51 protein-coding genes and 1 riboswitch (2 of these 52 only partly in view) are annotated in these 56,587 nt (G+C 71.7%); of the genes, 26 read left to right on the forward strand and 25 right to left on the reverse strand.

What is annotated here, in order from left to right; translation table 11 throughout:
* From CRYAR_RS42910 to CRYAR_RS09840, 5 genes are all read left to right on the forward strand, one after another.
* Positions 1–1,831: the 3' portion of an Hsp70 family protein gene (locus CRYAR_RS42910; RefSeq protein WP_084700295.1), read on the forward strand. The gene continues 479 nt to the left of window position 1, outside the view; 1,831 of the gene's 2,310 nt are visible here — the last part of the coding sequence; the start codon falls outside the window, past its left edge; it ends in the stop codon at positions 1,829–1,831.
* A 190-nt stretch (positions 1,832–2,021) separates the two neighbouring features.
* On the forward strand, positions 2,022–3,026 hold the full coding sequence (gene gap / locus CRYAR_RS09825; RefSeq protein ID WP_035850039.1) for a type I glyceraldehyde-3-phosphate dehydrogenase: 1,005 nt from the start codon (positions 2,022–2,024) through the stop codon (positions 3,024–3,026).
* A 1-nt stretch (position 3,027) separates the two neighbouring features.
* Complete coding sequence (locus tag CRYAR_RS09830; protein ID WP_035850040.1) at positions 3,028–4,227, forward strand: phosphoglycerate kinase; 1,200 nt, start codon at positions 3,028–3,030, stop codon at positions 4,225–4,227.
* A gap of 1 nt (position 4,228) precedes the next feature.
* Positions 4,229–5,035, forward strand: coding sequence for a triose-phosphate isomerase (tpiA, locus tag CRYAR_RS09835; RefSeq protein ID WP_035850041.1), 807 nt, complete (start codon positions 4,229–4,231; stop codon positions 5,033–5,035).
* A gap of 50 nt (positions 5,036–5,085) precedes the next feature.
* The gene (locus tag CRYAR_RS09840; protein ID WP_035850042.1) at positions 5,086–5,745 is read left to right on the forward strand and encodes a thiamine diphosphokinase; all 660 of its coding nucleotides are present in this window, start codon (positions 5,086–5,088) and stop codon (positions 5,743–5,745) included.
* Here the strand turns inward: CRYAR_RS09840 and CRYAR_RS09845 are convergent.
* The 8 genes from CRYAR_RS09845 to CRYAR_RS09880 all read right to left on the reverse strand — a co-directional run bounded on the left by CRYAR_RS09845 (position 5,718) and on the right by CRYAR_RS09880 (position 14,179).
* Complete coding sequence (locus CRYAR_RS09845) at positions 5,718–6,437, reverse strand: ABC transporter permease (protein ID WP_035850043.1); 720 nt, start codon at positions 6,435–6,437, stop codon at positions 5,718–5,720. The two genes, CRYAR_RS09840 and CRYAR_RS09845, sit on opposite strands and share 28 nt — an antisense overlap.
* Entirely contained in the window at positions 6,437–7,393 is a 957-nt protein-coding gene (locus CRYAR_RS09850) for an ABC transporter ATP-binding protein (RefSeq protein ID WP_035850044.1), read from the reverse strand. Before CRYAR_RS09850 ends, CRYAR_RS09845 begins: the two co-directional genes overlap by 1 nt.
* Positions 7,390–8,256 (reverse strand): ABC transporter permease subunit, encoded by an 867-nt coding sequence (locus tag CRYAR_RS09855; protein WP_035850046.1) that lies wholly within the window; start codon positions 8,254–8,256, stop codon positions 7,390–7,392. The genes CRYAR_RS09850 and CRYAR_RS09855 overlap by 4 nt, the downstream gene beginning before the upstream one ends.
* Complete coding sequence (locus tag CRYAR_RS09860; RefSeq protein WP_035850048.1) at positions 8,253–9,185, reverse strand: ABC transporter ATP-binding protein; 933 nt, start codon at positions 9,183–9,185, stop codon at positions 8,253–8,255. Before CRYAR_RS09860 ends, CRYAR_RS09855 begins: the two co-directional genes overlap by 4 nt.
* Positions 9,186–9,423: 238 nt before the next feature.
* Positions 9,424–9,993, reverse strand: coding sequence for a Uma2 family endonuclease (locus CRYAR_RS09865; protein ID WP_035850050.1), 570 nt, complete (start codon positions 9,991–9,993; stop codon positions 9,424–9,426).
* Positions 9,994–10,089: 96 nt separating this feature from the next.
* On the reverse strand, positions 10,090–10,821 hold the full coding sequence (locus CRYAR_RS09870) for a Uma2 family endonuclease (RefSeq protein WP_035850052.1): 732 nt from the start codon (positions 10,819–10,821) through the stop codon (positions 10,090–10,092).
* Positions 10,822–10,886: 65 nt separating this feature from the next.
* Positions 10,887–12,980, reverse strand: a complete 2,094-nt coding sequence (locus CRYAR_RS09875) for a 3-hydroxyacyl-CoA dehydrogenase NAD-binding domain-containing protein (RefSeq protein ID WP_245620426.1) — start codon at positions 12,978–12,980, stop codon at positions 10,887–10,889.
* Positions 12,977–14,179, reverse strand: coding sequence for a thiolase family protein (locus CRYAR_RS09880; protein WP_035850055.1), 1,203 nt, complete (start codon positions 14,177–14,179; stop codon positions 12,977–12,979). The genes CRYAR_RS09875 and CRYAR_RS09880 overlap by 4 nt, the downstream gene beginning before the upstream one ends.
* Before the next feature lie 137 nt (positions 14,180–14,316).
* A riboswitch (ZMP/ZTP riboswitch) is annotated at positions 14,317–14,411 on the forward strand.
* A gap of 24 nt (positions 14,412–14,435) precedes the next feature.
* Here CRYAR_RS09880 and CRYAR_RS09885 point away from each other — a divergent pair.
* Complete coding sequence (locus CRYAR_RS09885; RefSeq protein WP_035850056.1) at positions 14,436–15,692, forward strand: serine hydroxymethyltransferase; 1,257 nt, start codon at positions 14,436–14,438, stop codon at positions 15,690–15,692.
* Positions 15,693–15,741: 49 nt separating this feature from the next.
* On the opposite strand, the gene CRYAR_RS09890 is transcribed toward CRYAR_RS09885, so the two are convergent.
* A complete protein-coding gene (locus CRYAR_RS09890; protein ID WP_084701812.1) occupies positions 15,742–17,007 on the reverse strand; it encodes an HRDC domain-containing protein in 1,266 nt (421 codons plus the stop codon).
* Positions 17,008–17,372: 365 nt separating this feature from the next.
* Here CRYAR_RS09890 and CRYAR_RS09895 point away from each other — a divergent pair, with 365 nt between their 5' ends.
* Positions 17,373–18,461, forward strand: a complete 1,089-nt coding sequence (locus CRYAR_RS09895; RefSeq protein ID WP_157017550.1) for a S1C family serine protease — start codon at positions 17,373–17,375, stop codon at positions 18,459–18,461.
* A gap of 30 nt (positions 18,462–18,491) precedes the next feature.
* Complete coding sequence (locus CRYAR_RS09900) at positions 18,492–19,433, forward strand: hypothetical protein (RefSeq protein ID WP_157017552.1); 942 nt, start codon at positions 18,492–18,494, stop codon at positions 19,431–19,433.
* A gap of 4 nt (positions 19,434–19,437) precedes the next feature.
* Here CRYAR_RS09900 and CRYAR_RS09905 read toward each other — a convergent pair whose 3' ends face one another.
* The gene (locus tag CRYAR_RS09905; protein ID WP_035861573.1) at positions 19,438–20,010 is read right to left on the reverse strand and encodes a DUF3000 domain-containing protein; all 573 of its coding nucleotides are present in this window, start codon (positions 20,008–20,010) and stop codon (positions 19,438–19,440) included.
* Positions 20,011–20,161: 151 nt separating this feature from the next.
* On the opposite strand from CRYAR_RS09905, the gene hemE reads away from it, so the two are divergent.
* A complete protein-coding gene (hemE, locus tag CRYAR_RS09910) occupies positions 20,162–21,301 on the forward strand; it encodes a uroporphyrinogen decarboxylase (protein ID WP_157017554.1) in 1,140 nt (379 codons plus the stop codon).
* 28 nt (positions 21,302–21,329) lie between these two features.
* On the opposite strand, the gene CRYAR_RS09915 is transcribed toward hemE, so the two are convergent.
* Positions 21,330–22,355, reverse strand: a complete 1,026-nt coding sequence (locus CRYAR_RS09915; RefSeq protein WP_051569981.1) for a DUF4349 domain-containing protein — start codon at positions 22,353–22,355, stop codon at positions 21,330–21,332.
* 229 nt (positions 22,356–22,584) lie between these two features.
* On the opposite strand from CRYAR_RS09915, the gene hemG reads away from it, so the two are divergent.
* Both hemG and hemQ read left to right on the forward strand, forming a co-directional pair.
* Positions 22,585–24,063, forward strand: a complete 1,479-nt coding sequence (gene hemG / locus CRYAR_RS09920) for a protoporphyrinogen oxidase (RefSeq protein ID WP_051571981.1) — start codon at positions 22,585–22,587, stop codon at positions 24,061–24,063.
* Positions 24,056–24,763: a hydrogen peroxide-dependent heme synthase gene (gene hemQ, locus CRYAR_RS09925; RefSeq protein WP_035850060.1), complete on the forward strand. Its 708-nt coding sequence runs from the start codon at positions 24,056–24,058 to the stop codon at positions 24,761–24,763. Before hemG ends, hemQ begins: the two co-directional genes overlap by 8 nt.
* A gap of 54 nt (positions 24,764–24,817) precedes the next feature.
* Here the strand turns inward: hemQ and msrB are convergent, their stop codons facing one another.
* The 3 genes from msrB to CRYAR_RS09940 form a co-directional block, all read right to left on the reverse strand.
* Entirely contained in the window at positions 24,818–25,237 is a 420-nt protein-coding gene (gene msrB, locus CRYAR_RS09930) for a peptide-methionine (R)-S-oxide reductase MsrB (protein ID WP_035850062.1), read from the reverse strand.
* A gap of 22 nt (positions 25,238–25,259) precedes the next feature.
* The gene (locus tag CRYAR_RS09935) at positions 25,260–27,803 is read right to left on the reverse strand and encodes a lamin tail domain-containing protein (RefSeq protein WP_051569982.1); all 2,544 of its coding nucleotides are present in this window, start codon (positions 27,801–27,803) and stop codon (positions 25,260–25,262) included.
* Between the two features lie 181 nt (positions 27,804–27,984).
* A complete protein-coding gene (locus tag CRYAR_RS09940; RefSeq protein WP_211247367.1) occupies positions 27,985–29,271 on the reverse strand; it encodes a class I SAM-dependent methyltransferase in 1,287 nt (428 codons plus the stop codon).
* 296 nt (positions 29,272–29,567) lie between these two features.
* Between CRYAR_RS09940 and ligD the strand changes: the two genes are divergently transcribed.
* On the forward strand, positions 29,568–30,608 hold the full coding sequence (ligD, locus tag CRYAR_RS09945) for a non-homologous end-joining DNA ligase (RefSeq protein ID WP_035850066.1): 1,041 nt from the start codon (positions 29,568–29,570) through the stop codon (positions 30,606–30,608).
* 116 nt (positions 30,609–30,724) lie between these two features.
* Positions 30,725–31,477, forward strand: a complete 753-nt coding sequence (locus CRYAR_RS09950; protein WP_084701816.1) for a dienelactone hydrolase family protein — start codon at positions 30,725–30,727, stop codon at positions 31,475–31,477.
* A 12-nt stretch (positions 31,478–31,489) separates the two neighbouring features.
* Here the strand turns inward: CRYAR_RS09950 and CRYAR_RS09955 are convergent, their stop codons facing one another.
* The 3 genes from CRYAR_RS09955 to CRYAR_RS09965 form a co-directional block, all read right to left on the reverse strand.
* A complete protein-coding gene (locus tag CRYAR_RS09955; RefSeq protein WP_211247368.1) occupies positions 31,490–32,896 on the reverse strand; it encodes an alpha/beta hydrolase in 1,407 nt (468 codons plus the stop codon).
* Positions 32,897–33,066: 170 nt separating this feature from the next.
* The gene (locus CRYAR_RS09960; protein ID WP_051569983.1) at positions 33,067–34,209 is read right to left on the reverse strand and encodes an ATP-dependent DNA ligase; all 1,143 of its coding nucleotides are present in this window, start codon (positions 34,207–34,209) and stop codon (positions 33,067–33,069) included.
* Between the two features lie 5 nt (positions 34,210–34,214).
* Positions 34,215–34,937, reverse strand: coding sequence for a dihydrofolate reductase family protein (locus CRYAR_RS09965; protein WP_035850068.1), 723 nt, complete (start codon positions 34,935–34,937; stop codon positions 34,215–34,217).
* A 22-nt stretch (positions 34,938–34,959) separates the two neighbouring features.
* Here CRYAR_RS09965 and zapE point away from each other — a divergent pair, with 22 nt between their 5' ends.
* Positions 34,960–35,967, forward strand: a complete 1,008-nt coding sequence (zapE, locus tag CRYAR_RS09970; RefSeq protein WP_035850069.1) for a cell division protein ZapE — start codon at positions 34,960–34,962, stop codon at positions 35,965–35,967.
* Positions 35,968–36,180: 213 nt separating this feature from the next.
* Positions 36,181–38,133 carry a sensor histidine kinase gene (locus tag CRYAR_RS09975; RefSeq protein ID WP_035850070.1) on the forward strand — a complete coding sequence of 651 codons (1,953 nt, stop codon included), beginning with the start codon at positions 36,181–36,183 and terminating at the stop codon, positions 38,131–38,133.
* Between the two features lie 10 nt (positions 38,134–38,143).
* Here the strand turns inward: CRYAR_RS09975 and CRYAR_RS09980 are convergent, their stop codons facing one another.
* Positions 38,144–38,512 (reverse strand): response regulator transcription factor, encoded by a 369-nt coding sequence (locus CRYAR_RS09980; protein ID WP_035850071.1) that lies wholly within the window; start codon positions 38,510–38,512, stop codon positions 38,144–38,146.
* A gap of 133 nt (positions 38,513–38,645) precedes the next feature.
* Here CRYAR_RS09980 and CRYAR_RS09985 point away from each other — a divergent pair, with 133 nt between their 5' ends.
* The 10 genes from CRYAR_RS09985 to CRYAR_RS10030 all read left to right on the forward strand — a co-directional run bounded on the left by CRYAR_RS09985 (position 38,646) and on the right by CRYAR_RS10030 (position 46,784).
* Positions 38,646–40,982: a chemotaxis protein CheW gene (locus CRYAR_RS09985; protein ID WP_035850072.1), complete on the forward strand. Its 2,337-nt coding sequence runs from the start codon at positions 38,646–38,648 to the stop codon at positions 40,980–40,982.
* An 82-nt stretch (positions 40,983–41,064) separates the two neighbouring features.
* Positions 41,065–41,517: a chemotaxis protein CheW gene (locus CRYAR_RS09990; RefSeq protein WP_035850074.1), complete on the forward strand. Its 453-nt coding sequence runs from the start codon at positions 41,065–41,067 to the stop codon at positions 41,515–41,517.
* A gap of 6 nt (positions 41,518–41,523) precedes the next feature.
* On the forward strand, positions 41,524–41,799 hold the full coding sequence (locus tag CRYAR_RS09995; RefSeq protein WP_035850075.1) for a hypothetical protein: 276 nt from the start codon (positions 41,524–41,526) through the stop codon (positions 41,797–41,799).
* A gap of 145 nt (positions 41,800–41,944) precedes the next feature.
* A complete protein-coding gene (locus CRYAR_RS10000) occupies positions 41,945–42,916 on the forward strand; it encodes a hypothetical protein (RefSeq protein WP_035850076.1) in 972 nt (323 codons plus the stop codon).
* Between the two features lie 118 nt (positions 42,917–43,034).
* Positions 43,035–44,210 carry a protein-glutamate methylesterase/protein-glutamine glutaminase gene (locus tag CRYAR_RS10005; RefSeq protein ID WP_035861593.1) on the forward strand — a complete coding sequence of 392 codons (1,176 nt, stop codon included), beginning with the start codon at positions 43,035–43,037 and terminating at the stop codon, positions 44,208–44,210.
* A complete protein-coding gene (locus CRYAR_RS10010) occupies positions 44,207–45,058 on the forward strand; it encodes a CheR family methyltransferase (protein WP_035850077.1) in 852 nt (283 codons plus the stop codon). Before CRYAR_RS10005 ends, CRYAR_RS10010 begins: the two co-directional genes overlap by 4 nt.
* Before the next feature lie 14 nt (positions 45,059–45,072).
* Entirely contained in the window at positions 45,073–45,450 is a 378-nt protein-coding gene (locus CRYAR_RS10015) for a response regulator (RefSeq protein WP_035850078.1), read from the forward strand.
* Positions 45,447–45,923, forward strand: coding sequence for a chemotaxis protein CheX (locus tag CRYAR_RS10020; RefSeq protein ID WP_051569984.1), 477 nt, complete (start codon positions 45,447–45,449; stop codon positions 45,921–45,923). Before CRYAR_RS10015 ends, CRYAR_RS10020 begins: the two co-directional genes overlap by 4 nt.
* Entirely contained in the window at positions 45,920–46,282 is a 363-nt protein-coding gene (locus CRYAR_RS10025) for a response regulator (protein ID WP_035850079.1), read from the forward strand. Before CRYAR_RS10020 ends, CRYAR_RS10025 begins: the two co-directional genes overlap by 4 nt.
* Positions 46,283–46,286: 4 nt before the next feature.
* Complete coding sequence (locus CRYAR_RS10030; RefSeq protein ID WP_051569985.1) at positions 46,287–46,784, forward strand: hypothetical protein; 498 nt, start codon at positions 46,287–46,289, stop codon at positions 46,782–46,784.
* A 36-nt stretch (positions 46,785–46,820) separates the two neighbouring features.
* Here the strand turns inward: CRYAR_RS10030 and CRYAR_RS10035 are convergent, their stop codons facing one another.
* The 5 genes from CRYAR_RS10035 to flhA form a co-directional block, all read right to left on the reverse strand.
* On the reverse strand, positions 46,821–47,651 hold the full coding sequence (locus CRYAR_RS10035; RefSeq protein ID WP_035850081.1) for a helix-turn-helix domain-containing protein: 831 nt from the start codon (positions 47,649–47,651) through the stop codon (positions 46,821–46,823).
* 4 nt (positions 47,652–47,655) lie between these two features.
* The gene (locus CRYAR_RS10040; protein WP_035850083.1) at positions 47,656–48,438 is read right to left on the reverse strand and encodes an alpha/beta fold hydrolase; all 783 of its coding nucleotides are present in this window, start codon (positions 48,436–48,438) and stop codon (positions 47,656–47,658) included.
* A 95-nt stretch (positions 48,439–48,533) separates the two neighbouring features.
* Positions 48,534–48,827 carry a hypothetical protein gene (locus CRYAR_RS10045; protein WP_035850085.1) on the reverse strand — a complete coding sequence of 98 codons (294 nt, stop codon included), beginning with the start codon at positions 48,825–48,827 and terminating at the stop codon, positions 48,534–48,536.
* The gene (locus tag CRYAR_RS10050) at positions 48,827–51,718 is read right to left on the reverse strand and encodes a hypothetical protein (RefSeq protein ID WP_157017556.1); all 2,892 of its coding nucleotides are present in this window, start codon (positions 51,716–51,718) and stop codon (positions 48,827–48,829) included. Before CRYAR_RS10050 ends, CRYAR_RS10045 begins: the two co-directional genes overlap by 1 nt.
* On the reverse strand, positions 51,696–53,777 hold the full coding sequence (flhA, locus tag CRYAR_RS10055) for a flagellar biosynthesis protein FlhA (protein ID WP_051569986.1): 2,082 nt from the start codon (positions 53,775–53,777) through the stop codon (positions 51,696–51,698). Before flhA ends, CRYAR_RS10050 begins: the two co-directional genes overlap by 23 nt.
* A gap of 116 nt (positions 53,778–53,893) precedes the next feature.
* Between flhA and CRYAR_RS10060 the strand changes: the two genes are divergently transcribed.
* Complete coding sequence (locus tag CRYAR_RS10060; RefSeq protein WP_051569987.1) at positions 53,894–55,144, forward strand: EAL and HDOD domain-containing protein; 1,251 nt, start codon at positions 53,894–53,896, stop codon at positions 55,142–55,144.
* 10 nt (positions 55,145–55,154) lie between these two features.
* On the opposite strand, the gene CRYAR_RS10065 is transcribed toward CRYAR_RS10060, so the two are convergent.
* Both CRYAR_RS10065 and fliR read right to left on the reverse strand, forming a co-directional pair.
* The gene (locus CRYAR_RS10065; protein ID WP_035850089.1) at positions 55,155–56,261 is read right to left on the reverse strand and encodes an EscU/YscU/HrcU family type III secretion system export apparatus switch protein; all 1,107 of its coding nucleotides are present in this window, start codon (positions 56,259–56,261) and stop codon (positions 55,155–55,157) included.
* A 3-nt stretch (positions 56,262–56,264) separates the two neighbouring features.
* A protein-coding gene (gene fliR / locus CRYAR_RS10070; RefSeq protein ID WP_035850091.1) for a flagellar biosynthetic protein FliR crosses the window boundary here: on the reverse strand, positions 56,265–56,587 show its 3' portion. The gene runs 442 nt beyond the window's last position; the window shows 323 of its 765 coding nt (coding positions 443–765); the start codon falls outside the window, past its right edge; it ends in the stop codon at positions 56,265–56,267.

Below are 56,587 nucleotides of genomic sequence, written 5' to 3' on the forward strand. Positions count from 1 at the left end.
GCTCGGCCACGCGCTCCCGGTCGACCGGTGTCTCGTCGTCTACGACTTCGGCGCCGGGACGTTCGACGTCAGCGTCGTGCGTCCGGTCGGGCCGGGGTTCGAGGTCGTCGCGTCGGCCGGGCTGCCGGACGTCGGCGGGCTCGACCTGGACGCCGCCGTCGTCGCGCACGCCCGAGCGCTGACCGGGGGAGCGACCGACGCCTGGGCGCGCCTCGACTGGCCGCAGAGCCCGGCCGACCAGCAGGCCCGGCACGCGCTCTGGCGCAGCGCCAAGGCCGCCAAGGAGCAGTTGTCGCGGCATCCGGCGGCGGATCTGCACGTGCCGCTGGCCGGCGCCGACGTGCGGGTGACGCGGGAGGAGTTCGAGAAGCTCGCGACCCCGCTGCTCGATCGCACGTCGTCGCTGACGCTGAGCGTGCTGCGTGAGGGCGGGGTCGCCCCGGAGCAGGTCGGTGGGGTGTTCCTGGTCGGCGGTTCGTCCCGGATCCCGCTGGCGGCCACCCTGCTGCACCGGACGCTGCGCATCGCGCCGACCGCGCTCGACTACCCCGAACTCGTCGTCGCCGAAGGCAGCCTCCACGCGATCGGCGCCGTCCCCACCGCCCCGGGCCAACCCGGCAGCGCGCCCGCGTTCGGAGGCCCGCCCACGCCGGGCGCGCAGCCCGGCAGCCCGCACGCGGTCCCACCCGCACCCAGCCCTCCGGGGCCGCGCAGCGCTTCCGGCCCCTGGGGAACCGCCCCGGCGCCGCCCGAACGTCGCCCCACCAGGAAGATCGCGCTCGTCGCCGGATCCGTCGCCGCGGTCGTCCTGCTCGCGCTCGTCGCCGCGCTCGTCGTCCTCAAGCCCTGGGTCGACGACGGCCCCGTCACCGGCGCCACCAAAGGCCCCACGCTCACCGGCCACACCGACGACGTCACCGCCGTCGCGGTCGGTGGCCCCGACGGGACGCTCGCGGCCGGTGCCAGCGACGACGACACGATCCGGTTCTGGAACGTCGAGAGCGGCAAGAAGGACGGACCCGACCTGACCGGCTTCACGATCGCGCCGGACGAGATCGAGTTCAACCCCGACGGCAGCCGCCTGCTGACGCTCTCGGGCTCCACCGTCCAGCTCTGGGACACCGGGAACCGCCGCAACGCGTTCGACACCATCGAGGAGCTCGACACCGAGAAAGGCCTGCAGAGCCCGGGCTCGATCGCCGACGTCGCGTTCGTGAACGACGGTAAGCAGGTCCAGGCCGCGTTCTCCTACGGCTCGGTACTCACCTGGAACACCTCCGACGGCAAGCGGGTCGGCACCTACCCGACCATCGCCGGTGCCGACAAGCTGTTCTCCGACGTCGCGCTCAGCCCCGACGGCACCCGTCTGGCCACCGTCGCCAGCAAGGAGGGCCTGCGCGTCTACGACGTGAAAAAGAAGTCGTTGGTCGGCGGTGAGCTGAAGACCGCGGACGACATCTCCTCCTTCGACAACCTCACGTTCAGCCCGGACGGCACGCGCCTGGCCGTGACCAACTCCTACGACGTGGTCGTGTTCGACGTCGGTAGCGGCAAGGTCGTCGACACCTTCGAGGGCCACACCGGTTCGATCGACACGCTGGCGTTCAGCCCCGACGGCAAGGTCCTCGCGTCGGCGGGCAACGACAACCGGATCCTGCTCTGGGACCTCGCCAACCATCGCGAGCTCACCACCGCGCTCACCGGGCACCAGAAGAAGACCGGTGACACCACGAACTCGATCACCGGGCTGGCGTTCAGCCAGGACGGCAACTACTTGGGCAGCTCGAGCACCGACAAGACGGTCATTCTTTGGAAAATGACCCGGGACTGACCTCGCCGAACGCGTCCCGGAACGCGAGATCGACGCTGAATCGATTCGGCGGGACCGGTACGATGTAACCCGCGGCTCATCGATAGGCTCGACGTCGAGAACGACGTCTCGTCGCCGGTCGGGGGCCTACGGATCGCGGCCGTCGGAGGGGACGAACGAGCCGCACTAAATCATCGGCGAGGGAGTACGCGTGACCATCCGGGTAGGCATCAACGGGTTCGGACGTATCGGGCGCAACTTCTTCCGTGCCGCCCTCACGTCGGGCGCCGACATCCAGGTCGTCGGGGTCAACGACCTCACCGACAACGCCACGCTCGCGCACCTGCTCAAGTACGACAGCATCCTGGGCCGCCTGCCGCACGAGGTGAAGGCAAGCGCGGACGAGATCTCGGTCGGCGGCCAGACGATCAAGGCCCTCGAGGAGCGCGACCCGGCCAAGCTGCCGTGGGGCGACCTCGGCGCCGACGTCGTCATCGAGTCGACCGGTTTCTTCACCGACGCCGCCAAGGCGAAGGCGCACCTCGACGGTGGCGCGAAGAAGGTCATCATCTCGGCGCCGGCCAAGAACGAAGACGTCACGGTCGTCATGGGTGTCAACCACACCGACTACGACCCCGCGTCGCACCACATCATCTCGAACGCGTCCTGCACCACGAACTGCCTCGGCCCGCTGGCCAAGGTGCTCAACGACGAGTTCGGCATCGTCAAGGGCCTGATGACCACCGTGCACGCCTACACGCAGGACCAGAACCTGCAGGACGGCCCGCACAAGGACCTCCGCCGCGCTCGCGCCGCCGCGCTCAACGTCGTCCCCACCAGCACCGGTGCGGCCAAGGCCATCGGCCTGGTGCTGCCGGAGCTCAAGGGCAAGCTCGACGGGTACGCGCTGCGGGTGCCGATCCCGACCGGTTCGGCCACCGACCTCACGGTCGAGCTCGGCCGTGACGCTACGGTCGAAGAGATCAATGCCGCCTACCAGGCCGCCGCGAACGGCCCGCTGAAGGGCTACCTGTCCTACAACAGCGACCCGATCGTGTCGTCGGACATCGTCACCGACCCCGCGTCCTGCATCTACGACGCTCCGCTGACCAAGGTCATCGGCAACCAGGCGAAGGTCGTCGGCTGGTACGACAACGAGTGGGGCTACTCCAACCGTCTCGTCGACCTGGTCAACTACGTCGGCAAGACGCTCTGACGTGAAGAGCCTCGACGACCTGCTCGCCGAGGGGGTTGCGGGTCGGCGCGTCCTGGTACGCGCCGACCTCAACGTCCCGCTCGACGGGCAGCGGATCACCGACGACGGCCGCATCCGCGCGGTGCTGCCGACGATCACCGCGCTCCGTGACGCCGGCGCGAAGGTGATCGTGTTCTCCCACCTCGGCCGCCCCAAGGGCGCGCCGGACCCCAAGTACTCCCTGGAGCCCGTCGCCCAGCGGCTGGACGAGCTGCTCGGTGCCCCGGTGGCGTTCGCCGCCGACACCGTCGGTCCGCAGGCCCAGGAGATCGTCGCCTCGGTCGCCGACGGCGGGGTCGTGCTGCTGGAGAACCTCCGGTTCAACGCCGGTGAGACCAGCAAGGACGACGCCGAGCGCAAGGCGTTCGCGACTCAGCTGTCGCACTTCGCGGGTCAGAACGGTGCCTACGTGGACGACGCGTTCGGCGCCGTGCACCGCAAGCACGCCAGCGTCCACGACCTGGCCGAGCTGCTGCCGGCGTACGCCGGTGGCCTGGTCCGCCGTGAGCTCGAGGTGCTGCGGACGCTGACCGGCACCCCGGAGCGGCCGTACGTGGTCGTGCTCGGCGGCAGCAAGGTCTCCGACAAGCTCGGGGTCATCGACGCGCTGCTGCCCAAGGTCGACACGCTGCTCATCGGCGGCGGCATGTGCTTCACGTTCCTGGCCGCCCAGGGCCACGGCGTGGGCGACTCGCTGCTCGAGCAGGAGATGATCGACACCTGCAAGCGGCTGCTGTCCGAGGGCGGCGACAAGATCGTGCTGCCCACCGACGTGGTGCTCGCCGACGACTTCAGTGCCGACGCCAACACCAAGGTCGTCGCGGCCGACAAGCTGGAAGACGGCTGGAAGGGCCTGGACATCGGCCCGGCGTCGGTCGAGCTGTTCGCGAGCAAGCTGGCCGGCGCGAAGACCGTGTTCTGGAACGGCCCGATGGGTGTGTTCGAGCTCGCTCCGTTCGCCGCCGGAACCAAGGGCGTGGCCGAAGCGGTCGCGTCCGTCGACGGCCTCACGATCGTCGGCGGTGGCGACTCGGCCGCCGCGGTTCGCCAGCTCGGCATCGACGAAGCGCGGTTCGGCCACATCTCCACCGGTGGCGGAGCCTCGCTGGAGTTCCTCGAAGGCAAGGAACTGCCCGGCGTCGCCGTACTCGAAAGGGCCTGACATGGCGAAGAAGGTCACCTTCGACCGGCGTCCGCTGATCGCGGGCAACTGGAAGATGAACCTCAACCACCTCGAGGCGATCTCGCTCACCCAGAAGGTGGCGATCAGCCTCACCGAGGAGCAGCTCGGCCTCGTCGAGGTCGCGGTGATCCCGCCGTTCACCGATCTGCGTAGCGTCCAGACGCTCGTCGACGGCGACAAGCTGCTCATCGTCTACGGTGCGCAGGACCTGTCGCCGTACGACAGCGGGGCCTACACCGGGGACATCTCCGGTGCGATGCTCGCGAAGCTCGGCTGCACCTACGTGGTGATCGGCCACTCCGAGCGGCGCGAGTACCACAACGAGGACGACGCGCTGGTCAACGCGAAGGTCAAGGCCGCGTTCAAGCACGGGCTCACGCCGATCCTGTGCGTGGGCGAGGGCCTGCCGGTGCGCGAGGAGTCCCAGCACGTCGCGCACTGCACGACGCAGCTCGATGCGGCGCTGGCGAAGATCCCGGCCGATCAGGTCAAGGACATCGTCATCGCGTACGAGCCGGTGTGGGCGATCGGCACCGGCAAGGTCGCCACCCCCGACGACGCGCAGGAAGTCTGCGGCGCGATCCGGGCGCGGCTGGCCGAGAAGTACTCGCCGGAGATCGCGAACGGCATCCGGGTCCTCTACGGCGGCTCGGTGAAGGCGAAGAACGTCGCCGCGATCATGGCGAAGCCCGATGTGGACGGCGCGCTGGTGGGCGGCGCGAGCATCGACGCGGACGAGTTCGCGACGATCGCGCGCTTCCCCGAGCACGCGACGGCCGCGAGCTGAGCAGCTTCACCGAATCGGCCGGGGGTTCGCCCCCGGCCGATTCGTCTCTCGTGATCGTCGTCGCCGGGGGCGAGGCGCCGAACGCCGACGCGCTGGCGGGCCTGCCGGCGGACGCGTTCGTCGTCGCCGCCGACTCCGGGGCGGACGGGGCGCACGCGATCGGGCTGCGGGTCGGGCTCGCGATCGGTGACTTCGACTCCGCGTCCGAGGGCGCCGCCGAGCGGGTCGAAGCCGCCGGCGGGCGGGTCGAGCGGTATCCGGCGGCGAAGGACGCGACCGACCTGGAGCTGGCGCTCGACGCGGCGCTGGCCCGGCGGCCCGGACGCATCGTCGTCCTCGGGGGAGCCGGCGGCCGGTTCGACCACTGGCTCGCGGTGGCGTTCCTGCTGGCGTCCCCGCTCTACGCCGGGGTGGCGATCCAGGCCCGCTGGGCCGAGGCGACGGTGACCGTGGTGCGGTCCTCCGGCACCACGCTGACCGGCCGCCCCGGCGACGTCCTCACGCTCCTGCCGGTCCACGGACCGGCGCTGGGCGTGCGGGCCGAGGGCGTCGAGTGGCCCCTCCACGACGAGGACCTGGCCCCCGGCACGACCCGGGGCGTCTCGAACGTCCTCACGCGCACCACCGCTCGGGTGAGTACGCGTGAGGGGGTCCTGCTCGCCGTTCAGCCGTCGGAACGCGGTCAGCCGGTCTCGCCGCGGACCGAGTAGGCGCTCAGGCGATCGATCGCCAGCGTGGTCGCGGCCACCGCCAGCACCGCCGTGGCGAGCACGGCGTAGAGCGCCGACAGGTTCGCCGTCACCAGATCGGTGGACGCGACCCGGTCACCCACCGCGACCGCGAACTGGCGGATGCTCAGCCACCGGACCCCGGACAGGATGCTGACCAGCGTCCCCTCCCAGATCACCAGGTAGCCCAGGGCGATCAGCACCGGACGGCGACTCACGACGCTCAGCGCCACGAACAGCGTGCTGTACGCGACCGTGCCGACGAACGCGCCGACCGCCAGCCCGACCCCGAGCCGGGCCGAATCCACGATGACGCCGGCGATGAACATCGGCACCGCGGTGGCCAGCGTGGTGATGCCGATCGCCACGGCCAGCTTCGTCAGCACGATCGTTCCGCGCGAGACCGGCGTGGTCAGGATCGTGACCGCGCTGCCGTCCTCCAGCTCCGACCCCAGCACCCCCGTGCCGACGATCATCGCGATCAGCGGCAGCACCACGGCGAACCCGACCTGGGTCAGCACCGGATCGGCCCACCGATCGGGAGAGACCCCCGAGGCCCGCCCGATCAGTGTGGCCCCGATCAACAGCAGCGGCAGCGGCAGCAGCAGGAAGAACCGGCGCCGGCCCAGGAGCCCACGCGTGGTGATCCGAGCGATCACTCCGGCCACAGCCATCACTGGCCTCCTTCGATGAGGTACGAGAAGACGCTTTCGAGCGACTCGTCGGCGGGAAGCACCTGGTAGAGCCGCACCCCGGCGGAGCGCGCCGTCGGCGGCAGCGCACGCGTGAACGCGCCGTAGTCGCGGGCCCGCACCAGCAGCCCCGGCGGCTCCAGTTCGACGCCGGAGACACACTCCAGGCCCAGCAGCGCGACGCCCAGCGCGCGGTCGTCGCTGGAGGCGAGCCGGAACTCGTGCGGTCGCTGCGTCATCAACCGGCGGATCGCGCGGTGATCGCCGGACGCGGCGAGGCGGCCGGCCACCATCACCTGGATCTGCTGGGAGACCTGCTCGACCTCCTCCAGGATGTGCGAGCTGAACAGCACCGTGCGCCCGGCCTCGCCCATCCGCTGGAGCAGTTCCATCAGCTCCAGGCGTTGCCGGGGGTCCATGCCGTTGAACGGCTCGTCGAGCAGCAGGACGGCCGGGTCGTGCACCAGCGCGGCGGCGACCCGGGCGCGCTGACGCATGCCCTTGGAGTACGTGGCGATCCGCCGGTCGGCCGCGCTGCCGAGCCCCACCATCGCGATCGCCCGGTCGGCGGCGGCCCGCGCGTGCGGCAGCCGGTGCAGCTTCGCGGTGGCCTCGACCAGCTCACGGGCCGACAGGAACCCGTACGTGTCCTCGCGGTCGACGACCAGCCCGAGCGAGGCGTAGATCCCCGGGTTCCGCCAGACCGGGGCGTCGCCCAGCCGGATCGAACCCCGGGAGGGCTGCAGCAGCCCGGCCATCAGGTGCAGCAGCGTGGTCTTCCCGGCCCCGTTGGGCCCGAGCAGGCCGGTGACGCCGGTGCCGATCGACATCGAGATGTCGTTGACCGCGACGACGTTGCCGAACCAGCGCGAGACCCCCTCGATCTCGAGCACGGCGTGCGCCGGGGCTTCCGGTCGCGTGACGGTCGGGGCGCTCATGCCGGGACCTTCCGGTATCGGGCCACCAGCAGCGCGGTGCAGGCGGCGATGACGACGACGGCGTACGCCAGCAGCAGCGGCCCGTAGACGACCTGGTCGTCGCTGTAGGGGACCTTGCCGTCCGCGTAGAGCCAGACGCTGAGGTAACTCAGCGCGGTCGGCGGGCTGACCATCGAGACCAGCTCGGTGGTGCCCTCGCTGCCCCCCAGTTCCTGGGCGACACCGACCGCCGGGAGCGCGATCAGGAACACCGCGACGACGGCCGCGGCGGCGATCGCCCGGCGCCGGATCAGCGACGCGACGAGCAGGCTGATCGACGTCAGCACCAGGGCCGACAGCGCGGCGTGGGCGAGCCCCTGCGCGGAGTCGACCGCCGCGTCACCGACGCCGCTCGCGCCGTCCTTGGTGGAGAGCGCCCCGCCGGCGAACATGATCAGCAGCGGCCCGGCCAGCACCAGGAAGATCGCGGTGATCGCGCCGGTCAGCCGGGCCAGCGCGTAGTCCGAGCGGCGCAGCGGCCGGGCCAGGTACAGCCCCAGGGCCCGGGTCTGCTGGTCCCGCGACGTCAGCTCGGGCGCCACCGCGGCCAGCAGCAGGATGACGAGCGTCGCCATGTTGTCGACGAACTGGGGACCGTTCATCACGGCCTCGCCGGTCTGCGCCTTGATCGCGGTCATCACCACCGCGACGGCGGCGATGATGCCGATGATCGCCCAGCTGAAGATCTTCGCTTTCACCCCGCGGCCGAGACCGAACGCGGTGCGCACGGTGTGGGCGTAGAGCGTGCGGAACGCGTACCCGCGACCGAGCCGCGGCCCGGTGTAACGCTGGTAGCCGAGGTCATGGATGACGCCAGTAGTCACGAGGCCCTCGCAAAGAGTTCGGCGACGCGGTGACGCCGCTGGTCCAGCCGGTGCAGCGCCAGGTGCAGGTCCGCGACGGCGTCCAGGATCTGGTCGTACGTGCGCGGGTCGACGAGCGGCACGACGACGGTCCGCCCGTCGTGCGTGGCCGCGATCTCGCGGGAGCGCAGCAGCTCGGCGAGCGCTTCGGCCCCGTCGTCGACCTCGATGACGAGTTCGTCCTGACCGGCGGTCATCGCGTCGACGCGGTCGGCACGCAGCAGCTTGCCGCCGTCGAGTGCGACCAGGTAGTCGCAGATCCGCTCGATCTCCCCGAGCAGGTGCGAGCAGATCACGACCGTGATGCCGAACTCGCTGCCGATCCGGCGGACCAGGTCGAGCATCGCGTCGCGGCCGGCCGGGTCGAGGCCGTTCGTCGGCTCGTCGAGCAGGAGCAGGTCGGGGTCGTGCACCAGCGCCTGCGCGAGCTTCACCCGCTGCTTCATTCCGGTGGAGTAGCCGCCGATCTGCCGGTAGCGCTCCTCGTAGAGCCCCACGTGCCGGAGCGTCTCGGAGGCCCGCTCCCGTGCGGTCGCTTTCGGCAGGCCACTGATCCGGCCGAAGTGCGTGACCAGCTCGGCCGCGGAGATGTCCGGCGGCAGGCAGTCGTATTCGGGCATGTACCCGACCCGGGCGCGGACGAGCTCGCCGTCGACGGTGGGGTCGAGCCCCAGGACCTCGATGGTGCCGCTGGAGGGCGGCAGCAGACCGAGGACGATCTTGAGGAACGTCGACTTCCCGGCGCCGTTCGCACCGACGAGGCCGACCACACCGCCCGTGGTCCCCGTTCCGGAGACCACTGCGGAGTCGATCGTGACGGACAGGTCATCAAGCGCCCGTACGCCACCGTCGTACTGTTTCGCCAGGGATCGAGTCGTTATGACGGTCACGGCGGGTAACTGTAGGGAGTCCTACACCGCCGGCACATCGGGAATACCCCTGAGCCGCAGCCCTGGGAATCTCCGCCGTAGGCAGGACAAGCCCGTTGCCCGCGGGGGTGTCGCGCGGGCAACGGGCGGCAACCGAGCGACGGATCCCGGACCGACCCCGCCGGTAAACCGGTCCGGTGGTCCTCCCGCTCGGAGACTGCGCCCGCCAGAGGCGGGATCTACCGCCAGAAGGCGGGATCTACCGCCAGAGGGCGGGATCGATCTGGATCTGGAACGGCTCTTCGAGCGTGAACAGATCGCGGTGCTCGGTGGGCTTCTCGTAGGTCTTGTTGCCGCCGAGGCGATAGGCGTAGCAGATGACCTCGGGCTCGGTCTCCAGGCGCAGGTAGAGCGGAATTCCCCAGGCCGCGTAGACCGCCACCTTCGTGGTGCGGTCGGGCGTGTAGGAATGGCGCGACACGACCTCGGCCGCGAGCGAGACCTCGTGCGGGTGCGCCCAGCCGCGGTGCGCACCTCGCCGGGTCAGCTCGCGCGGGACGACGAGGATGTCGGGAGCCCGGAGTTCGGCGACCACCCGGCCGTCGTAGATCCGGACCTCACCCTCCTGGACCGGCCAGTACTGGCTCGGGCACTGCTCCTCGAGGACGTTCGCCAACCGGCGGCACGCTTCCTGGTGCCAGAACGTGGGCCGGGGCGAGACGACCAGCCGACCGTCCTCGATCTCGTAGTGCACGCCCTCCGGGACCTGCACCAGCTCTTCGTCGGACCATCCGTCCGGGGGTTCGTAGAGTCCTACCGCGGCTGTCATGCCGGTCACGGTAGGGACTGGTGTGTGCGCTGGTGATCCCTCCACGTATCGCCGCGCGTCCCCCATGCATCAGCCCGCCGCGCCGAGCGCACTAAGTCAGCGCAACGCCGCCAACTCGATCCGAATCGGGTAGGGATCGTCCGTTTCGAAGACCTCGGCGTGTTCGACCGGAGTCAGGTAGGTCTTGGTCACCGGATCGAGGCGGTACTCGTAGAGCGCGACCGACGGCTCACGTTCAATGCGCAGATATAGCCCGACGCCCCATTCGGCGTACACGCCGACTTTCGTGATTCGGTCGGCGACCCTGGAACCGGTGGAAACAATCTCGGCCGCGACGGGAACCTCGTTCGGCTGGATCCATCCCCGTTCGGCGTCGCGCTCCCGAAGAGCCCGGGGAAGCACCATGACATCTGGGATGCGACGCTGCACGATGTGGCCGGCGTCGTTCAGAACACGAATTTCGCATTCGTAGAGCGCGATCAAGTCGCGCGGACAATTTTCCCGGAGAGCGGCCGTAACGATGAATCCAGCGTCCTGGTGCCAGGGGATGGGCTGCGGAGTCACGATGAGGTGTCCGTCCTCGATCTCGTAACGCACGCCCTCGGGAATCTCGGCGAGCATGTCGTCGGTCCACCCGAATGGCCCCGGCCTGGCGCTCAGGCTCTCGAAACCCACGATGGCGGTCATGACGTCGAAGCTATCGGGATCCTCAATGGAATCCGCATCCCGGAAAGTATTTGTGGATAGCGAGCGGTATATGTTCTCGCGAACCCGCTTTCGGTACACGATCGCCTCGGGATTGGGCTCGATCGGGTCATCTTCATCCACAGAATGAGAGTAGCTCTTGACGGCAGCGGCCCGGCATCCCTCAAGGGACACCGGGCCGCGGGGGATCAGGCCGGGAGGCTGGCTACTCCGGGGGCCAGGAAACGCTGGCCGGTCACCTTCTCCGCGACGCCGACGCGGTCCAGGTACGGCGTGATGCCGCCGAGATGGAACGGCCAGCCCGCGCCGAGGATCATGCACAGGTCGATGTCCTGCGCCGCCGCGACCACGCCCTCGTCCAGCATCAGCCGGATCTCCTCGGCCAGCGCCGCGAGCGCCCGCTCACGGATCTCGTCCGCGGACGGCCCGCCGGTCCGCGGGCCGTAGATCTCGGCCACCGCCGGATCGACGACCGGCGAACCGCTCGACCAGTCGAGGAACGCGGTCTTGCCCGCCCCGACCACCGTGCGCATGTTCTCCGACACGTAGAACCGCGAGGGGTACGCCTCGTGCAGCGTCTCGGACACGTGCAGCGCGATCGCCGGACCCACCAGCTGCAACAGCAGCAGTGGGCTCATCGGCAGCCCCAGCGGCTCCAGCGCCCGGTCGGCCTCCAGCAGGTCGGTGCCCTCGTCGATCGCGCGCGTGACCTCGCCCAGGAACCGGGTCAGCAACCGGTTGACCACGAACGCCGGGGCGTCCTTGACCAGCACGCACGACTTACCCAGCGACTTGCCGACCGAGAACGCGGTGGCCAGCGACGCGTCGTCGGTCTGCTCGGCGCGGACGATCTCCAGCAGCGGCAGCACCGCGACCGGGTTGAAGAAGTGGAATCCGACGACCCGCTCCGGGTGCTGCAACCTCGACGCCATCTCGGTCACCGAGAGCGACGAGGTGTTCGTGGCGAGCACGCACGACGGCGACACGACGGCTTCGACGTCGGCGAACACCTGCTGCTTGACGCCGATCTCCTCGAACACCGCCTCGATGACGAAGTCCGCGTCGGCGAACGCGTCCTTGGTCAGCGAGCCGGTGACCAACGCCTTCAGGCGGTTGGCCCGGTCCGGCGACACCCGCTTGCGCGAGAGCAGCTTGTCGATCTCGCCGTGCACGTAGCCGACGCCCTTGTCCAGGCGGGCCTGGTCGAGGTCGGTCAGCACGACCGGCACCTCGAGCTTGCGCGCGAACAGCAGCGCGAGCTGACCGGCCATCAGCCCGGCGCCGACCACGCCCACCTTCGTCACCGGCCGGGCGAGCTTCCGGTCCGGCACCCCGACCGGGCGCTTCGCGCGCTTCTGCACCAGGTCGAACGAGTACAGGCCGGCGCGCAGCTCGTCGCCCATGATCAGGTCGGCGAGCGCCTCGTCCTCGGCGGCGGTGCCGTCCTCGAACGTCGACGTCCTGGCCGCGGCGATCAGGTCGAGGGCCCGGTACGGCGCCGGGGAGGCGCCGTGCACCTTGCCGTCCGCGACCGCGCGGCCCCAGGCGACGGCGTCGTCCCAGGCTTGCCCGCGGTCGATCTCCGGGCGCGCGACCTCGACGTCTCCACGCAGCACCCCGGCCGCCCACTCCAGCGACCGCTCCAGGAAGTCGGCCGGCTCGAAGAGAACGTCGCCGATGCCCAGCTCCAGGTATTGCGTGGGCTTGAGCATCTTGTTCTGGTTCAGCGCGTTCTCGACGATCACCGTCACCGCGTTCCCGGCGCCGATGAGGTTCGGCAGCAGCCAGGTGCCGCCCCAGCCCGGTACCAGTCCGAGGAACACCTCGGGCAGCGCGAGCGCGGCCGCGCCGGAGGAGATCGTGCGGTAGTCGCAGTGCAGGCCGATCTCGATGCCGCCGCCCATCGCGGCACCGTTCACGAACGCGAACGTCGGCACCGACGCGTCGCGCAGCCGGGCGAACGTCGCGTGGCCGAGCCGGCCGATCGCCAGCGCCTGCTCGCGGTCGGTGAGGCGGGGGACGCCGTCGAGGTCGGCGCCGACCGCGAAGATGAACGGCTTGCCGGTGACCGCGATCGCCTTGACGCCCGGCGAGTGGGCCTCGATCTCGTCCAGAGCGGAGTTGAGGGAGGCCAGACCGCCCGGGCCGAACGTCGAGGGACGCGTGTGGTCCTTGCCGTTGTCCAACGTGATCAGCGCGATCTCGCCGTCCAGGCCGGGCAGCGCCAGGTAGCGGACGAACGCGTTCGTCACGACCTCGTCAGCGAATTCGGGGGTCGTCACTTGGTGCCCTCCCAGTTCGGGTTCTCCCAGATGACCGCCCCGCCCATGCCGATGCCGATGCACATCGCGGTGAGCCCGTAGCGCACGTCCGGACGCTCCGCGAAGTGCCGCGAGAGCTGGGTGAAGAGCCGGACGCCGGAGGACGCCAGCGGGTGACCGATCGCGATCGCGCCGCCCCACGGGTTGACGCGCTCGTCGTCGTCGGCGATGCCGAAGTGGTCGAGCAGTGCGAGCACCTGCACCGCGAACGCCTCGTTGAGCTCGAACAGCCCGATGTCGTCGATGCCCAGACCGGCCTTCGCCAGCGCCTTCTCGGTGGCCGGTACCGGGCCGACGCCCATCACCTCGGGCTCCACGCCCACGAACGCGAACGACACCAGCCGGGCGCCGATCGGGAGGCCCAGTTCACGGGCCACGTCCTCGGCGGCCAGGATGCTCGCGGTCGCCCCGTCGTTCAGGCCGGCCGCGTTGCCCGCGGTGACCCGGCCATGCGGGCGGAACGGCGTCTTGAGCCCGGCCAGGCCCTCCAGCGTCGTCTCCGGGCGCGGCGGCTCGTCGGCGGTGGCCAGGCCCCAGCCCTTCTCCGCGCTGCGGGTGGCGACCGTGACCAGGTCGCGCTGGATCTTGCCGTTGGCCAGCGCCTTCGCGTACTTCTGCTGGCTGGCGAGCGCGAACGCGTCCGCCCGCTCGCGCGTCAGGTGCGGGAAGCGGTCGTGCAGGTTCTCCGCGGTCTGGCCCATCACCAGCGCCGACGGGTCGACGATGCGCTCGGACAGGAAGCGGGGGTTCGGGTCGACGCCCTCACCCATCGGGTGGCGTCCCATGTGCTCGACACCACCGGCGATCGCGACGTCGTACGCGCCGAACGCGATGCCGCCGGCGACGCTCGTGGCCGCGGTCATCGCGCCCGCGCACATGCGGTCGACGGCGAAGCCGGGCACCGACTTCGGCAGGCCGGCCAGCAGCGCGGCGGTCCGGCCGATCGTCAGGCCCTGGTCACCGGTCTGGGTGGTGGCCGCGATGGCCACCTCGTCGATCCGCGCAGGCGGCAGCGACGGGTTACGGCGGAGCAGCTCGCGGATGGTGCGGATCACGAGGTCGTCGGCGCGCGTCTCGGCGTAGATCCCCTTCGGCCCGGCCTTGCCGAACGGGGTGCGGACGCCGTCGACGAAGACCACGTCACGGCTCTGACGGGACACAGGTCCTCCACGGATTGGAAATATCTGGCGCGAATGCTACTCGCCGGTAACACCGACCGGTAACGCACCTAAAACGTGTGACGAGGCACACCGCCCATGTAACACGCCGTCGGGTGCTCCTCCCCTCGCCGCTAGGGTGGAGGCGTCGCGACTGGCGCAGTCAAAGGTGGAAGCAACCACCGGGAAGCGACACGGATCCCGTACGAAAACACCGTGCGCCTGGGTGGCGGGGCTGACGACATCAGGGAGCTTTTCGATGACGCTCAACCAACCGCCCACGCCGCACCTCGCCGCGGAAGACCCCGACGTCGCCCGGCTCGTCGAGGCCGAGGCCCAGCGCCAGCAGGACACGATCCGGCTCATCGCGTCGGAGAACTACGTGTCCGCGGCCGTGCTCGAGGCCACCGGGTCGGTGTTCACCAACAAGTACTCCGAGGGGTACGCCGGTAAGCGGTACTACGAGGGCCAGCAGCTGGTAGACCCGCTCGAGGAGCTGGCGATCGCCCGCGCGAAGGCCGTGTTCGGCGCCGAGCACGTCAACGTGCAGCCGTACTCCGGCTCGCCGGCGAACCTCGCGATCTACCTCGCCGTGCTCAAGCCGGGCGAGACCGTGCTGGGCATGGGGCTGCCGAGCGGCGGGCACCTCACCCACGGCTGGAGCGTGTCGGCCACCGGCAAGTGGTTCAACGCGGTGCACTACGGCGTCCGCAAGGAGACCGGCCGCGTCGACCTGGACGAGGTGCGCGACCTGGCGCTGCGCGAGCGTCCGAAGCTGATCTTCTGCGGCGGCACCGCGGTGCCGCGCACGATCGACTTCGCCGGCTTCGCCGCCATCGCGAAGGAGGTCGGTGCGGTGCTCGCGGCCGACGTCGCGCACATCGCCGGGCTGATCGCCGGCGGCGCGCACCCGTCGCCGGTCGGCCACGCCGACATCATCTCGACGACGACGCACAAGACCCTCCGCGGGCCGCGCGGCGCGATGCTCATGTCCACCGAGGAGTGGGCGAAGCCGCTGGACAAGGCCGTGTTCCCGGGCCTGCAGGGCGGGCCGCACAACCACACGACGGCGGCGATCGCGGTCGCGCTGAAGGAAGCGGCGACGCCGGAGTTCTCGGCCTACGCCCACCAGATCGTCGCGAACGCGTCCGCGCTGGCCGACGCCCTGCTCGAGCGCGGCTTCGACCTGGTCTCCGGCGGCACCGACAACCACCTGATCCTGGCCGACCTGTCGCCCAAGGGCATCGGGGGCAAGCCGGCCGCGAAGGCGCTCGACCGCGCCGGGATCGAGCTCAACTACAACACGGTGCCGTTCGACCCGCGCAAGCCGTTCGACCCGTCGGGCATCCGGATCGGCACCGCCGCGGTCACGACGCGTGGGCTCGGCACCGCCGAGATGCCGCTGATCGCGGACTTCATCGACCGCGCGGTGGCCGCCGAGGGCGACGAGCCCGCCCTCGACGCGATCGCCGCCGAGGTCCGCGCGCTCCTGGCATCGTTCCCCGTCCCGGCCTGACCGTCCGAACCGAACCCCGGCCCGCCGCCCGGCGAGCCGGGGTTCGGCGTCAGTCGGCGAGTGCTTCCACGAGGCCGGGGCCGACCAGGCCGATCTGCCACTCGCGGGCGCCGAGCGTGCGCAGAGCCTGCTCGACGCCGTCCAGGTCGCCCGGGTCGGGCGGCGACCAGCAGAGCCGGCGGACGGTGTCGGGCGAGATCAGGTTCTCGGCCGGCACGTTGTGTTCGGTCGACAGACCGCTCACCACCGCCTTCGCCCGCGTCAGGCGGGTCGCCGCCGCCGGGTCGCGATCGGCCCAGCGGTGGGCCGGCGGCGGCCCGTCCCCGCCGGTGGCGGTGGTCGGCAGCTCGTCCTGGGTCAGGGCCCGCGCCGAGGTCAGCGCGCCCAGCCAGGTCCCGGCCAGCCTCCGCGTCGCCCGGCCCGAGTAGACCGGCAGCGACAGCAGCGCCCGCTCGTCGGCCGGGTCGGCCTGCGCGGCGGCCACGATCGCCGAGTCCGGCAGCACCCGCCCGGGGGCCAGGTCCCGGCGGCGCGCGATCTCGTCCCGCGCCTCCCAGAGCGCGCGCACGCGGGCCAGGCCCCGGGCGGTACGCACCCGGTGGATCCCGGACGTCCGCCGCCACGGCTCGGCCCGCGGCGCCGGCGGCTTGCTCGCCACCAGCGCGGCGAACTCCTCGTCGGCCCACGCCTGCTTGCCCTGCCGCTCCAGCTCCGCGGCGAGCGCGTCACGCAACTCCACCAGCAGTTCGACGTCGAGCGCCGCGTAGGTCAGCCACTCGACCGGCAGCGGACGCGTGCTCCAGTCCGCCGCGGAGTGGCCCTTCTCCAGCGTCCGGCCCAGCACCCGCTCGGTCATCGCCCCGAGCCCCACCCGCTCGAACCCGGCCAGCCGCCCGGCGAGCTCGGTGTCGAACAGCTTGCGCGGACGCAGCCCCAGCTCGGCCAGGCACGGCAGGTCCTGGCTGGCGGCGTGCAGCACCCACTCGGTGTCGACGATCGCGGCGTCGACCACCGCCAGGTCGTCGAACGGCAGCGGGTCGATCAGCACGGTGTGCCCGGCCTTCTCGCCGCCGCGCCGCAGCTGCACCAGGTAGGCGCGCTGGCCGTACCGGTAACCGGAGGCGCGCTCGGCGTCCACCGCGACCGGTCCGCTCGCCGCGGCCAGGCGCGCTGCCGCCTCGGCGAGGGCATCGGCGGTGTCGACCGGCTCCGGCGTGCCGTCACGCGGGACCAGCAGCGGGACCGGAGCGGGCGGTTCGTCGACCGACCCGGTCGTCGGGCGCAACGTCGGCTGCTCCGTGTGGTCTGCACCCATGTTCGCCGCGTCGTTCACACCTTCACCGTAGCGAGGCGGTCGGTCGCGGTGGGTGTCGGCACGCTCGATCGGCCCCCGAGCGGGGGTCCGACGTGCGTCCGACCGGCGTCGGATGCACGTCACAACCCCTCTGACGTGTCGACCTGGTCGACGCCGATCAGTACGGTGAGTTCTGGTTAGCCGGTGGAGAAGGGCAGCTCACGATGTCAGACGGCGGGGACGACACGTCCGCTGCGCCCGTAACGCACGGTGCACCGACCGGCCCGTTACCGGGGCCGCGGCCGCCGGTGAGCGGCTGGCCGCAACCCTCCCAGTACGGGGGCTCGCCGGTTCCCCCGCCGACGCCGAGCCAGACCACCGGCCCGGTGCCCAGCCGGCCGACCGAGGCGTTCGCCCGGCCGACCAGCACGTTCGCTCCGCCCACCAACGGGTACGCCCCGGCCGGCGGGTACGCCTCCGCCGCGCCGGCGTCCGCCCCGCCGGCCTCGGCGCCTCCCTACGGCACCGGCTATCCGGGCACCGGCCCCCAGGGTCCGGGCCACTCCGGTCCGGGCTACGGGCTTCCCGGGGGTGGATATCCCGGCTCCGGTGGGCCGACGAGCGCGGTGCCGTTCGGCTCGGGGCCGCCCGGCGGGGGCTTACCGCCCGTGCGTGGCGACCGGCGCCCGCGGCCGTTCGGCCTGATCGGGCTGGTGCTCGCGATCGTGCTGCTGATCGTCGTCATCGTGCAGGGCATTTTCCTGGTGAACGTCTCCGGTGACCTCGACGACGCCCAGGCGGCGCAGGCCAAGGCCGAGACGGCGTCGGCCAAGGACCGTGAGGACATGTCGAACCTCACCAAGCGCGTGCAGTCCCTCGAGGAACGTACCGAGGGCACGCTCAACTCCACCGCGGTCGCGAAGAAGGTGCTGCCGTCGGTGTTCAGCGTGCGCGCCGGGCAGGCCACCGGGACGGCGTTCGCGTTCGCCACCGCCCCCGGTGGCGGCACGCTGCTGATCACGAACTACCACGTCGTCGACTCGCTGGTCTCCTCCGGCGGGAAGAACGCGACGATCACTCGCAACTCGGAGACCTACCCGGTCACGATCGACCGCACGGACAAGGACCGCGACCTTGCCGTCCTCCGGACGAAAGCGAAGTTCACCCCGCTCAAGCCGTCCGAGGAAGAGGTCGAGCCGGGCGACCCGGTGATCGTCGTCGGTGCGCCGCTCGGTCTGACCGACACCGTCACCACCGGCGTGGTCAGCGCGATCCGCGACGACGTCGAGGGCCTGGCCACGCGGGTCATCCAGTTCGACGCCGCGATCAACCCCGGCAACTCCGGAGGGCCGGTGATCAACGCCGAGGGCGAGGTCGTCGGCATCGCCCAAGCCAAGATCATCGCCGAGGGAGCCGACGGACTCGGCCTCGCCATCCCGATCGGAGAGGCCTGCAAGGGTCTCATCTCCTGCTGAACCGCCACGTGAACGACCCTGGAGGCACCCGTGTCCGACCCGGGCTACGGCAACCAGAACGGCCCCTACCCACCTGGCTCCCCCTACCCGAACGACCCGCGCGCCACGCCGCCGCAGCCGGCGGCCGACCCGTGGGCGCCACCCGCCGCCAGCCCGTTCCCGGCGACGCCCGGCAGCGGTGACGAGTACGCCGCGCCGGTGTCGGGGGCCGAGTACTCGGTGCCCGGGTTGAACCCCCAGCCGGTGCCGCCCACGTCGGCGCCGCCGAACGTGCCACCCGGCTACGCGCCTCCGCCGGTCTCGGTGCCCCCGAACCCGGCCCCGCCGAACGCCGGACCACCCCACTCCGGGCCGCCCAACTACGCGCCGACCAACTACGCGGCACCGAACTACGCGGCACCGAACTACGCGCCGCCGCCGGCGTCCGCCCCACCGGCCGGTCACCCCGCCGGCTACGGCCCGGCCTACGCGACCGGACCGATCCCGACGAGCGGGTACCCCACCGCGCCGTTACCCGGCGCGGCCGAGGTGGGCCCGTCAGCGGTCGGGCGCCCGCCGGGAGGCAGGAACCGGCTGGTCGTGGTCCTCGCGGCGGCCACCGCGGTGCTGCTCGTCGTCGGGCTGACGATGAGCGGGCTGTTCATCGCCAAGAACGGCGAGCAGAACGACACCCAGGCCAAGCTCACGGCGGCCGAGAACACGATCAAGGAGCGCGACTCCAAGGTCTCGACGCTCGAGAAGGACCTCACCGACACCAAGACCAAGCTGACGAACACCGAGCAGCAGCTCGACGGCACGAAGGACTCGCTCGGCACCGCGAACTCCGACAAGCAGATCATCGCCAAGTGCCTGAAGCTCGTCATCCAGGCGCTGGACGCGATCGGCAAGCGCGACAAGGCGAAAACGGACTCCCTGATCGCCCAGCTCGACGCCCCGTGCACGAAGGCCGAAAAGCTCCTACCGGCGGAGTAGACGCTCAGGCCGAGTTGTGGGCCGCCAGGACCGTGATTCCCGGCGGTGGGAGGCCGGCCGTGGAGGCCAGCAGGCCGCACCAGGCGTCCAGGTGGGGCGCCAGGTCGGGTGACGTGTCGAGCATCGGCGTCCAGGACGCGCGTACCTCGACGTCGGAGCTGGTCGGCGGGCCGGCCAGCTCCCCGAAGCGGGTGGAGCTGACCTGGGTCACGGTGCCGCCGATCGCCCCGTACCGGGCGCCGGAGAGGTCGAGCGCGTCCAGGAGCCAACTCCAGCCGACCGCGGCCAGCATCGGGTCGGTGCCCATCTCGGATTCCAGCTCCGCGGTGACGTACGAGACCACCCGCCAGTGCCCGTCCCAGGCCTCCTGGCCGGATGGGTCGTGCAGGACGATCAGCCGGCCGGTGGCGACCTCTTCGTCGCCGCGGACGACGGTTCCGGAAAGGGCGAAGCTGCGCGGGGCGAGCCGCTGCGGTGCCGGCACCTCCTCGAGGAGGATCTCCGGCCGGGTCCGAACCGCGCGCAACGTCGCCACGGCGCTTGCGAAGGGGTCTGGCTCGGCGCCGTTGGGGGCCATGTTCCAGAGCGTAGGGGGAGCGGCGGAGCACGCGCAGCGCGGCGCGCCGTCCGGCCGCCGCGCACGCGACCCGGCCGCCGCGGAGCCGGCGCCGCCGCTCGGCCCGGCGGTGCCGGGAAGCCGGAGGCGCCGCCGTGAAACCATGGCCGACATGACCGACACCGCAACGCCTCTCGGCGGCACGCCGCGCTCCGCGGTCGATCCCGGATCGGACGCCGCAGCGCGGCAGGTCACCGGGCGTGCGCCGGTCCCCGCCGAGCTGGCCGACGGGCCGTTCCTGCGGGCTTGCCGACGCGAGTCGGTGACGCACACACCGGTGTGGTTCATGCGTCAGGCCGGCCGATCCCTGCCCGAGTACCGCAAACTGCGCGAGGGCATCGGCATGCTCGACTCCTGCCGACGTGCCGACCTTGTGACCGAGATCACCCTGCAGCCGATCCGGCGCCATCACGTCGACGCGGCGATCTTCTTCTCCGACATCGTCGTGCCGCTGATCGCCGTCGGCGTGGGGCTCGACATCGTCGCCGGGGTGGGCCCGGTCGTCGACGAGCCGTTCGGCTCGGCCGCAGACCTCGAGCGTCTCCGGCCGCTGGAGCCCGACGACGTCCCGTACGTCACCGAAGCCATCGGCACGCTCGCCGGCGAGCTCGGGGCGACCCCGCTGATCGGGTTCGCCGGTGCTCCGTTCACGCTGGCCAGCTATCTGGTGGAGGGCGGCCCGTCGCGGACGCACGCGCGGACCAAGGCGCTGATGTACGGCGAGCCCGAGCTCTGGCACGCGCTCTGCGACCGGCTCGCGACGATCTCGTCGGCGTTCCTGCGGGTGCAGGTCGCAGCCGGTGCGTCCGCGGTGCAGCTGTTCGACTCGTGGGCGGGCGCGCTGTCGGAGGCCGACTACCGCACCTACGTGCAGCCGCACTCGGCCCGGGTGCTGGCCGAGGTCGGGGCCACCGGGGTGCCGCGGATCCACTTCGGGGTGGGCACCGCCGAGCTGCTCCCGGCCATGGGCGAGGCCGGTGCCGACGTGGTCGGCGTCGACTGGCGCACGCCGCTGGCCACGGCGTCCGACCGGATCGGTCCCGACCGCGCGGTGCAGGGCAACCTCGATCCCGCGGTGCTGCTGGCGGACGAGCGGGTGGTGGCCGAGCACGTCGCGCGGGTGCTCGCCGACGGGGCCTCCGCGCCGGGGCACATCTTCAACCTCGGGCACGGCGTGCTGCCGGAGACCGACCCCGGCGTTCTCACCCGGGTCGTCGAGCTGGTGCACGAGCACTCCCGCCGCGAGGGCTGAGCCGGGCCGAGGCCCGGCTCAGCCGCGGTCAGGAAGCGGGCCCTTCCGGGGGTGCCGGCGACGAGGGCGCCGACGGCACCGATGACGAGGGCGCCGAGACCGGCGCCTGAGGCGGGAACGGCGGCACCGGGGCCCGGTGAGCGTGGTGCAGGGCCGACGGCGCGGGGGACACCGGAGCGGGGCGGCGCGGCCGGTAGCGGCGCAGCGCCCACCAGATCGGCACGCCGACGATCGCGAACCCGATCAGGAACGGCGCGAGCCACCCGACGATCGTCAGCAGCACGACGACGGACGTCACGAACGCGCTCCAGCCGTTCTCCAGACCGACGAGCAGCCCGCGCTCCTGCTTCGGCTCGGGCTTCGGCGGCGCCGACGGCTCGGCGAGCGACAGCGTGATCGTCGAGTACGAGACCTGGTCGCGGAGCGACCGCTTGGTCGCCTCGGAGGTCGCCAGCTCGCTCTCCCGCGTGGTCAGCTCGCGCTCGATCGTCGTCAGCTCGGTGATCGTCGTGGCCCGCTGGAGCAGTGCCCGGACCCGGTTGACGCTGGCGCGCTGGGCGGCGATCCGCGCGTCGATGTCGATCGAGGCCGTCTGCTGGTCCTCGGTGCCCAGGTTGCGCGAGGTCTCGGTGCCGAGCTTGGCCAGCGCGTCGATGGTGCCGGTGAACTTCGTCGACGGCACCTTCAGCGTGAGCGTGGCCGAGATGTCGTCGTCCGGCCCGGTGACGGACCGCTCGTCGGCGGCGACGTATCCGCCCGCGGCCACCGCGGCGGCGATCGCCTTCCGGGCGGCGTCCGGGACGTTACCCGCGGTCACCGCCATCGTGCCGGTGTAGACCAGCGGGCGGCTGGCGGTGCCGAGCTGCGTCGGACCGGTGCCGGTGCCGCCGGACCTCTGATCGGGGGCACTGCGCGGTGCCGAGGCGGCCTGCGGACGGCCGCTCTCCGACGACGAATCGCCGTCATCGGCGCTGCTGCTGCACCCGGCGAGCAGCAGGCCTGCCAGTAGCACCGCGGCCAAGGCCGGCAACCGGCGCCGGTGGCGAACGTCCATGGTGGTCCCTCTCGTCGGGCCTCGCGGATTCGAACCTGTGCGAGTTCGACGTGAGCGTGGCCCCTGCGGTTGCATCTCCACGGGGTTCGTTGCCGCCTCGTTGTCGCGTCGTGACCGGCTCGGATCCGGGACCGAAGTCCCGGTCGAGCGCCCCGGGCGCGTGACGCTGCCCACCATCGGCCGATTCCCGGGGGTCGGCACCGGCACGGGGAGCACGGGGTGCGGCACGATGGGTTTCGTGCTGTTCGAGGACCGATTCACCCGACCCCCGCACGTCGTCGTGATCGGCGGTGGCATCGCCGGTCTCTCCGCCGCGCTCCGCCTGCGTGACGCCGCGCCGGACGGCACGACGGTCACCGTGATCGAGCAGGCCGGCAGCGTCGGCGGGAAGCTGCGCACCGGCCGGGTGGCCGGCGTGCCGATCGAGGACGGCGCCGAATCGTTCCTGCTCCGGGTGCCCGAGGGCAAGGCGCTGGCCGAGCGGGTGGGCCTCGGGGCGGACCTGGTCAGCCCGACGGCGTCGGGGGCGACGGTCTGGGTGGACGGCTCGTTGCGCGCGCTCCCGGCCGGCACGGTGCTGGGCGTCCCGGTCGACCTGGAGGCGGTCGCCGCGTCCGGGGTACTGAGCGAGGACGGGCTGGCCCGCGTGCGTGCCGAACCCGGACGGCCCGGTACACCGCTCGGCGACTCCGACGTCGCGGTCGGGGAGTTGATCGCCGACCGGCTCGGGTCCGAGGTCGTCGACCGGCTGGTCGAGCCGTTGCTCGGTGGGGTCTACGCCGGCCGCGCCGACCGGCTGTCGCTGCGCGCGACGATGCCCGCGCTGGCCGCCGGGCTGGTCGACCAGCCGTCCCTGCTCAAGGCCGCCCGGGCGAACCGGGGCAGGGCCGCGCCGAACACCCCGATCTTCGGCACCGTCCGCGGTGGCCTGTCCCGCCTGGTCACGGCCGTCGCCCACGAGTCGAAGGCGGCGATCCGCACCGGCCTGCCGGTCCGCTCGCTGCGGCGCACGCCCGACGGCTGGCAACTCACGGTCGGCTCGGCCGGCTCCGCCGGGCGAAGCGGCAGCACGACGATCCACGCCGACGCCGTCGTGCTCGCGGTGCCGGCGTCCCCGGCGGCGCGGCTGCTCGGAGACGTCGACCCGGTCGCGGCCGCGACCGTCGGCGTGCTGGAGTACGCGAGCGTCGCGCTCGTGTCGCTCGTCCTCCCGGGCCGGGTGGCGCTGCCGCCGGGCACCGGAGCGCTGGTGCCGGCGAGCTCCGGACGACTGGTCAAGGCGGTCACGTACGTCTCCCAGAAGTGGGCACACGTGCTTGACGGGTACACCGGCGAACCGGTCACCGTCGTGCGTGCCTCGGTCGGCCGCTACGGCGAGGAAGCCGTGCTCCAGCGCGACGACGAGTCGCTGATCGACGCCGTGCGCGCCGAGCTCGCCACCCTCGTGCCGCTCGCGGCCGGCTGGCCGGCGCCGCTCGGGGTGCAGGTGAACCGCTGGGGCGGCGCGCTGCCCCAGTACGCGCCGGGCCACCTCGACCGGGTGGCGTCGGTGCGGGCCGCGCTGGCGGCCGAACCGACACTGGCACTGGCCGGGGCCGCCTACGACGGCGTCGGCATCCCGGCCTGCATCCGCTCGGGGCAGGCCGCCGCGGACCGAATTCTGGCTGCTCTACAGGCCACCAGGAGAGGAGAGCCTGTTCATGGCTGAGGGAAACAACTCGAACGCCCAGCGGATCCGGGAGCTCAACGATTCCATCCGCTACACGATGTGGTCGGTGTTCCGGGCCTCGGATCGGCTCCCGGCCGACCGGACGGCGCTGACCACCGAGGTCGAGGAGCTGATCGAGCAGCTCGGGCAGAAGGACGTCGTGGTCCGCGGCATCTACGACGTGTCGGGGCTGCGCGCGGACGCCGACGTCATGGTGTGGTGGCACGCGTCGACCTCGGACGAGCTCCAGGAGGCGTACGCGCGGCTGCGTCGCACCGAGCTGGGCGCGCACCTGCAGCCGGTCTGGTCGCAGCTGGCGCTGCACCGCCCGGCCGAGTTCAACCGCAGCCACATCCCGGCGTTCCTGGCCGACGAGCAGGCGCGCGACTACGTGTGCGTGTACCCGTTCGTGCGCTCCTACGAGTGGTACCTGCTGCCCGACGAGGAGCGCCGGGCGATGCTCGCCGAGCACGGCAAGATGGCGCGCGGGTACGCCGACGTGCGTGCTAACACGGTCGCGTCGTTCGCGCTCGGCGACTACGAGTGGATGCTGGCGTTCGAGGCGGACGAGCTGCACCGCATGGTCGACCTGATGCGTGACCTGCGGGCGTCGACCGCGCGGCGGCACGTCCGCGAAGAGGTGCCGTTCTACACCGGCCGCCGCAAGCCGGTCGCGGAGATCGTCGCCGCGCTGCCCTGAGGGCCGGAGCCCGCGAGGGCAGTGAGTTCCGGGGCCCGCGAGGGCCCCGGAGCATCACTTGTCGGCCGGCTCCAGCGTCAACGAGATCGAGTTGATGCAGTACCGGTCGTCGGTCGGGGTGCCGTAGCCCTCGCCGTGGAACACGTGCCCGAGGTGCGAGTCGCACGTCGCGCAGCGCACCTCGACCCGGCGCATGCCGAGCGTGGTGTCCTCGATCAGGACGACGTTCTTCGCCTCCGACGGCGCGTAGAAACTCGGCCAGCCGCAGTGCGATTCGAACTTGGTCTCGGAGCGGAACAGCTCCGTCCCACAGGCACGGCAGTGGTAGACACCGATGGTCTTGGTGTCGGTGTATTCCCCGGTGAACGCCCGCTCGGTGCCGGCCTCACGGAGAACGTGGAACTCCTGCGGGGTGAGCTGAGCGCGCCACTCCGCATCCGACTTGACAACAGTCGGCCGCGTCTGCTGAGTCATGCCCTCAACGGTACCGCGCGGTTCACGGAGTTGCCGGGGACGAATCCTCGGGGGAGTCCTCCGGGCCCTTCGGCATCCGCAGATAGCCGACCAGCGGATCGCGGTCGGTCCACCGCGACGCGAAATCGCTCTGTGCGTGGACGACGTCCACCTCCGCGCCGCTCAGCGCGGGGGTGACGAGCACGTGGTCGAGCAGGAACGCGTTGCCCTCGGACACCACGCTGTACCGGTCGGCGGCCGGGAGCTTCGTGGCGACGTCGGCCAGTGTGCCGCCGTCGGTGAGCAGCCCGAGCGTGGGGGAGCCGTCGGTGTCGGCGATGCCGCCGACGACGACCACCGCCGCGTCGCGATCGGCGTCGAGCAGCTCGTCGACGAACGTGCGGACGGCCGACGCCTGGCTTCCGCGCTGCTGCTCGGACGTGTGGCGACGCGGCTGCTGACGGCCGTAGAGCGGTCCGTCTCCGCGGCCGGACGCGAAGTCGTTGCCGATGACGAACACGGTGCGACCCCGGAACCGGAACTCGCCCGCGAGCGACTTCCGGGCGTCGCGGAACGCGGTGGCGGCCGGTGCGACCCGCCCGGGAGAGAGTGTCAGCCCGACCTCGCCGTCCCTCGTGTCGACCTCGGTGGCCGTGGTGGCGTCACCGGCCCCGCGGTCGACGAACGACACGCGGGCGGGGTTGAAGAGGAAGCCGATCCGACGGTTCTCCGCTCCGGAGCCGTCCCGCCGGCTGACCGGGTCGATCTGCCGGACCTCGTACCGGGGACCGCCGGCGGCGCGGATCGCGTCGAGGAGCGCCGCCCACCCCTCGTCGGCGCCGACCTCGGCGTCGTAGGTGGCTCCGTCGTCGTCCGGCATCTCTTCGACGACCAGGACGTCGGGCGCGCGCAGACCGCGGACCACGGTCGCGGCCAGCTGCTTGAGACGGCCGCGGCCGCCGTTGGGGTCCGCGCCGCTGATGTCGATGCTGGAGACGGTCAGCTCGTCGGGCTTCGGCGCCCGTGCCGTCTCCGGCTTGGCCTTGCCGGCACGGACGACCGGGGTGGAGAGCAGCTCGACGCGGTAGTCGCCGGCGCCGTAGTCGAGCACGCCGTCGAGCGCGCCCGGCAGCTGATCGCCCACGTTGGCCACCGGGAGCGGTGCCAGCAGGTCGTCGAGCACGATCCGTTCGGTGTTGGGGTCGGTGTCGGTCAGGCGCAGGCCGCCGTGCGTCGTCCGCGAGGACCCGGCACCGGCCGGAAGGACGGGGAGCTGACCGTCGACGCTGGTGGGGCCCACCACCGTCGGGTTGTTCAGCCGCACCAGCATGCCCTCGAGCGACTCGTAGAAGTCGAGCGCGTTGAGCGTCGGCGCGAACAGCCGCGTGCTCTCGACGTCGCCGGGCGCGTCGGTGCGGATCTGGGTGGGGGGCATCCGGCCGCCCGGTCCGATCAGGACGGGCACCGGGCGGCGGGCGGCGCTGGAGACGACCGAGACCGTCGGCCGGATCAGCTCGGTGGTGGTCAGGTTGTCGGCCCCGGCGGCGGCGCCGGGCCGGTACTCGGTGACCGTGCCGGCCACCCGCACCGTGTCGCCACTCTGGACCCGCGGCGCGTTGCCGGTGTAGACGAACAGCCCGTCGCTGGTGGCCGGGTCGTCGTCGGGTTCGGGATCCTGCATCCAGAACCCGGTGCGCCCCACCGCGGTGACCACGCCGGGGACCGAGGTGACCAGCCGTCCGGCCAGCGGTGACGTGTGCGAGCGCCCCTGGATGTCGGCGATGCGGGCGGTGCGCCCGGCCTTGTCGCCCGCGCCGCCCGGCGGTGCGGGCGTCGCCACGACGAAGTCCGCCGAGTTGCTGCCGCTGTCGACGCCGCCGCTGCCGTCCACACCGGGGACGCCCCGCTCCTGCTGCTTCGCGTTCTCGACCCCGGCCGGGCCGCCCGGGTCGTCCTCGATCGAGGAGGTGCCCTGGTCGGCGGGGACGCTGATGTCGCGCCGGACGATCGAGGTGGTGTTGGAGAGCGCCGGGGCGGGCCGGCCCTCGGCGTCGTCGGCGTTGCCGTAGCCGACGAAGTCACGGACCCCCTCGACGGTCGTGCAGCTGGCGACGCAGTGCAGGGTTTCCACCGCGTGCACGAGGGCGACCTTGCCGCTGGTGGAGCCGAGGTCGAGCGAGCCGGTGACGTCGGCCTTCGGGAGGTGGGTGGTGCCGTTCGGACCGCCGGCCTGCGCGATCAGGTACCGGCCGCCGGCGGGGATGCTGCCCGACAGTTCGGTAACGCCCCAGCCGCGCTCGCGGGGCGGTGCGTACTGCACGCTCCACCCGCGCAGGTTCACCGGTTCGTCGCCGCGGTTCGTCAGCTCGATGAAGTCCGCGGTCCAGATCGACCCGGACTCGCCCCCACCGCCGTAGATCTGGCTGATGACGAGGTCGGCGGGGCGGGAGGCGGTGCCGACCGTCGACGAGGTGGCGGTGGCGCCCAGCGCGATCGCCAGGAGCAGGACCGGGAACGCGGTGGGTAAGTAGAACGAGAGCTTGGTGAACTCGTTGCGCCGGGCGTGGCGCTGGGGACGCCTGGTCACCGCATGCCTTACCTGATGCGCATGCCTCCCCGTCGTACGGTTCCGTCCCACGAGCGCACACGCTACCGGTGGAGTACGACGATTCGGGTACGGGCGTAGAGGCCCTTAACCCTCGGTAGCCGGTCCGGTGGACTGGACCGGCTACCGGGGGATACCGGCATCAGCCGAACGGCCGAGTCGGTCAGTCGACCGTCGCGTACGACGCGCGCGTCGCCGGCATGTGGCTGTGCCCCTTGCGGTCCGGACGCACGGCCAGCACCTGGTGGATCGCGATCCGGTTCCGGTCGAACGCGAGCGCCGACCCGGCCATGTAGAGGCGCCAGACCCGGGCCCGGCCGACGCTCGTCAGCCGGACGGCCTCGGACCAGTTCTGCTCCAGATTGCTCACCCAGGCCCGTAGCGTCCGCGCGTAGTGCTCGCGCAGCGACTCGACGTCACGCACCTCGAAGCCGACGGTCTCGAGCTGGTCGGAGATCCAGCCGACCGACTGCAGCTCACCGTCCGGGAACACGTACGCGGTGATGAACGTCCGCTCGGGCTTGCCCTGCCGGCGCGACTGGAGCGTGTCGGTGACCGTCGGCGGCTGGGTGATCTGGTGGCTGAGCAGCCGCCCACCCGGCTTGAGCAGGCCGTACAGGAGCTCGGCGTAGCCGCGCCACTGGTCGGTCCCGACGTGCTCGGCCATGCCGATGCTGGAGATGGCGTCGTACGGGCCGTCGTCGATGTCGCGGTAGTCCTGCTCGCGGATCTCGACCAGGTCGGCGACCCCGGCCGCGGCGGCGCGCTTCGCCGCGCCGACGGCCTGCTCGTGGGAGTTCGTGACGCCGACGACGTGCACGCCGTACTCGCGGGCGGCGTGGATGGCCATCGTGCCCCAGCCGCAGCCGACGTCGAGCATCCGCATCCCGGGCTTGAGCCCCAGCTTGCGGGCGATCAGCTCGACCTTGCCGGTCTGCGCCTGCTCGAGCGTCGTGGCCGGGTTCGCGGCGTCGAGGTCGGGCCAGTACGCGCAGGAGTACGTCATCGACTCGCCCAGCACGAGCCGGTAGAAGTCGTTGCCGACGTTGTAGTGGTGACCGATCGCCGCGGCGTCCCGGCGGACGCTGTGCAGCATGCCGGTGGTGGGGCGCATCTCCTCCGGGGGCGGCGGCGGGTTGCTGCCGATCGCGCCGAGCCGCATCGCGGAAGCGACGAGCAGGCGCTTGTCGGCGCTGGAGAGGTGCAACCCCTGGGTCGCGTCGAACAGGTGGAGCATGCGGTCGAGCGCGCCGATGAAGTCACCTTCGACGGTGAGGTCGCCGGAGACGAAGGCGCGGGCCATGCCGACCTCGTTCGGGGACCAGACCAGCCGGCGCAGGGCCCGGCGGTTGCGGATGACGAGGGTGGGGCCGCCCTCGCTCTCCGAGGGGCCGAGAGAGCTGCCGTCCCAGGCACGGATTCGGACGGGAGGCTCGGCCCCGAAGATCATGTTGATGACTGGGTGTAACCGGTCGGCAACCGTGGCATGCTCTGACGCCAGGTAGGTCATGACTACTTGTCCTTTCGCTCACCCACCGTGGGAGCCCGGTGAAGTCACGAGGTCTTGTTGGCAACCGCAACTATGAGGTTGCTTAAACCAACTTCTTTGCTTCGATCATGCACCCTGAAGAGCGCTTGACGCTTCGAATAAATACGGTGACGGCGGCCACAGACGTGGTACCACCGTTCTGATGCCAGACCCAGCCGTTAACCGTCTGCGGGTATTCCCGCCGGTACCGTGCTGACATGGCGTCCAAAGCAGCGTCTCCGGCCGTTGAACTCATCGTCGGCGACCGGGCGGTCCGGATCAGCAACCCCGATCGGGTCTATTTCGACGACCCGCACGCCACCAAACTCGACATCGCGAAGTACTACCTGTCGGTCGGCGACGGCATCGTGCGCGCGCTCCGCGAGCGCCCCTGCATGCTGCACCGCTACCCCGACGGCGTGTTCTCCGCCGGGGTCGAGGGCGAGAAGATCTACCAGAAGCGGCTGCCGAAGGGCGCACCCGACTGGGTGGAGAGCGTCCAGGTCAAGTTTCCGAGCGGGCGGAGCGCGGACGAGCTCTGCGTCACCGAACTCGCGTCGGTGATCTGGGCCGTGCAGATGTCGACGGTGGAGTTCCACCCCTGGCATTCGCGGCGGGCGAACACCGAGCAGCCCGACGAACTGCGCATCGACCTCGACCCGCAGCCCGGAACCGGGCTCGCCGAAGCGCGCCGGGTCGGTGGTGTGGTGCGCGAGATGCTCGCCGAGCTGGGGTGGAGCGGCTGGCCCAAGACGTCGGGCAACCGCGGCATCCACATCTACGTCCGGATCCGACCCGACTGGTCGTTCACCGACGTGCGCCGGGCCGCGCTGGCGTTCGCCCGCGAGGTCGAGCGCCGGGTGCCGGAGCTCGCCACCACCGCCTGGTGGAAGGAGGAGCGCGGCGAGAAGGTCTTCGTCGACTTCAACCAGAACGCGCGTGACCGCACGATCGCCAGCGCCTACAGCATCCGCGGCCGGGCCGGTGCGCTGGTGTCGGCGCCGATCACGTGGGACGAGTTGCCCGACGTGGAGAGCGAGGACTTCACGATCCGGACCGTGCCGGCGCGGTTCGCCGCGCTGGGCGATCTGCACGCCGGCATCGACGACGTCGCGGTGGGGATCGAGCCGCTGCTGGAGTGGTCGGAGCGGGACGCGCGTGATCACGACCTCGGCGACGCCCCCTACCCCCCGAACTACCCCAAGATGGAAGGGGAGCCCATGCGGGTGCAGCCGTCGCGCGCCCGCACAAGGGAGTAATCCTCCGCCCTGCTCGAAAGTTGTTTTCTGACCCGGGAGGGTGACGCGGGCCACACCTTCAGGTCATGCTCGACGGTGACCGGCACTCCGGTGCGACCCGCCCACAGGAGGCGCGCATGCCCGAGCAGGCCCGAACCCCGTTGAATCGCCCGCAGCGGACGCTTTCCCCACACAGTCACCCGCAAGCCGGCACCGGGAAGGCGGCGGCAGCCGGAACGGACGCCAAGGAGCACGTCTCCGACGTGCTGGTGCGGGTCAGCGACGCGGAACTCGACGGACGGCTCGGGCGCCCGGAGGCCGCGCGCGGCGTGGTGGTGTTCGCGCACGGCTCGGGTAGTTCACGGCACAGCCCGCGCAACCGTCAGGTGGCCAAAGCGCTCTACCGCGCGGGGTTCGCGGTGCTGCTCGTCGACCTGTTCACCGCGGCCGAGGAGCAGGAGGACCAGCGCACCGGCCGGATGCGGTTCGACATCGACCTGCTCGCCCGGCGGGTGGACGATTCGGTGGGCTGGGTGGTGGAGCACACCGACACCCAGGGGCTGCCGGTCGGGCTGTACGGCGCCAGCACCGGGGCCGCCGGTGCGCTGGCGGCGGCCGCGCAGCGCCCGGAGACCGTGCGCGCGGTCGTGAGCCGCGGTGGCCGGCCCGACCTCGCGAGCAGTTGGCTCACCACGGTGGCGGCACCGACGCTGCTGGTGGTCGGTGCGCTGGACCACCCGGTGCTCGAGTTGAACCGCCAGGCCGCCGACGCGCTGGGCGGCCTGGCCCGGGTCGAGGTCGTGCCCGGCGCGACCCACCTGTTCGAGGAACCAGGCTGCCTGGACCATGTCGCAACCCACACGACGGCCTGGTTCCAACAGCATCTGTAATCGCGCCGCCCCCTAGGAGGCGGGGCAGGTCAGGCCGTCGGGCGGGGGGTTCGTGGTCAGCAGGTAGTTGCTGATGTTCTCGCGGATGCAGGTCGTCTGCGGGTACGCCGTGTGCCCCTCGCCCTGCCACGTGACGATGTGGCCGGTGCCGAGCCCGCTGGCGAGCTTCGCGGTGTTGGCGTACGGCGTCGCCGGGTCGCCGGTGGTGCCGACCACGACGATCGGCGGTGCGCCGAACGCCGCCCCGACCGGGTACGGGTCGTGCGTGCCCGGCCAGACCGCGCAGCTGAGCATCGTCATCGCCAGCGGGGCACCGAACAGCGGGTACTTGCGTCGCCACTCGGCCTGCAGCGTGCGGACCTTCGCCACGGTCGGCGGGTTCCGGTCGTCGGTGCAGCCGATCGCGGTGAACGCGTCGGTCATGTTGTTGTACGAGCCGTCGGCGTTGCGCCCGGTGAAGCTGTCGTTGAGCGCGAACACGGTCGTCGGGTCGCCCTTGGACACGTCGGCTATCGCCTTCTCCAGCGTCGGCCACTGTGCCTTCACGTACAGCGCCGCGGTCACCGCGGAGAGCACGTGGCCGGTGGTGGCCGTGCGCTTCTCGCCGCCGCGCCCGGCGACCGGCTTCTTCTGGACGGTGATCAGCACGTCGTGCAGCGTGCGCCGCGCGTCGGGGCCGATCGGGCAGCCGGAACCCCGCGCCCGGCAGGCGGCGGCGAAGTTGTCGAACGCCTTCTCGAACCCGGCGGCCTGCCCCTCCGAGGCGGTGATGCCGTCGAGGTTCGGGTCGACCGCGCCGTCGAGGACGAACGCCCGGATGCGCCCGGGGTAGAGGTGGGCGTAGACCGCGCCGAGCAGCGTGCCGTAGGAGTAGCCCAGGTAGGTCATCTTCGGATCGCCGACGGCCTCGCGGATCGCGTCCATGTCACGCACGGTCTGCTCGGTGCTGTAGTAGCCGAGCGACTGCCCGTACTTGCTCACGCACGGGTTGATCGACGTGCGCCAGAGCTTGACCTGCTCGTCGAACTCCTTCTGCGGCGCCGGATCGGGGTTCGCCGCGGTGGTGGCGTCCTTGCTGGCCGCCGTGAGGCAGTCGACCGGGGCGGACTTGCCGACGCCGCGCGGGTCGAACCCGACGACGTCGAAGCGCTCCATGATCTCGCCCGGCAGGAACAGCGGGGTCTGCGCGGCCAGCTCGATGCCGGACGCGCCGGGACCGCCCGGGTTGACCAGCAGCGACCCGATCCGGTTCTTCTGGTCGGTGCGGCGGACACGCACCATCGCGATGTCGAACGTGGCGCCGGTGGGGTTCGCCCAGTCCTGCGGGACGCGCACCGCACCGCAGTCGACCTGGACGCCCGAGAGCGACGTGCCGATCGACCGCTCGATCTCGGCTTTGCAGTCCGTCCACTTCGCCATACTCGTGTCCGGAGCGGACGACGGGGCCGCCGAGGGCGCCGCGCTCGGCGAACCGGCACGGGGAACGGATCTCCACTCGCCGTCGGCGACGGTCGTGCCGCACGCGGACAACCCGACGGCGGCAGCGAGGCTGACTATCACGAGGGAGAGCCGGGGGGAGCGGCGCAACGTCACGGAGAGCCCTTCAGTACGCGTTCTAGATCAAAGCGGACGGGACGGTCAAGTTGAGCATAAGTGCATGAACGGGGTTCCCGGTCGGGCCGCCAACGTTCGAAACGCGCAGTATGCCGGAATCGATCGCCTTCCATGTGGTCGTACGCCACTTCGACGACGAGCTCGGGCCGAAGCGGCTGCCACGACAGGTCCTTCTTGCCCGTCCACCGGCTGGGCGCACCGGGCATGCGGGTGGGAACCGCCTCTCCCGCCGGCGGCGCCTCCGCGGTCTGCTCGGCCCAGGCCGACCACGGGTGCTCGGACACATCGGACAGCCGGTACTGCTCCAGCTCCTCCACCAGCTCCGCGCGCCGCTTCGCGGTGAACGACGCCGACACCCCGACGTGGTGCAGGTTCCCCTCGTCGTCGTACAGGCCGAGCAGCAGCGAACCGACGATCGGTCCGGACTTGTGCCAGCGGAACCCGGCGACCACGCAGTCGGCGGTGCGGGCGTGCTTCACCTTCTTCATCGTGCGCTTGCCGGGCTCGTAGGGGCCGTCGGCGGCCTTGACGATCAGCCCGTCGAGCCCCGCGCCCTCGAACTTCTCGAACCACGACTGCGCGGTCCCGGGATCGGTGGTGACCGGGGTGAGGTGGGTGCGCGGACCGGAAGGCCCGCCGTCGGCCGGGAACAGGCCCGCCAGCCGCTCCCGGCGGCCCGAATAGCCGACCTCGAGCAGCGACTCGTCGCCGAGTGCCAGCAGGTCGAACGCGATGAAGTGGGCCGGCGTCTGCTCGGCGAGCAGGTTGATGCGCGTCGCGGCCGGATGGATGCGCTGCGCCAGCGCGTCGAAATCGAGCCGGTCGTCGACGACGACGACGAGCTCGCCGTCGACCACGCACCGCTCGGGCAGCGAGCCACGGACCTCCTCGACGACCTCGGGGAAGTAACGCTGCAGCTCCTTGTTGCCGCGGCTGCCCAGGACCACCCGGTCGCCCTCGCGGAAGATCAGACAGCGGAACCCGTCGAACTTCGGCTCGTAATACAGACCGTCGCCGACGGGGATGCCTTTGACCGGGCTGGCCAGCATCGGGTCGACCGGGGGTGCCACCGGCAGCCCCCACTGCACTTCTTCGTCATCGCCCGCACCAGGACTCATGCCGGTCAGTGAAGCAGAGAGGGGCGACAATAACGCAGCAACAGCACGCCCTCGTCTTCGACGACGTGTGCGAGCGCGAGCGACCGGGGGTCGGGGGAGTGCGGACCGGCGCTGATCCTCCCCGGCCCGCCCCCGGCCAGCTGCGGGCTGATCGTCAGGCAGATTTCATCGACGTCGTCGGCGGCGGTCAAGGAAGCGAACAGGCGTGGCCCGCCCTCGCAGAGCAGCTGGCTCAGACCGCGTGCGTGCAGTGCCGCGACGAAGTCCACGTCGTCGACGACGTCGGCCACCTCCTCGATCGCGCGGCGCCGATCGGCGGGAGCGTCCGGGCCGGTGACCACGATCGGACGCACCGGCGCCCGGACCAGCGACGCGTGGTCGGGTGGGATCGAGAGCGAGCCGGACACGACGACGAGCGTCGGGGTGGGGGCGAGGCCGGCGGCTTCGCGGCGGGCGCGACGCTCGGCGTCGAGCGTCACCGGGCCGTAGTCCTCGGCCAGAGCGGTGCCGGCCGCGACCACGAGCCCGTCGCACCAGCCCCGGAGGAGCTTGAACACGCGTTTGTCGGCCGGGCTCTGCAGACCGGCGGACAGACCGTCGACGCTCACGCCGCCGTCGACGCTGGCGACGAAGTTCATCCGCAGCCGCGGAACGCTCCGGTCGGTGGCGTACAGCTTCTCCAGCGCGACGTCGTCGAGCTCGGCGGCAGCGGGGTGCAGGAGGCGCATGGACCCACCGTAGGCTCGTACTGTGCACCTCTCCGACCGGCAGCCTGAGGTCGCTCCGGCGCGGCTCGTCGCCGAACTCGTCCCACCACCCCGCTTCGCGGACGCGCGTTTCGACACCTACCGGCCCGATCCGAACGAGCCGTCGCAGGCCGCGGCGCTCGCCGCCGTCCGGGCGTTCGCCGAGCGGCTCTCCGCGCCACCGCCGCGCAAAGGATTGTTCCGGCGAGCGGCCCGGGCTCCCGAGGGCCGGCCGGGCATCTACCTCGACGGCGGCTTCGGCGTCGGCAAGACGCACCTGCTGACCTCGCTCTGGCACGCGGCGCCGAAGCCGGCCGGGTACGGCACGTTCGTCGAGCTCACCCACCTGGTCGGTGCGCTCGGCTTCGCCGGAACCGTGGACGCGCTCGGCACGCTGCGCCTGCTCTGCGTCGACGAATTCGAGCTCGACGACCCGGGCGACACCGTGCTGGTCTCGTCCCTGCTCACCCGCCTGGTGGAGCGCGGGGTCGCGCTGGCCGCGACGTCGAACACGCTTCCCGACAAGCTGGGCGAGGGCCGGTTCGCGGCCGAGGACTTCCTCCGCGAGATCCAGGCGCTGTCCGCGCGCTTCGACGCGGTCCGCGTCGACGGCCCCGACTACCGGCACCGGGACGCGGCCGAGGCGCCGGAGCCCCTCGCGGAAAGCGTGGTCGCCGAGCGCGTCGCGGCCCACCCCGCGGCCACCGTCGACGACTGGTCGACGCTGCTGGCGCACCTGGCGACCCTGCACCCGTCCCGGTACGGCGCCCTGCTCGACGGTGTCGAGGCCGTGGGGCTGACCGGGCTCACGCCGGTCCCCGACCAGAACACCGCGCTGCGCGTGGTGGTGCTCGTCGACCGGCTCTACGACCGCAGCCTGCCGGTGTTCGCGTCCGGTACCCCGGTCGACGAGATCTTTCCGCCGGAGATGCTCGCCGGCGGATACCGCAAGAAGTACCTGCGTGCCCTCTCCCGGCTGACCGCGCTGGCCCGCGAAGGCGCTACTCGGTAGACGGGCCGTTCGGGCGTTGGGGTGGGTGGGGCGAGCGGTGCTGGCAGGAGCACCAGGTGCCGCCGCGGCATTCGGCGTGGCGACCCTCGCGACAGGCCGGACAGATCACGCCTCCAGTGTGCGACGCGCCCGGGTACCCCTGGCAAGAGGAGCGAGTAATAATAAATCGTCGCGAAAGGGGCATTTGTTCTGAAGGGGTGGTAACACCTGCGTATGACCTCACCGGCGAGCACCCTCCGCGCCGCTGTCGGCGCGGTGGTGGCGCTTCTCCTGTTGCTCGGCGGCGCCCGCCTGGTCGTCGGCCACTACGTCGTGTCCCGCAACGACGAGCGGGTGCACCGCGCGACCGCGGCCGCAGCGGCCAACGACGACCTGCTCCTGTCCCTCACCGAAGCCCAGACGGGCCTGCGCGGCTACCAGCTGACCGGTGACCCGTCGCTACTCGACTCCTACCGGCGCGGTCTGGCCGGCTACGCCACCGCGCGGTCGGCGGTCCGCGAGGCCGCCGACCGCGACCCGCTCCGCGCGCTGGTGGCGGCCGAGATCGACGAGGCCGACGCCTGGGTGGCCACCAGCGCCCCGCTCGGCGACGCCGTCGGCATCGCCGACGTGTCCGTGGTCAGGCGGGGAGAGCAGCAGTTCGACCGGCTCCGGTCGGCGAACGCCCGCGCCGCCACCGGGTTCGACGCCGATCTCACCGCCGCGCGTGCGCACGCGCGCTCCGTCGATCTGATCGGTGATCTGGGTACGGCGCTGCTGGCGGTGCTCGCGGCGGGGCTGGTTCTCGGGCTCGGGCGGCGCGTCCACCGAGCCACCGGACCGTTCGAGGAGATCCGGACCGTGCTCGCCCGGATCCGCGCGGGTGACCGGTCGGCGCGGGCGCGCCCGGCCGGACCGCCGTCGGCCCGGGAAGCCGTCGAGGCGCTCAACGAGCTGGCCGAGGACCACCAGCGGCTGCACTCGTCCGAGTCGGGGCGGGCCGAGGCCCGGCAGCGGGCCCACGACCTGGGCGCCACCGTCCGGGCGTCGCTCGACCCGGAGGCGATCCTCGACGAGGCCGTCGCCGGGCTCGGCGCGGTGCTCGAGGCCGACCACGTCTACCTCCGGCTCGCCGACGGCACCGACCGGCTCTGGAGCCGCCCGGGCCTCGACGCGCCCCCGATCGAGTCGCTGCGTGCGGACGAGCCGATGATCGGCGCCGCTCTCACCACGGTCTTCAGCATCGACGCCGAGTCGACCGGCGCGCTGGTGCTGGCGCGCTCCCGGCCCTGGTCCGACGACGACCGGGTGCTGCTGGACGCGGTCGCCGCCGACACCGGCCGCGGGCTGCACGTCGCCCAGGTCTACGACCACCAGCGTGAACTGGCCGAGCGGTTCCAGGATCTCGACCGGCAGAAGACCGACTTCATCTCCACCGTGTCGCACGAACTGCGGACGCCGCTGACCAGCATCCTCGGCTACCTGGAGATCCTGCTCTCCGGTGATCAGGGTGAGCTCACCGACCCGCAGGAGCGCAGCCTGCGGGTTGTGGAGCGCAACGCCGAGCGGCTGCGCGAGCTGGTGGGGGACCTGCTGACGCTGTCCAGGATCGGGTCCGGGAACCTGGAGATGACCGCGACCCGCGTCGAGGTGACCTCGCTGCTCGACGGGGTCCGCGAGGTGTTCGGGCCGGTCGCGGCCGGGGCGGGCGTCACGCTCGAGACCGACCGGGGCGACGGGCTGGCGGTGGTCGGCGACGACAGGCAACTCGAGCGGGTACTGCACAACGTCGTCGGCAACGCGGTGAAGTTCACGCCGGCCGGCGGCTCGGTGCGCGTCCGCGTGCGCGGCGACGAGGCGCGCGTGTCGTTCGAGGTCGCCGACACCGGCATGGGGATACCGGCCGCCGATCAGGACCGGCTGTTCCAGCCGTTCCAGCGTGCGTCCAACGCCGTGGCCAGCGCGGTGCAGGGCACCGGCCTGGGGCTGGCGATCGCGCGGTCGATCGTCGAGCGGCACGGCGGTGAGGTGACGCTGCGGTCGGCGGTGGGGCAGGGCACGACGGTCACGATCGCGCTGCCCCGCGCCCTCGGAGCCACGACCGGGTCCGACACCGCCGTCGATCCCCGCGAGGCCGCGATCCGAGCCGCCAAGGCCCGCGCCCTCTCCCGCGCGTCCGCGCGCTGACCACGAGCGCTCAGGCGGGCCCGAGGATGGCGGCGATGCGGGCGACCAGCTCGCGTGGGCTGAACGGTTTGACCACGTAGTCGTCGGCGCCGACGTCGAAGCCGGCCTCGATGTCGGCCTCCTGCGCCCGCGCGGTCAGCAGCAGCACCGGAACCTTCGCGGTGGCCGTGTCCTTGCGCAGTTCCCGGCACACCTCGAGCCCCGACATGCGTGGCATCGACACGTCGAGCACGACGAGGTCCGGCGTGGTCTCGCGAGCGGCGGCCAGCGCCGCGGCGCCGTCGGTGGCGGTCACCAGGTGGTACCCCGCCTGCTTCACTTTGAAGGTCACAAGCGCCAAGATGTCCGGATCGTCGTCGGCGATCAGAACCGTACTCATGTAGCCCCCAGTACGCCGCCTAGATAACGGACATTAGCGTAGTTAGCATACCGAATGGCGCTCGACCCCGTCTTTCCCTCAGGTGAACCCCTGTCGCGTCGAAGAAGTGCGTGACGACCCAAGGGAGACAGACGTGGACGAGTTGGACGACATCGTTCAAGAGTTCCTGGTCGAGAGTCACGAGAACCTCGACCAACTCGACCGGGACCTGGTCGCGCTCGAGCAGCACCCGGACTCTCGTGAGTTGCTGTCCAGCATCTTCCGCACGATCCACACGATCAAAGGCACGAGCGGCTTCCTCGCGTTCCACCGTCTGGAGACGGTGACGCACGCGGGCGAGTCGCTGCTCTCCCGGCTCCGCGACGGCGCGCAGTCGATGAACGTGGAGAGCGCCAACGCGCTGCTGCGCATGGTCGACACCGTGCGTGGCCTGCTGACCTCGATCGAGGAGAACGGCGCCGAGGGCGAGGTCGACGTCCAGAGCGTCATCGAGCAGGTGACCGCCTGCATCGAGGACGGTTCCGGCAAGCCCAAGGCGGCTCCGGCCGCGGCGGAGCCCGCCGCCGAGGCCCCGGTTCCCGAGGCGCCCGCCGACGAGCCCGCGGCCGCCGAGGCGCACGCCGACGCCGAGCCCGAGCCGGCCGCCGAGGAGCCCGCGCCCGAGGAGCCGGCCAAGCCCGCGGCGCCCGTCCAGCGGGCCGGCGGCGCCGGTGCGCCCCCCGGTCCGCCGGAGCCCGGCGAGGAGGGCTCCGCCCCGCAGCGCCGGAGCGTCGCCGAGAGCTCGATCCGTGTCGACGTCGACCTGCTCGATGCGCTCATGCGGCTCGTCGGCGAGCTGGTGCTCACGCGTAACCAGCTGGTCCGCGGCGTCAGCGAGATGAGTGACCCGGCGCTGACCCGCACCACCCAGCGGCTCAACCTCATCACCTCCGAGCTGCAGGAATCGGTGATGAAGACCCGGATGCAGCCGATCGACCAGATCTGGTCGAAGCTGCCCCGAGTCGTCCGCGACCTCTCCAGCCAGCTCGGCCGCCAGATCCGCCTGGCGATGGAGGGCAAGGACACCGAGCTCGACCGGTCGCTGCTGGAGTCGGTGAAGGACCCGCTGACCCACCTCGTCCGCAACGCGGTCGACCACGGCATCGAGCCGCCGGACGTCCGCCAGGCCGCCGGCAAGAACCCCGAGGGCACGCTCACGCTGCGCGCGTACCACGAGGGTGGTCACGTCGTGGTCGAGGTCGCCGACGACGGCGCGGGCATCGACCCCGAGCGGGTCGCGGCCACCGCGCTCGACCGGGGCGTCATCACCCGCGACCAGCTGGCCCGGATGGAGACCAGCGACATTCTCCAGCTGCTCTTCCAGCCCGGCTTCTCGACGGCGAAGAAGGTCACGAACGTCTCCGGCCGCGGCGTCGGCATGGACGTCGTCAAGACCAACATCGAGAAGATCGGCGGCACCGTCGACGTCGACTCGACGCCCGGCCGCGGCACGGTCTGGCGCCTCACGATCCCGCTGACGCTGGCGATCATCCAGGCCCTCACCGTCGAGTGCAGCACCGAGCAGTACGCGATCCCGCAGATCGCGGTCGACGAGCTGGTGTTCGTCGACGGCTCCTCGGACAAGAACATCGAGCACGTCTCCGGTGCGCCGGTCTACCGGCTGCGCGGCAAGCTGCTGCCGCTCGTCCGCCTGGACGAGAGCCTCGGCCTGCCGGTCGGCTCGAACGACAAGGACGTCTACATCGCGGTTCTCCAGGCCGAGGGGCGCCGGTTCGGCCTCGTGGTCGACCGGGTCCTCAACACCGAGGAGATCGTGGTCAAGCCGCTCGCGACGCTGCTCAAGGACATCGGCGTCTACCAGGGGTCGACGATCCTCGGCGACGGAAAGGTCGCGCTCATCCTCGACGTCCAGTCGCTCGCCCGGCGTTCGCTGCTGGCGGCTCAGGCGGTGGAGAAGTCCGGGCTCGGCGCCGACGCCCAGCAGTCGCAGAACCGGCAGGGCAGCGGCAACCGGCTGCTCATCACCGGGGTCGGCGACCGCCGGGTCGCGGTGCCGCTGGACATGGTCACCCGGCTCGAGGAGTTCCCGATCGACAAGATCGAGCGGGTCGGCAGCCGGGAGGTCGTGCAGTACCGCGGCCGCATCCTGCCGCTGGTCCGGCTCGCGCACCTGCTCGGTGCGTACCCGGCCGAGGACGGCGACTCGGTGCCGGTGGTCGTCTACAGCGAGCGCGGCCGGAGCGTCGCGCTCGCGGTGGAGAAGATCGTCGACATCGTCGAGGACTCCACCGACACCCACAGCGACCTGGACGACTCCGGCCTCACCGGTTCGGCGGTCATCCAGCAGCGTGTCACCGAGATGCTCGACGTCCGGCAGGCGATCCTGGCGGCTGACGTCAACTTCTTCGACGCGATGGACGAGTACGAGGACCAGTACGCCGGCGGTCTCGAGGAAATGAGCGCGGTCTGATGACGACACTTTCCACGGAGCTCCGAGGCTGCCTTCCTCGGCCGCTGGCGCTCCCTGCGACGCTCCGCCCCGGAGGCCGCTGATGACTTCACGTCAGTACACCACCTTCGAGGTGGCCGACCAGCTTTTCGGTGTCGACGTCGCCAAGGTCGTCGAAGTGCTGCGGTTCAGCGAGTACACGCGCGTCCCGCTGGCCGACAAGTCGGTCGGCGGCCTGATCAACCTGCGTGGTCAGGTGATGGCGGCGGTGGACCTGCGGGTGCGTCTGGGCCTGGAGCCGCGGGACATGTCCAAGCCGTCCATGAACGTGATCGTGTCCGAGGAGGGCGAGGCGATCAGCCTGCTCGTGGACAAGATCGGTGACGTGGTCGAACTGCAGTCCGACACGTTCGAGCCGCCGCCGGACACGCTCGCCGGTCCGCTCCGGGAGCTGATCATCGGCGCGTTCAAGCTCGACAGCCGGCTGATGCTGGCGCTGGACGCGAAGCGGGCGGTCGACCTGGGGTCCAGCACCGCCAAGGCTGCGGCGAGGTAGGGCGACATGTCTCGATCGAAGACGAAGACCGATGCGCTGACCGCCGAGGAGCGTGCGCTCCTGGACTCGGTGAGCGAGCAGGCCGCGCTGCTGGCGATGCTCACCGGGTCGGTGCCGCCGGCGGGCGACCCGCCGGTCGGAACCGTGGACCTGATCGGTGCCCTCGGCCCGCTGGAGCACCCCCACACGCCCGGCAGCGACCCGCTGCAGGCGTTCGGGCTCGTCGCCCCCCGGTTCGCGCGGGACGCCGAGAGCGTAGCCGCCGAGCTCGGAGCAGCCTGAGCACATCACCGTCCGTGACGGTATGCCGTAGTTCACACCGACGGCACCCGTCCGCTCGAATCGACCGGTTGGCGTCCTAATTGGACGCTGAACGGCCGTCGGTGAGCTCTTGGCGGACCGCCGAACGGCTGTCAGACTGGCTTGCGTGTACAGCCTGGTCAGCGCGCCCGTCCTCGGTTTCGACCTCACCCGGATCGAGGGTGGGGCCGGCGTCTCCGACGTCCTCACGCGCGCACTCGCGCTGACGCCGGACGATCTGGAGGTGCTCGCGGAGCACCGCGCGGACGATGGTCAGCGCGCCGATCTGTGGGCCGCGATCGAGATCGCCACGACCGTTCAGCCTACGGTCCGTGACGTCGCCGGGTTGAGCAAAGCCGACCCCGACGCGTCGGTGGAGAAGCGTGCCAGCGCGGCGCTCGGCCTGTTGCAGCGGGCGCCGCTCGGCACGGTCGACGGCCTGATCCAGTGCGTCCGGTACGACGTCCTGGACTGGACCTGGAGCGTGACCGACGGCTCCGAGCCCGACCGCGCCCCCCAGTTCCCGCCGGTGCAGCGCGCCGGGGAGCCGGCCCCCAGGCCGGTCAAGGTGCAGTCGGAAGCCGCGTCGGCGGCCACGGCGGTGATCTGCGACGCGCTCGTCGCCGGTTACCTGCGCGCACAGCTCGACGACGACACCCGGCGGCGCCTGGCGACTCCCTGGGTGGCGGCGAGCCGCCGCCTCCCGGAGCGGGAGACCGCGCTCGGCCCCACCGAGTCGTCGGTGCGCGCGCTGCTCGACCGCGTCGGCAGCCTGAGCCAGCAGGACGGTTCGCGGCTCTACAAAGCGGCGGAGGCCGGCCGGCGCGACTCGGCCAGCTGGGCCCCGGCGATCCACTCGGCGTCCTGGGCCGTGCACCTGGCCGGCCGGATCCGCGAGGCGGCGGCGGCGCAGTTTTTACTGGTCCAGGCAGTGGAGACCAGCGGCATACCGATCACCGAGCGGGCTGCCGGCGTGTGGAACCTGCTCAGCGGCGCGATGCAGGCTCTCGCCGCGCGTGACCTCGTCGACGCCGCGACCGCGCACCGGCTGCTCGGCCCGGTGCTCGCGAGTCTGGGCCCGTCCGCGTTGGGCTCGTAACCCCGGTCACACCTTTCACTCAGCCTGCCCGTCCGGTGACCGATAGGGACGCCGTGACGGCCCCGAGGTGCGTCCCGTCCTGCTGCGGCGTGGGCCTCGGCACGGGAAGGCGGCGCGTGTGATCAAGGTTCTAGTGGTCGACGACTCGGTCGTCGTCCGGCGCTTGATCGTGGACGCACTCAGCGACGATCCCGGCATCGAGGTCGTCGGCACCGCGTCGAACGGGCGACTCGCTCTGGCGAAGATCGAAGAGCTCAAGCCGGACGTCATGACGCTGGACATCGAGATGCCGGTACTCGACGGCATCGGGACGCTCAAGGAGTTGCGCCCGAAGCACAAGCGCCTTCCGGTGATCATGTTCAGCACGCTCACCGCCAACGGCGCGTCGGCGACGCTGGAAGCGCTCGCCGCCGGCGCCACCGACTACGTCACCAAACCGGCGAACGTCGGCAGCGTCCGGGAGTCGATCAAGAGCGTCCGCGAGCAGCTGATCCCGCGGATCTACGCGCTCGGCCCGAAACAGCGGCCCGCTCCCGGTCGCCCGGGACTGCCGCCGGGGCGTCCCGGTACGGCGCCGCCCGGACGCCCGGGTGCCCCGCTGGCCGGACGTCCTCCGCTCGGTGCTCCGGCCGCCCCGTCCGGAGGCATTCGCGCGCCGATGCGGCCGGCGAAAAGCAAGGTCCCCGGTCAGCGGATCGACGTGATCGCGGTCGGCTGCTCGACCGGCGGACCGGACGCACTGGCCAAGGTCGTCCAGGGCTTCCCGAAGGACCTACCGGTTCCGGTGGTCGTCGTTCAGCACATGCCGCCAATTTTCACCAAAATGTTCGCAGATCGCCTAGATCGGGCAAGTGCAGTAAAAGTGGTCGAAGCGACGGCGGACATCCCCTTGGATGCCGGGACGGTATACATCGCGCCCGGCGACAAGCACCTGGAAGTCGTCCGGAAAGGCACTTCCGTGCTCACCAAGCTGCACGAGGGACCGCCGGAGAACTCCTGCCGACCGGCGGTGGACCCGCTGTTCCGGTCGGTGGCGAGCGTCTTCGGGGCACACGCTCTGACCGTCGTCCTCACCGGCATGGGGCAGGACGGCAAGAAGGGCTGCGAGGTTCTGGCGAGGGTCGGTAGCGAAATAGTGGTCCAGGACGAGGAGACATCTGTGGTCTGGGGCATGCCCGGGGCCGTCGCGCAGGCCGGGCTCGCCGATGTGGTGCTACCGCTCGGCTCGATTTCCGACACTCTGCTCGCTCGCGTCGGCCACGGCCGAGCCAACCGGTTGGCGGTGGTCCGATGAGCCTCTCGGCGCACGAGTTCCAGTTCGTCAGCAGCCTGGTCCGCCGGGAGGCGTCGATCGTGCTGGAACCGGGCAAGGAGTACCTGGTCGAGGCCCGGCTGCTGCCGCTGGCCCGCAAAGCGGGACTGGCCTCGGTCACCGAGTTCCTGCTCCGGGCGCAGAGCCCGTCCGGGCGCCAGGACCGCGACAGCATCGTCGACGCGCTGACGACGAACGAGACGTCCTGGTTCCGCGACCGCGAGCCGTTCACCGCGATGACCGAACTCGTCATCCCGAACGTCGTGAAGTCCCGCGGACCGTCGCGCCACCTGCGGGTCTGGTCGGCGGCGTCCTCCAGTGGCCAGGAGCCGTACACGCTGGCGATCCTGCTGAAGGAGAACCTGCCACCCGGCTGGACCTACGAGATCCTCGGCACCGACATCTCCACCGAGATGCTGGCCCGGGCCGAACGCGGCCGTTACAGCCAGCTGGAAGTCAACCGCGGCCTGCCCGCCCCGCTCCTGGTGAAGCACTTCACCCGGGCCGGCGCGGAGTGGGAGGTCGCGGCGCCGATCAAGAAGGCGGTCTCGTTCAAGCGGCTCAACCTGGCGGCACCGTTCCCCCCGATGCCGGCCTTCGACGTGGTGTTCCTGCGCAACGTCCTCATCTACTTCGACGTGGAGACCAAGCGGGGCGTGCTCAAGCGCATCCGGAATCTCCTGAAGCCGGATGGGTGGCTCTTCCTCGGCGCCGCCGAGACCACGATGGGAATCGACGACGGCTTCGAACGCGTCGTCACCGGACGGACGTCGGCCTACCGGCCGCGGACCGGTATCTCGGCGCCGGTCGGCGTCACGGGGAAGGGGTGAGGCGAGTGCTCTGCATGGTCATCGACGACTCGCGAGCGATGCGACTGATCCTTCGACGCATCGTCACCGGACTGAACTTCGACGTGGTCGAAGCCGGCAATGGGCGGGAGGCGATGGACCGTCTCGAGGAACTCGAGGCTGTTCCCGAGCTGGCCCTCATCGACTGGAACATGCCGGAGATGAACGGTCTGGAGTTCGTGACCGCCGTTCGCGCGGACAAGAAATACCGGGGGATGACCCTGATGATGGTGACGACCGAGAGCGAGCACGGCCAGATCGTCCGTGCTCTGGCCGCCGGGGCTCACGAGTACGTGATCAAGCCGTTCACACCCGACGCGATCGTCGACAAGCTGGTCATGCTCGGCCTGATCCCGGACGGAGCGCACGCGTGAGCGCGACGATGGCCCCGACCGGCGACGACCTGCAGCAGATCGCCGAGCAGGTGTGGGCCTCCTACCTCGACACCGACGGTGAGAAGCCGCTCATACCGCTACCGCCGGACAAGCTCTCCAAGGACGTCGTGGCCGGGGTCGCGGTCAGCGGGGCCTGGCACGGTCTGGTCCTGGTGGCGTGCTCGGACGTGGCGTCCAAGGAGGCGGCCGCGGCGCTGCTCGGAATGGAGTCCGACGACGTAACCGAAGGCGACGTCGACGACGCGTTGGGCGAGCTCGCGAACGTGATCGGTGGCAACGTCAAGAGCTTGCTGCCCGAGCCGTGCACGCTCGGCCTTCCCGAGGTGCACAACAACGCCGATGGCGACCCGTGGCTTGTCGGCGATGAAATATGCCGGTTTGAGGCGACCTGGTTGGGTGAGCCTATGGAGGTCAGCGTGCTGGAGAAGCCGCAAGGGGGAGGGACCGAATGAAAATCCTGATTGCCGACGACAGCCGGGTGATGCGTCAGATCGTCACCCGGACGCTGAGGCAGGCCGGGTACGACGGCCACGACCTGGTCGAGGCCGAGGACGGCGCCGAGCTCGTCGCGAAGGCGAACGCCGACAGCTTCGACCTGGTGCTGTCCGACTGGAACATGCCCAATCTGACCGGCATCGAGGCGCTCCGGGCGCTCCGGGCCGGCGGCAACAACACGCCGTTCGGCTTCGTGACGTCCGAAGGAACCCAGGAGATGCGCGACACGGCTGCCGCCGGTGGCGCGCTGTTCCTGATCGCGAAGCCGTTCACGGCAGAAATGTTCAAGGAACAGCTGGACTCGATCCTGGGGTGACCGGATGACTCAAGCCACGACACAGCTGCCGTCCCCGAAAGACGTCCGGGACATGCTGGAAGAACTGCTCGGCAAGGACATCACGGTGGGCGACGGCAACCCGCCGGCGGCGGCCGACCTGCAGAAGGCCACCGTGGCCGTCTACATCGACGACACCAACAAGGTCACCGGTGTCAGCGGGATGGACCTGCCCCTGTCGGCGTGGATCGGCGCGGCGATCGGGCTGATCCCCAAGGGTGGGGCCGAGGCCTGCGTCGAGGACGGTGACCTCTCCAAGATGGTCGGGGAGAACGTCCGTGAGGTCTGCAACATCATGGCCGCGCTCCTCAACCGGGAGGGCACGCCGCACCTGCGGCTGGAGAAGGAGAGCGTGTACCTGCCGGGTGAGCCGGCTCCGGCCGACATCCAGGGGCGGTGCGTCGCGCTCGGCGCCCGTCTCGACCTGGCGGTGGCCGTGGCCGGGTACGGCTCCGGTCGGCTCTGGATCTCGCTGGCGGGTTGAGATGGCCGGAGGCATCGGGGTGACCGCGTCGCGCGGTCACCCCTGACGCCGGTCCGGCCACGCCACGTCGTCGATGGCGAGGAACGGCCTGGTCGCCACGGCGGCCGGGGTCGCCCCGGCGAACGCCAGCACCTCGCGGTGCAGGTGCGACTGGTCGGCGTACCCGCTCTCGGCCGCGACCCGCGCGGCACCGCGCCCGGCCGCGAGGCGGTGCGCGGCGTCGTCGAACCGGATCAGCCGGGCCGCCTGCTTGGGCGTCAGCCCGATCTGCGACCGGAAGCGGGACCACAGGCGCTTACGGCTCCAGCCGACGTCGGCGGCCAGCCGTTCGACCCGGACGTGCCCGCGCCCCCGCCGGAGCCGCGCCCAGCAGTACGCGACCTCCGGGTCGGCCGCGCGCCCCTCCTCCAGGCGCCCGGCCAGCGCCGTCCGCGCGATCGTGAACCGGTCCTCCCAGCTCGCCGCGGCACGCAGCCGGCCATGCAGCCGCCGGGCGTCGCGTCCCCACAGGTCGTCGAGGCCGACGACCTGACCGGCGAGGTCCCCGCCCAGCGCCGCGTGCGCCACCACCGGCGACAACCGCACCTGGAGACAGGCGAAGCCGCCGGCCGGACCGCGGCCGCGCGCGCCCCGGGGCACCAGCCCGGCGACCACGCACCCGTCCCGCCGCGAGCCGGTGGCGTCGGCCACGACGAGCGACTCCTCGCCCAGATCGAGGATCAGCGTGACGGCGGAGTGCGGAACCATGTCGATGTCGACCGGCACGTCGGAGTGGTCGCTGAACGCCGCCATCGCGACGCCGGTCGGCCCGGGCCGACCGGGAAGCGTGATGTCCCAGCCCGGCGCACCGGCTCGCGCGGATCGCACGGCCTCAGCGTACGAGCGTGGCGGCGAAATCCAACAGGAGTGCCGCGGTCGGCTCGGGTGCTTCCAGCGGCGGGGTGTGCCCCACGCCCGGGAGCAGCTCGATCCGGGCGCCGGGCACGACCCGGTACGCCTCCGCCGACGAGGCCCGCCACCGCTCGTCGTCGGCACCGAAGATCACCAGTAGCGGGAGCCCCGAGCCGCGGAGCCGGTCCGGCAGGCTGCGCTCCTCGAGATAGTCCCGGTAGGCGCCCATCACGCCGAGGAAGTCCCGGTGGGTCATCCGGTGCAGGTGCTCGAACCACGACTCGGGGATCCGCACGTTCTCGGCGGTGCCGCGCGCGGCCTTCGCCATACTCTTCGGGCTACGCAGACGCCAGAGCACCGCGCCGGGAAAGCGGGTCCGGACCAGCCGGAAGAGCAGGCTCTCCGGGAGCTGGGCGGTGAGGTCTGGACCCATGTCGAGCAGGGCGACGGCCGCCGTGAGGTCGGGGCGCGCCTCGGCGAGCGCGGTGGCCAGCATGCTGCCGGACGAGTGCCCGACCGCGGTCACGCGTGTCCTCCCGAGGCGGTCGAGGACGGCGGCGATGCGGCGGACCTGGGTCGCGACGTCGTAGCGCGGCGGGGTGCCGTGGCCGAGCAGGTCGACGCGGACCACGTGGTGGCTCTCCGCGAGCGCCGGAACCACGGGGTTCCAGATCGCGCTCGGGGCGACGGCGTTGGTGAGCAGCAGCAGGGTGGAGGTGTCCGGGTCGCCGTCCACCAGCACGTGCACGTCAGAGTCGGGCATCACGATCGTCTCCCGCGGTCGAGTCGGACCGTGAGCGTCTCCCAGGTGCCGGCACCAGGTCTTGAACGAATGTTCCCGCCGCTGCGGGCGGTGGGTCAGGCGGTGGGCCCGTTGCCCTCGGCCTCGGCCGCCTCGGCGGCGGCGCGGCGCTCGGCCTCGGCCTGACGCATCTCCTCGAGCTGCCGCTCCAGCTCGTGTTCCTCGTGGATGCGCTGGTAGGTGTTGTAGAGCATCCGCAGGAACCCCAGCATGACCGCCGCCACCAGCACCGCGATCAGGTAGCGGATGAGCGCGGTGTCCATGTCCAGGTCCCCGACGACGAACGCCTGCCACAGCGCGGGGCCGGCCAGCAGCGCGGCCAGCAGCAGCACGGAGTAGCGGGCGAACATCAGAAGCCGCCCGGCTCGTCCTCGGGCCACCAGACCGGGCTCGGGTGACCGTTTGCCGCCGGCCCGGGCGTGCCGTGCCCGTTACCGCCACGGCCGTTCCCGCTTCGGCCGTTCCCGCCCCGGCCGTTCCCGCCCCGGCCGTTCCCGCCCCGGCCGTTGAGTCCGGGGCCGTTGAGTCCGGCGCCGGGCGCCGGCGGGTAGTCGACCGGTGCGGGTGGGCGGTACCCGGCGTCCGGAGCGCGGTGCGTCGTCCGCCGTGACCCCACCGGCTCCTCCGTGACGGCCGCGTGGGCGCCGCGGTGCCCGGCCGGGAGCTCCAGCGGCATGATCGGGGCGATCGGGCCGTCACCCGGCAACGGACCGCCGGTCAGGCGCTCGCAGAGCAGCGTGGTCCAGCGGCGCGCGGTGGCCGGCCGGCCGTCGAGCATGACGACCGGCAGACCGAAGTGCAGCACGCTGCCGGGCTCGACGGTCTCGTCGGCGCCGTGCACGGCGAGCGCGTCGACCCGGTCGAGCGCGTCCAGGAACCGCGCCGTGTCGGCGTTCTTGCGCGTGGCGTCGACGCAGGCCCAGACCTGGGTCGGGGCGAGCGCGGCGATCGTCGCGCGCGGCGAACCGTCGGCGCCCGGCGTCACCGCGGCCGGGCGGCCGATCGGCGAGCCCGCGGTGGCCTCGACGACCACGATCCGGGGACCGGCCGACGAGTGCAGCTCGGCCGCCCTCCGGACCGCCTCCTCCGGGCCGGAGATCCGATGGGAGCGGCGCAGACCGGTACCGGCGATCGAGCCCGCGACGAGCGTCGCCGACGGGTCGATGCCGGCCGAGAGCGCGGCGATCTGTCCCGCGACCACGAGCGCCGGTTCGGCGTCACCGACGATCACCAGCACCTCGCCGGGGCGAGAGGGCAGCGCCGGGGGATAGGGCAGCCCGGCGACCGCCCTGGCCACCGCGGTCCACGGGTCGGGCCCGACGGCGCGGGCCGCGATGTGCACCGGCACGCCGTTGCGGACGAGCTGGACCGCCGGATGGTCGTAGCCGTTGCGGGCGGTGGGTTTGGGGGGAAGCCGGCGCATCGGCTGCACCGCGGTGGGCGGCCCGTCGATCTCCGGCGGGAGGCCGGGCGCGACCGGTGTGCCCGGCGTGTGCGGTCCGGTGGGCGCGTGCGGTCCGGTAGGGGCGTGCGGTCCGGTGGGGGCGTGCGGTCCGGTGGATGCGTGCGGTCCGGTGGGGCCGGGGTGGGCCGGGACGCTGGCTCGGCCGGTCGCGGGCCGCTGATCGTCGGCGGCGAGGACCGGGTGCCCAGGGGTCGCGACGTCGGTCCGCTGGACCGCGGACGTGCCCCACTCCGCCGCCGCGGGAGCCGACCGGCGCGGTGCGGGGGAGACCGGGTGAGCACCGCGCACGGTGCGGCGCCGCGGTTGCGGCCGGGCGATCAGAACCTCCGCGGTGACCGCGCCGTCCTCGTCCTCGTCGATCCGGTCGGAGCTCGGGGAACCCGGCCCCGCCCTCCCGTCACGGCGTCCCGGACTCCGCTCCACCGAACCCCGCCGCCCGGTGCCGGACCGGTGCTCCGGCTCTCCGCGGTGCCCGGGCTCTTCGTGGTGTTCCGGCTCCTCGGCCTCCGAACGGCCGCGGCGCCGTGCTCCGACCAGGCGTCCCGACGGTTCGTCGTGCTCCGAGGTGTCGTGGCGCTGGGTGCTGTCGTGGTGCTGGGTGTTGTCGTGGTGCTGGGTGTTGTCGTGGTGCTGGGCATCCGTGAAGCGGTCCGCACCTCGGGAGCGGTCGGCTTCGTCGTGGGGTTCCGCGTCCTCGTCGGGTTCGGTGCCGTCGCGGCGGGTGCCGGGTGCGGGGGAGGTGGCGCGGGGGCGTGCGATGTCGGCCGGCGATTCGGTGGCCACCGACGCGTCGTCGTCCGATCCGGCGTCCTCGCCGGGCATCGAATCCGCGGCGCCGGGTCCGGACACGATCCGGATGCGTCCGTTGCGGCGGCTCGCGGTGCGCTGCTCGTTCTCGGCGGCCTCGGCGGCGAGTTCCGCGGCCCGGCGTCGTGCCCGTTCCGCGAGCTTCGCGGCTACCGAAGGACCGTTCAACACCGGCCCCCCGCTCGAACCGGGCTTCCCAGCCGTCCCGTGCCCGGCCGTCCCGTGCCCAGCCGCCCCGTGCCCAGCCGCCCCGTGCCCAGCCGCCCCGCGCCCAGCCGCCCCGCGCCCAGCAGCCTCCGGCCCGGCCTCGGGCCCGGTGATCCCGGTTCCCGCACCTCCGCGTCCGGCAGCTGCGGGCCCGGTGGTTCCGGTTCCCGCACCTCCGCGTCCGGCAGCTGCGGGCCCGTTGATCCCGGTCCCCGCACTTCCGCGCCCGGCCACTCCGGCCCCGCGCTCACCGACGCCCTGCCCCGTGGCCGTGGAACCCTGAGCCCCGGCACCCCCTCGGGCGGAATCGTCCGTCGCCCCGGGCAACGGGCCGGCCGCCGCCGTGTCGGCCAGACCGTCGAACACCCCGAACCGCGTCGCACCAGCCCCGACACCACCCGCGGGCTCGATCGTGCGGCGCGCAGCGTCCCCGCTCCGTTCCGCCAGCACCTCGGCGAACCGCGCGGCGTTGCCCGGTCGCGCCACCGGACGTTCGACGGAGTCCTGTGCCTCCGCCCGCGCGAGCAGCGCGGTCAACCCGTCCGCGGTCGGCGCGTCGAGGTCCTCGCTCTCGTCCGGCGACTCCTCCGGATCGAGGATGTCAACCGCGATCTCGAACCGCTGCTTCGCGAAGAAGCCGGCCAGCCCTCCGCTCCGCACCCGCTCGGCGGACACGATCCGCGCCGCCGAACCGTGTTCCTCCTTGATCTTCGCGAGCAGCGATTCCAGATCCGGACCCTCAAGCAACAGCCGGGTAGACACCGCCCACCACCCCCACGGTCTCGATCTGGGCGGAGACGCCCGAGATCTCGGTGTACGACAGCACCGGGAGGCGCGGCGTCGCGAGCCGGACCAGCCGCTGCAGCGGCAATCTCAGGACCGGCGAGCAGACCAGCACCGCGGTGGTGCCCCGCTGCTCCGCCGTGTCGAACAGCCGGTGCGCCTCGGTGACGAGCGCCTCGGCCCGCGCGGTGTCCACGCCGAGCTGGATCCCGCCCTCGCCGGGGCGCAGCGATTCCAGCAGCGCCTGTTCGATCTGCGGGTCGAGCGTCATCACCGGCAGGCGCCCCTCGACGACGTAGTGGTTGGCGATCGCCGGGCCGAGCGAGCTGCGCGCGGCTTCGAGCAGCCCGTCGGGAGTGCTCCCCGCCTTCGCGGCCAGCGACAGCCCTTCGAAGATCCGGACCAGGTCGCGGATCGGCACCCCTTCGTCGAGGAGGTGCTGGAGCACCCGCTGGATCTCACCCAGGCTGAGCAGTGCCGGCGTCAGCTCCTCGATCACGACCGGGTGCGACCGCTTAACGACCTCGGTGAGGTTGCGGACGTCTTCCCGGCCGAGCAGCCGCGACGCGTTCTGGCGCACCACCTCGGCCAGGTGCGTGATCACCACCGAGGCCCGGTCGACGACGGTCGCGCCCATGATCTCGGCCTGGTGTCGCAGCTCGGCCGGGATCCACTTGCCCTCGAGCCCGAACACCGGCTCGTGCCCGGCGCGTCCCGGCAGCGCCTCCAGACCGTCGCCGATCGCCAGCGCGGTGCCGGGCGGCGCCTGGCCCCGCGCCACTTCGACGCCGCTGATCCGGATGCCGTAGCTGGAGAGCGGCAGGTCCAGGTCGTCGTGGGTGCGCACCGGCGGCATGATGATGCCGAGTTCGAGCGCGACCTTGCGACGCAGCGCACGCACCCGGTCGAGCAGGTCGCCGCCGGAGGTGTCGACGAGGTCCACCAGGTCCGGCGCGAGCGCGAGCTCGAGCGGGTCGACCCGCATCTCCCCGAGGAGCGCCTCGGGCGAGTCCGGCGACGGGCCGGTCGGCGTCGCCGTCGCGGCCTGTTCCGCGGCCTCGTCCTCTTTCCGCTGATCCGCGGAGGGCAGCCGCGACGCCAGGAAGAGCGTCCCCGCGCCCAGCAGCAGGAACGGCAACTTGGGCAGGCCGGGGATCAGGCAGAGCGCGAGCGCGGCGGCCCCGGCGATCTGCACCGCCCGCTTCTGGGCTCCGAGCTGCCCGACCACCGACGTCCCCATGTCGCCGGAGGTCGCCGAGCGGGTCACGATCAGACCGGTGGACACCGACAGCAGCAGTGCCGGGATCTGGGAGACCAGGCCGTCGCCGATGCTCAGGAGGCTGTAGGTGTTGACCGCCTCCATCGGGGCCATGCCCTTCTGGAGGATCCCGACGGTCATGCCACCGATCAGGTTGATCGCCGTGATGACGATCGCCGCGATCGCGTCGCCTTTGACGAACTTCGAGGCACCGTCCATCGAGCCGTAGAAGTCGGCTTCCGCGGCGACGTCCTCGCGGCGGCGGCGCGCCTCGCCTTCGTCGATCAGACCGGCGTTGAGGTCGGCGTCGATCGCCATCTGCTTACCGGGCATCGCGTCGAGCGTGAACCGGGCGCCGACCTCCGCGACCCGCTCGGCACCCTTGGTGATGACCAGGAACTGGATGACGACCAGGATCAGGAACATGACCAGGCCGATGATCAGCGAGCCACCGACGACGAAGTGACCGAAGGCCTCGATGACGTGCCCGGCGAATCCGTCGAGCAGCACCAGGCGGGTGGCGCTGATGTTCAGCGCGAGCCGGAACAGCGTCGCGACGAGCAGCAGCGCGGGGAAGATCGAGAAGTCCAGCGGGCGCGTCACGTACAAGCTGACCAGTACGATGACCAGCGACAACGTGATGTTCAAAGCCAGCAGGATGTCCAGCAGAAAGGTCGGCAGCGGCACGACCATCATCACGATGATGGATACGATGCCGACCGGTACGGCGAACGGCCCGATCGCCTTGAAGTTCACGGCGCTCCGCAGGTACGACGACATGCCCGATCCGTCGGGCTCCCCGCTGCCGTCCTGGCTTGTGCCCCATCGGCACCCGGGCGCCGGGCCTGAGGGATTCTTTTGCTTCACCCGGGGCATCCCCCGCCGATGTCATCGACGTGCACCCAGTCCCCGCGCCGCCGCAGCCCGTCGCGGACAGCACTGAGACGCTCTACGTGGCCCGCCAGCCGATCGTCAACCGCGACGGCCAGCTGATCGCCTACGAGCTCCTGTTCCGCGACGCTCCCGGCGCGACCGCCTCCACCGAGCGCGCCGCGGCGGCCACCAGCCGGGTGCTCGTCAACGCGTTCGCCGAGTTCGGGCTGGAACGCCTGGTCGGGGACCGGCTCGGGTTCGTCAACCTCACCGCCGAGTTCCTCGCCGGTGATCTGCCGCTGCCGTTCGCGCCGGACCTGGCCGTGCTCGAGGTCCTGGAGACCGTCGAGGTCGACGACCGGGTGGTGGCCGGCGTCGCCGACCTGGCCCGGCAGGGGTACGCGATCGCGCTCGACGACTTCGTCTGGGGCACCAGCATCGATCGGCTGCTCGACTACGCCACGTACATCAAGTTCGAGGTCGCCGGCGTCGACCCGACGCTGCTCGGCGAACGTGTCGCGATCGCACGCCGGCGCAAGCGGAGCATCAAGTTGCTGGCCGAGCGCCTGGAGACCGACGCGGACTACCAGCTGGCGCGGGACCTCGGCTTCGAGCTGTTCCAGGGGTACCTGCTCGGCCGGCCGGAGACGTTGACCGCGGAGGCGATCAGCCCGTCGAAAGCGCGCCAGCTCGAGCTGCTGGGCCTGCTGACCAGCCCGGACGTCGACTTGCCGAAGTTGTCGTCGGTGATCGCGGCCGACCCGGGGCTGGCACTGCGCATCCTGCGCGCCACGAACTCGGCCTCGGTCGGGCAGCGGCGGCGGATCGCGTCGATCCAGGACGCGGTGGTCATTCTCGGGCTCGAACGGCTGCGTCAGTGGCTCGCGGTGATGATCGTCAGCGACCTGTCGGGGGCCGGTGAGGCCGACCTGTCGATCCCGATGGTGCGCGGCCGGTGGATCCAGAACATCGCGACGCAGGCCCACCTGCCCGCCGACGTCGGCTTCACGATCGGTCTGCTGTCCGGCGTGGCCGAGTTGCTGGGCGTCGACGCCAGGGACCTCGCCGACCGGCTCCCGCTCACCGACGAGGTGCAGGCCGCGCTGGTCGAGGAGCAGGGTGAGTTCGGCGTCGTGCTGAACGCGATCCGTGCCTACGAGTCCGGCGCGCGCGGGATGGCGCGGGTGCAGAACAAGCTCTCGCTGGCCGTCCTCGCGAAGAGCTACCTCGAGGCCGCCGCCTGGCAGGTCTCCACGTCGGCGGCGATCGGCTAGCGGCCGGGCGTCACTCCGGCGCCGCGGGCAGCGCCACCCGGCGGTTGGCCGGCAGTCGGTGCGTACCGGCCGCGGCGCCCTTGGCCTTGAGCGACATGACGAACGCGAGCACGGTCGCCACCGCCGCGTACAGCTCCGGCGGGATCTCCTGACCGATGTCGCACGCCTTGTACAGCGTCCGGGCCAGCGCGACGTCCTGGATCACCGGCACCCGGTTCTCGGTGCCGAGCTCACGGATCTTCTGCGCGATCGTGCCGGTGCCCTTCGCCACCACCCGCGGCGCGCCCTTCAGCGGGTCGTACCGGAGCGCGACCGCGTAGTGCGTCGGGTTGACGATCACGGCGTCGGCCTTGGGGACGTCGGCCATCATGCGGTTGCGTGACATCGCCATCTGCTTGGCCCGGATCGCACCTTTGACGTGCGGGTCACCCTCGCTCTTCTTGTGCTCCTCCTTGATGTCCTGCTTGCTCATCCGCAACTGCTTGTCGGTCCGACGCTTGGCGACGGCGTAGTCGGCGGCGGCCATCACGAGCCCGGCCGCCGCCGCCGACCGGATCAGCCGTTCCACCGTGACCACGACCTGCTCCATGATCACTGCGGTCGGGATCTGCCCGTTGCCCATCAGGACCGGGATGACGTCCTTGATCGACCAGTAGAGGACGGCGCCGATCACCCCGCTCTTGACGATCGTTTTGATCGCCTCCCACAGCGCGTGCGGGCCGAGGATCTTCTTGAGTCCGGAGAACGGGTTGAGCTTGCTGAACTTCGGCTTGAGCAGCTTCGTCGCGAAGTTCAGACCGCCCTGCGCGGCGGTGGAGCCGATGCCGGTGAGCATCATCCCGACCGCGAGCGGCGCGACCGTGAGTGCGATCGCCGGCAGCATGTCGGTCAGCAGCCCGAGCATGCGGTTCGCGTCGGGGTCCTCGACGACGTCGATCGCTTTCTCGAACAGCGTCCGGGCGCGGTCCATCATCGAACGGATCACCATCGGCAGCAGGAAGCTCGCCAGCAGCATCCCCACCCAGGCCCCGAGGTCGGGGGTCCGGGCTATCTGGCCCTCCTTCCGGGCCTTCTTCTTCTTTTGCGGTGTCGGCTTCTCGGTCTTCTCACCGGACACGGTTCACGCCCGGATCACGGTCATCACGGCCACCACCGCGGTGTCGACGACCTCCTCGACCATGCCCGGCACGATGCCGATCGCCAGCCCGCCCAGCAGCATCGTCATCAGGATCTTGACCGGGAACCCCAGCGAGAACGCGTTGAGCGCCGGGGCCGCCCTGGTCAGCAGGCCGAGCGCGACGTCGGTGCAGAAGAGCACCGCGATCAGCGGCCCGGCGATCTGCATCGCGGCCAGGAACATCTGCCCGATGCCCTCGGTGAGCACGTGGCCCAGCGCCGAGAACGACAGGATCCCGGTCAGCGGGACCGCGTCGTAGGACTCCG

Source organism: Cryptosporangium arvum DSM 44712 (assembly GCF_000585375.1).
Taxonomy (GTDB): domain Bacteria; phylum Actinomycetota; class Actinomycetes; order Mycobacteriales; family Cryptosporangiaceae; genus Cryptosporangium; species Cryptosporangium arvum.

Excerpts from the sequence above, each read along its gene's own strand:
- tpiA (WP_035850041.1), top strand. The coding sequence starts at position 4,229 with ATGGCGAAGAAGGTCACCTTCGACCGGCGTCCGCTGATCGCGGGCAAC.
- CRYAR_RS09845 (WP_035850043.1), bottom strand. The coding sequence starts at position 6,437 with ATGGCTGTGGCCGGAGTGATCGCTCGGATCACCACGCGTGGGCTCCTG.
- CRYAR_RS09850 (WP_035850044.1), bottom strand. The coding sequence starts at position 7,393 with ATGAGCGCCCCGACCGTCACGCGACCGGAAGCCCCGGCGCACGCCGTG.
- CRYAR_RS09865 (WP_035850050.1), bottom strand. The coding sequence starts at position 9,993 with ATGACAGCCGCGGTAGGACTCTACGAACCCCCGGACGGATGGTCCGAC.
- CRYAR_RS09885 (WP_035850056.1), top strand. The coding sequence starts at position 14,436 with ATGACGCTCAACCAACCGCCCACGCCGCACCTCGCCGCGGAAGACCCC.
- CRYAR_RS09890 (WP_084701812.1), bottom strand. The coding sequence starts at position 17,007 with ATGGGTGCAGACCACACGGAGCAGCCGACGTTGCGCCCGACGACCGGG.
- CRYAR_RS09905 (WP_035861573.1), bottom strand. The coding sequence starts at position 20,010 with ATGGCCCCCAACGGCGCCGAGCCAGACCCCTTCGCAAGCGCCGTGGCG.
- hemE (WP_157017554.1), top strand. The coding sequence starts at position 20,162 with ATGACCGACACCGCAACGCCTCTCGGCGGCACGCCGCGCTCCGCGGTC.
- CRYAR_RS09915 (WP_051569981.1), bottom strand. The coding sequence starts at position 22,355 with ATGGACGTTCGCCACCGGCGCCGGTTGCCGGCCTTGGCCGCGGTGCTA.
- hemG (WP_051571981.1), top strand. The coding sequence starts at position 22,585 with ATGGGTTTCGTGCTGTTCGAGGACCGATTCACCCGACCCCCGCACGTC.
- hemQ (WP_035850060.1), top strand. The coding sequence starts at position 24,056 with ATGGCTGAGGGAAACAACTCGAACGCCCAGCGGATCCGGGAGCTCAAC.
- msrB (WP_035850062.1), bottom strand. The coding sequence starts at position 25,237 with ATGACTCAGCAGACGCGGCCGACTGTTGTCAAGTCGGATGCGGAGTGG.
- CRYAR_RS09940 (WP_211247367.1), bottom strand. The coding sequence starts at position 29,271 with ATGATCTTCGGGGCCGAGCCTCCCGTCCGAATCCGTGCCTGGGACGGC.
- ligD (WP_035850066.1), top strand. The coding sequence starts at position 29,568 with ATGGCGTCCAAAGCAGCGTCTCCGGCCGTTGAACTCATCGTCGGCGAC.
- CRYAR_RS09950 (WP_084701816.1), top strand. The coding sequence starts at position 30,725 with ATGCCCGAGCAGGCCCGAACCCCGTTGAATCGCCCGCAGCGGACGCTT.
- CRYAR_RS09955 (WP_211247368.1), bottom strand. The coding sequence starts at position 32,896 with ATGGCGAAGTGGACGGACTGCAAAGCCGAGATCGAGCGGTCGATCGGC.
- CRYAR_RS09960 (WP_051569983.1), bottom strand. The coding sequence starts at position 34,209 with ATGAGTCCTGGTGCGGGCGATGACGAAGAAGTGCAGTGGGGGCTGCCG.
- CRYAR_RS09965 (WP_035850068.1), bottom strand. The coding sequence starts at position 34,937 with ATGCGCCTCCTGCACCCCGCTGCCGCCGAGCTCGACGACGTCGCGCTG.
- CRYAR_RS09975 (WP_035850070.1), top strand. The coding sequence starts at position 36,181 with ATGACCTCACCGGCGAGCACCCTCCGCGCCGCTGTCGGCGCGGTGGTG.
- CRYAR_RS09980 (WP_035850071.1), bottom strand. The coding sequence starts at position 38,512 with ATGAGTACGGTTCTGATCGCCGACGACGATCCGGACATCTTGGCGCTT.
- CRYAR_RS09990 (WP_035850074.1), top strand. The coding sequence starts at position 41,065 with ATGACTTCACGTCAGTACACCACCTTCGAGGTGGCCGACCAGCTTTTC.
- CRYAR_RS09995 (WP_035850075.1), top strand. The coding sequence starts at position 41,524 with ATGTCTCGATCGAAGACGAAGACCGATGCGCTGACCGCCGAGGAGCGT.
- CRYAR_RS10010 (WP_035850077.1), top strand. The coding sequence starts at position 44,207 with ATGAGCCTCTCGGCGCACGAGTTCCAGTTCGTCAGCAGCCTGGTCCGC.
- CRYAR_RS10015 (WP_035850078.1), top strand. The coding sequence starts at position 45,073 with ATGGTCATCGACGACTCGCGAGCGATGCGACTGATCCTTCGACGCATC.
- CRYAR_RS10025 (WP_035850079.1), top strand. The coding sequence starts at position 45,920 with ATGAAAATCCTGATTGCCGACGACAGCCGGGTGATGCGTCAGATCGTC.
- CRYAR_RS10030 (WP_051569985.1), top strand. The coding sequence starts at position 46,287 with ATGACTCAAGCCACGACACAGCTGCCGTCCCCGAAAGACGTCCGGGAC.
- CRYAR_RS10040 (WP_035850083.1), bottom strand. The coding sequence starts at position 48,438 with ATGCCCGACTCTGACGTGCACGTGCTGGTGGACGGCGACCCGGACACC.
- CRYAR_RS10045 (WP_035850085.1), bottom strand. The coding sequence starts at position 48,827 with ATGTTCGCCCGCTACTCCGTGCTGCTGCTGGCCGCGCTGCTGGCCGGC.
- flhA (WP_051569986.1), bottom strand. The coding sequence starts at position 53,777 with ATGTCGTCGTACCTGCGGAGCGCCGTGAACTTCAAGGCGATCGGGCCG.